Below are 57,671 nucleotides of genomic sequence, written 5' to 3'. Positions count from 1 at the left end.
CTATCCAGCAGGGTGCGGTAAAAAATGCTATTCAACATCATGACCTATCTGCCTCGGCGTCAACATCCGCCCCAATTCGTGTGTCGCCTGCATCGCCCGATGTGCAGGCCGATTTAGAAGACGATGTATTGGATCTGTGGGATAGCGGTGTTAATTATGTTTCTGATAAGGCATCTAGCGCGGGAGACGCACTGGTATCTGGTGCCCGAGCAGTTGGGCGAGGCGTGGCCCGCGGTGCAGAATATGTCGGTGATCTAGCTGTAGATGCCTACGAAAGTACCCGCGACTTTGTGCTCGATTATCTAGAGGAGTTTGCCCCTGAGCTATTGTCGTTTATGCGTGGGGATATCGTTGGAACGATTAAAGACAAAATTATTGCTGGTTTGGATCATTTATTTAATGGTTTTGGCTCTAAAATTCAAACCGAAGGCCTCGTCCCTGCATTGACCAGTGTGTTTGGAGAATTTACGGGCACCGTTAAACAAATTGCCACGGATTTATCGGCGGGTAACTGCGAATCATTATTTGAGGCCATGCGGTCAATCAAAGGCTTCGGGGAAAAACTACTAGGCCCTGCATTCGATGACTTGCGTGCAATGCTGGGCATGGCAGGAGATTTTTTTGGAGACCTCTGGAATGACTACGGGCAACCCGCCTGGAAGGCAATAGAACAGCTGGCGGGTGGGGCATGGACATGGGTTTCTGATACCGCGACCTGGTTATGGAATCAAACGGCTGGTTTGCGCAGCATGGCCAGCTATATCTGGGAAGAGTATAAACGACTATTTAATGTCGCTTGGACAGAAACAGGCGATCTTCTTACGTGGCTAAAAGATAAGGCTGCTGAAGCGTGGGAAGACATCAAAGAATTTTTGGGACCGGCGTTATTACCGTTACAAGTTATAGCGGGAATTTTTGCGCTATTCACGCCGATGGCCCCAGTGGTCGTTATTGGCGTCGGCGTGCCAATGTTATGGCAAGCCGTGAATTGGGTGGTCGATAACTGGAACGAGCTAGAGGTTGTGGTTACCGCCAAAGAAATTTTAGCGACCTACATTTTGCCTACTCTTCACGTGGGTCTTGAAACACTCCAATTATTGTTGTCCTCAGCATCGACTTGGTTAACGGCACAGGCGGCAGCAATAAACGCAGCTGTTACCAATGCGCTAACTGCGATTGGTGCGATGCCAGTACTACGAGCACTGGCTGGCATGTTCCGCACATTGGCCGACGCTGTAAGCGCTGCCTTTACGTGGGTTGCCGATACATTTGTCGGCATTCTCACCGATATAAAAGACTTGGTATTGTCATACAGACACATCATATCGCCACTGATGGTGCTGCTGGCCGCCGTAATAATGTTTCCATTGAACCCGTGGATTCTCACCATTGTCTTAACAGGTTGGGCTTGGCGTATTCTCCCAGATTGTTTCAAACCGCCGATTATTAATTCGTGGCTAGATACGGCTATTTGGTTCGTTGGAGCCATGCCAGACTTTGACATGTTTGGCCCCGCATGGCCGCAAGCCAAAGAAAAAATTATCGAAGCATTAAATAGCCTGCGAGAAATGTCACCAGATGCGAAGATCGAAGGTGCCAATCGAATCGCAAAAATGATGACAGGTGAAGACTTTACCTGGATCGCCAATTTAGTCCGCGCCGCGTGGCAAATGCCCGATCATTTTATCGGTAAGGTCGAAGAGGAATTAGTCGGGCAAGATTTAAACCAACCACTACCGATAGAACGTTTACCCGAAGATGCGTTAGAGGCAGACAGTGGACAATCTATTGATGATGCTCTGGGGTTATTGGGTAAAGATAACCTTACTGATGACGATGTTGTTGTGGATCCTGTCGCTATATCGAGTTGGGATCCTGAGCTGTTGCATGAACTGAATGTACCTGATGGAGGTGAGGTGTCTATTGGCGCCGGAATGCCGGAAGATATCGCTTCACCCCAAGGCGTGGCTGATGAACTAAGCCAGAACGAAATGGGCGATGAAAGCAATGGCGGTGTGATGCCGGAGGTATTCCAACCTATACCTGAAGATCCAGAGGAACAGTTAACCTACCTTGCTAATCAGCCAACAGATATTAGTTGCGACGATAAAGAAAAAACCGAAGAACCGGCGACCGCTCAAGAAGTGCCTGCTGCTGCAAGGCAATTTGGCCCCTTCACCGCGATGCAGCGCTTTAGTTATTTAATGAGCCAAATGGGCAAGGGAATTAGCAAGTGGTTCAACTGCAACAAACACTGGTTGATACCAACACTCATTATTGCCATTGTGGCGCTAATAGTCGTGATTGTGGCAACCGAAGGTGCGGCCCTGGGTGTCTTAGCGTCCGTGATGGAAATTGTCGCCGCCATATTGATCGGTGTTTCCCTAGTTCGCATGACCGCCTGGGTTGGGCAGTACATTGGTTTAGGTATTGCCGGTAAAGTGGCTAGCTCGTCTAAGGCCTTAGCTAAAGCGCTTGCGATTGGCAGTATTGAACTCGTTTTTGCATTGATGTTTAGTCTTGGTCCCATCGTGAAATCCGCTCGAGCAGGTTTCAAAGCGGCGCGGGCGGCAGGTAAAGGCGTCACGCGTGCGGTCGGGGCTGGTGCTCGCTCTAGTGCTCGGGCGACAGGCAAAGCGGCGAAATCAGCATTTGTGCCAAGCTTCGAAGCGACAGCAAAAGTGGGCGGCGCGCTTGGTCGCAGTGCGGCAAATGGTGCGCGCAATATGCGACGTGTCGGTGGTGCAATAATTCGCAATGGCCGCCTAGTCGTCAACGGAGTACAGGATGGTTTAACTGCTGGTATTAGAAACTTGCGACAGTTTAGGCAAAGTCTAAGCCGTTTACGATTCAATGGTTTTTCCGTGTCTCGCGAAGGGTATATGTTTTACCTATGGGGGCATTTTAACCCCAAAGTATTGATATTGGTGGGGCCGGGGCATATAGAGGATGTGACTTTGGCAGGAACAGGCACTAGGCCTTCTCGGGGCTTAGGTGTAGATTTGCCAAATCGACGCTTCCCTGCGCCTATCGTACAAGTGTTTGATGGCGCAGATAGAAAATTAATTGAAGCTTTTCAGGACCTTAGTACTCAAGAGCGAAGAGAACTTGTGGTGCAGCTTCAACAAGCTGCTGATGATGCGGCGCGGCGTCGGATATTAAATCAGCTACTTAATCGAGCAGATGATTTAGGCTTCCCTACAACAACGCAAGCGATGCGCGACGCAGTACAGGGCAAACGGTACCGGGACCCAAGAACCAACGTCGATATTACGCCGCCCTCAACTACATTAATGTCACCCGATCACTTGTTTCCTGTTAGTAAAATAAAGGAGTTGGATGGATTTACTGATCTGACACTAGCGCAGCAGCGGATGATTGTGCAAGACATTGGTGGGGTGGTAGATAATATTCGTCCATTGCCGAAGGCTCTAAACGAATCGAAAGGGAATTTGGTGGGCGGTAATTGGACAAGTTATCATGGTAATCCTCTGGATCCCAATTATGTTCGTTGGCTCGCTGTCGAACAAGCGGCAGCGAAGGCTCGCATAGAGGCAAAAATCGCAGAGCTATTACGCTGAACGTGAACGGAAATTACTGAGGTCAATTTTGAATCATTCAAATGTCAATTATTATTCTCACTCTTCTGACTTCCCTGAAAGCGCTATTCAGAGAATTCCAGATGGGTTGGTGGCCGCTGTTGACAAAGGGAACTCGGATTTTTTTTCACCGTTACAAATAGATTTTCCAAATATGTATAAAGCGCTATGTGATACTAATAGAGTTCAGCTTCAGGAGTTGGTAGTTAATCGAGAAACTCTTTTGGGGGAGGCGGTTACAGATTACATATACTCATGGTCAGTAACACTTGAGGGCGAGCTACAGCTAATTTTTAATATTCCGCGGTTTGATTTAAATTCACCTGTAAGAAAAAAATCACTACTAAAATACTTGCCCTCCTTACCTCCTTGTATGGCTTGCTTCTATCAGCATATGGATGGTGGCAAAATCTCTGAGGGAATTGAATTTAGTGGTTTTGACCTCCCAAATGGTGTATCTGACTGGGTCAGTATTCATGAATATTATATGAGCAGCGATCTAGACTCTGGTGACGCTCTATTATTGTTAGATGACTTGAATGGCAGTGATGTCCGCGTCGTCAGCACACTGCGCAATGGCGATTTTATTGTTTGCCAGCTAGGAGGTATAAAGCGACAGCTGTATTGGGTTGCACTTGAAAATCCTACATCTGCTATTGCCATACCAAACCCAGAGGTTTCTTTTGATCGTTACTATGCGTGTTGTGTGCAAGAAGCCCCTATTGACTTCCCTTTATAGTTAGCCTTTTCAACTCAAGTAGAGCAATGTTTAATTTCAATTTTGAATATTGATTTTCGCGCGAGATGCATCCCCGCCAGTATCAGAGCTGCGCGTTGGCTTAGCTATTAATTAGTTGGCAAACGTACAGCTTAATAGGCATAAATTTCAATAGTTAATCACTAAGGTTTTGGCATGTAAAACATGCTCTTCTTAGCTAACACAATGTGCCGTGGCCTGATAGTAACTAAGTATCAAGAATGCGGCATTACTTCTATTTTATGATCTAGCTCAGATGTCTGGTGATTGATATTGATTCCAGCCAAAACATCGGGTACAAATAACCCGGTCACCCAATATTCTAATTAAAAAAGATTGTCCTCCAAATTTTCGCGTTTTTGATATGTCACTCCAGGTAACATGCATCTGTATGTGACTTGGTGCGACAAATTGATTTGCTGCGAAGTTTTTCATACAAATGGATAAAGGACTAAAGGATAATCGCCATGGAAAAGATAAGGCAGGTGCTCGCAATCTACGGTGGGGGTGAGTCTCAAAGTCGCCCACTAATAACGACGCTAAAGGAAAGTGGGATAGGCGTCGACTCATTATCAGCTAGTAACATTGATCACCTAGAAGGTATCGATTCCTCTATACCTAAAATACTGTTTGTCGATCAAAGTACCCCGTCAGCGATTATCGACTCATGTACGAAAAAGTGTGAGTTTATAAATCTTCTTCTAGTGGAACCCTCGGTTTTAGCTGCTCGTCCGGAGTTGTACGAGGTAGCGATTGAAATAGTTATTGCACCCTGTGATATTGAAGAAATATTAATTCGCATAGAGCGAAGTATGACGTTGTTGTGTCAAAATAGTTCAGCTGTTTCAAATCAAGAAAAAAAAATACACAAAAACCTGGTTGGAAAATCACAAGAATATTTTTCAATTATTGAGCAAATTAAACGCTATGCGAATATTGACGCGCCTGTATTAATAGCCGGTGAAACCGGTACCGGAAAAGAATTGGTGGCGCGTGCTCTGCACTATTCGAGTGACAGGAAAGCTCAACCATTTCAAGCGCTCAACTGTGGCGCGTTGCCCGATAGCTTGATAGAAAGTGAATTGTTTGGGCATGCCCGGGGTGCTTTCACCGATGCGAAGGAATCTTTTCGAGGGTTAATTGCGATGGCTGAAGGCGGTACGTTATTCCTCGATGAAATTGATTCGCTATCACATAAAGCGCAAACAGCGCTCTTGCGTTTTCTCCAAGACGGGCAATATCGCTCAGTGGGGAGTTCGAAATCTATAAAAACAGATGTCCGAATAATATCGGCAACGAATGCCAACCTCGACAAACTAGCCGATGAGAAGCAGTTTCGTAGGGATCTTATTTTTAGACTAAATACCCTGCCGCTTAATTTGCCGCCTTTACGTCATCGACGATCTGACATCCTCCTCCTTGCGGAACACTTTCTGACGCAGTGTGCAAGAGAGCATGGGAAGGGTAAGAAAATTTTTCACTTGGCGTTAAAGAAAAAGCTTATTGATTATCTTTGGCCAGGCAATATTCGCGAGTTAGAAAATTATGTGAAGCGAGCTTATTTATTAACTGACCAAGCCGTTATAGGAATGCTGCCTGACGGTAGCTATTCAATGCACAACTCATTGGATACCTCAATAGAAAGCGTTGATTGTGATGAGGCCCTGCAAGCTGGATACCTTAATCCTTTAGAGGATAGCGCGCTGAAATTGTCGGGTGATGAGTCTTCAAGAAGTCATGAGGTTAGCCCGTCAGATGTTGTGCCGGTTTTTGCAGAAGCAAAAAAAGCTGTCATCGACAACTTTGAAGTGAGCTATATCCGCCAACTACTCAAGTATACTCACGGCAATGTCAGTCGAGCTGCAAAGCTGGCTGGTAAAGAGCGCCGAGTATTTGGCCGCTTGATGAAAAAACATCATATCGAAAAATCTGTTTTTGTTGCCAGCTGAGAAAGAATTCCTGTTAATCCTGTTGATGCAGTGAAGCTAAACTCTTATGGGTTCTATCAATTTGCGCACAGTCAATTTGGTTTACAACAATCGATAGAGTGCAACTCCTAACGGCCTAAATCTTGTTCGCGAAGTTGCGGGTATCGATTGTTATACTCTACGCATACTTTCAATTCTCCAATCGAAGAGCCTGCTTGGCGCGTCTTTGACTTCGACGCTATGCATGACTTTGTTTATGAGAGAGGATTTACAATCTATCCTGGCAAGCTCGATAAACTACGTTGTTTCCGCCTTGCGAATATTGGCGATTTGAATGAACAGGACATGAGGGATTTTTTGTCTGTATTGGCTGAATACATTGATTCCATTAAGACCTCATCATGACAGCTGACGATTAAAGCAAACCCGTCAAGCTTATTGATCGACTTCGATCGATGGTTCTGCTCAGTGAAATTAGTAACGAACAGACTGCGCGAAGTATTGTGTTAGGCATCGCGAGTGGATTTTTACCCTTCCCTGGGTTTCAGACACCCTTCTTAGTACCGATATCGTTTGTGTTTCGTTTGAACTTTCCTTTAATGTACCTATTTAATTGGATTACGAACAATTGGTTTACCGTGGGACCAATTACCATTTCGTGCTATTTACTAGGCAGGCAGCTCTTAGCAATGGTGGGCCTTCCGCAGGAAAATATTGAGTTCTCCGTTACCGCACTCAACTGGGAATTATTTCAGGCTATAGTGCTGCCCCTCGTGGCGGGAAGCCTTCCTGTTACCATCGTGCTGCCCGTTATTCTTTATTTGCCGGTGCTCGTTGTTGTAAAGCGGTTACGCGCTGCGAACGATGGTGAAAGCTGGGAGCGGTGGGTTAGTTTTGTGATCATTCGAAGCGCTGATTAATTGCCTCTTCAAACGCCCCTCTCTCCCAACTTTCATGCGTTTCAATGAGATACTCAAAATCGGCTTTATAGTGGTTGATGATCTTTTCACTATTGATGCGGGAAAAACTTTCAAGTCGATCTTTGTTATCTTCATCGGTAGTTGCTAGGTAGAGTGCCGGTGACTCGTTTTTTCCAAGCATGGTGGCGAAGAAGTTCTCTTTCTTAAGACGAATAAGTACTCGCTCCATCGCACGTAAAGTGTCGTCCCAACAGCTGCTTATTTCCTCAAGATCCATCGTTAAGTCATCCGGCTCCAAGGCTTGCAGTTCGTTGTCGCTCTCTGAGAAGTAATGACTGTAATCTTCGAAGTCGATAAAATCGCTGGGATACCATTTCACTGTTAAATCAAAACACTTTTTGTCATCAAAATAAGGCGTGTGATCTTGCGCTTGCGTATCACGTAGTGCTGAACGAGTATTAAACATCGGCATAATGCCGCCCCACCCACCAAAATGATAAATGCCCAATACATATAGATCATTTCCATGATCGTTGATAATGGCCTGAAAAGCAGACTTTGCTTCTTCATACAGTACGGTTTCAAAGATTTTTGTATTCATTGGTTGGCATAAGATTATGCTTAAATTTAACTTGCTGCTAACCTGTTACTCTAATAGCAATCAGAAATTGAAAACCCAGTCTATCAATAAACATATCACCAGCGTAAATGATGCAATTAGAAGTAGGCTTGAAACGATGCGGTCAAAGGCATTGATTGCTTCTTTTACATCAGCTGTATTTACAATTCGGTCATCCAAATCTTTAAAAAATTTCGCTGGTAAAGCCACTGGCCAAGCGTAGAGGAGAGCACGGATGAACATTGGGTCCCATTGACATGGCCGAGGTTTACCTTTGGCGACAATTGACTTGTCAATTTTGCGCATAGTTGTTGGTACACTGAGAATCCACATTATTGTGCCAATTATTATGGCGAAAACAAAAACAAGTTCGTACAAGGCTAGCAAGCTCATTGAAAGTTACCTTATCCAGCGATCCCAAGCATTGCCTATTCGGTGCTGTGATGCTTGGTCCATTTGGTACGCCAGTACCGCACCTGTGATGACAGTGGACGCAATAAGAATGCCCCACCCCCAAGGCGTTGCCATCAATGCAATTCTTCCAAGGGTTAAAAAGGCCGCACGGCCAACGGCGGCGCCCGCAAGTGTGCTCGCTGTAAATCCGCCGGTCTGCACAGCCATTTCCCGCTTCCAGTTTTCCCCATTGGCATAGCTGTTTTGCACCGCGTTTGCTCTAAATCCAATATCCAGAACAATGGCTCCGCGTCCAGCATAGCGTAAGCCTTTGGCTAACTTACCGACTTGTTGCCCTTCATACATATCGGCGACGTGAATACCTCGGCCTCTACTGCGTTCTGCAAGCGTGATACCGCGATCTGCATTAGACAGCGCGGTGCCCTTGTTTTTGGTAAAGCTACTGGCGGGAACAAGGCGACGTAGTTCCTGTTGGTAGTAGCGGTTGAGGGTATCGTAGGCTTGCTTAACTTTGTCGCGTAGCTCGATTCGGGTTTGTGCCGCAACGCGTCCAATACCGTTTGCATTGTTTAAATCGATTAACGTGCGCTGATAATGTTCTAGTGCCATTTGAAAGCTATCGGTGCGGCCACTCAATACAGCGGTCCCCACACCACCCACGCCATTTGCATTTTGTGACACTGCAGTCATATCGATCGGTTCGATGTGGCGTTCATAAAAGCGTGCGAGTAAAGAGGTTTCTTCGCCAAATGTATCGACACATGAAGATAAATTAGAACGCTGATAGGCGGGAAGTTGGTTAATTTGGCGAGTCACACCATCGGATAATGGTGAGGGTAAGCCCGACACGTCGTAGGCGAGATGCGGCGGCAACCACTGTTGCTGATCACCAACGTGGCTATTACAGGCTAAAAACTGTTCGATATTTTCAGGTTGTGAACCGCACAGCTCAGACGCACGAGCAGTACTAGTAGGGATAACCAATTCTGGCATAGTCAATATCCTTATTGATGTATGTTGGATGTTAGGCGGGGGACTTTAGCATGGGGCGTAGGATAGTGGGTAGAATTGGGTGACAGAGTTGTGATGGGGTTGGGGCGTGTTTAGGGTAGGTGTCTGGGTAAGTGTTTTCTCAAAGTTTGTATCCTTACATGGCGCCTTCGCCTTATTACGCGTGTTGGGGTTGCTCCAGCGCGGATTTCTATATAAATTAGCTAAATTATATAAATAGATGCCTCATGGTTTAAATATGACCGAATCCCAAATCTATAAACGCATTCGCGATGCGTTGGACGCAGCGCCGCGAAATCAGTACACCCTGGAGCTGCACCTGCAAATGATTAAATACGCCGATCAGCTAAACACCGTAACGGCCAAAGAATTCTGTGAAGGGGTGGGTCTCAGGCCCAGCTTTGGTACCGAGTTCAGTAAAATGCGTAATTTAACCCAGCGCCTGAAAGCGGCTGGCCTTAAGACGGATTTGCTGTAACCTACCCAGCCGATAAAAACATTGCTCAAATAAAAATTTTTCATCGTTAATCATAATCCATGCAACTACATTGCATTACAAAAAGAAGTCAAAATGGCAATTAAAAAAACCGAACTCTATTCCTCCCTCTGGGCCAGCTGCGACGAACTGCGCGGCGGTATGGATGCCTCCCAATACAAGGATTACGTGCTCACCCTGCTATTCATGAAGTACGTATCCGACAAATTCAAAGGCGACCGTAACAGTTTGATTGTGGTACCAGCAGGCGCCAGTTTTGACGAGGTGGTGCGGTTAAAAGGCGATAAAGAGATCGGCGACAAGCTCAATAAAATCATTGGCAAACTCGCCGAAGAAAATGATTTAAAAAGCGTGATCGACATTGCCGATTTCGCCGACGAAGACAAACTCGGCAAAGGTAAAGACATGGTCGACCGCTTGTCAAAACTGGTCGGTATTTTTCAGGAAATGGATTTATCGTCCAACCGCGCGGATGGTGACGATCTGCTCGGTGACGCCTACGAATATCTCATGCGTCACTTCGCTACCGAATCTGGCAAAAGTAAAGGGCAGTTTTACACACCTGCCGAAGTCTCACGGGTATTGGCCAAAGTGGTTGGTATTCACAGCGATACCTCGCAAGACACCACCGTCTACGATCCCACCTGTGGCTCAGGCTCCCTATTATTAAAAGTCAGCGACGAAGCGCCGCGCGGCTTATCTATTTTCGGCCAGGAAATGGATAACGCCACCAGCGCCTTAGCGCGCATGAATATGATTCTGCACAACAATGCCACCGCCAAAATCTGGAAAGGTAATACCCTTGCAGACCCGCAATGGAAAGATGCCAACGGCAAACTCGCTACCTTTGATTTCGCCGTAGCCAACCCACCGTTTTCCAACAAAAACTGGACCAGTGGCATTAACCCCAAACAGGATGAGTTCGACCGTTTTACCTGGGGCATTCCGCCAGAAAAAAATGGTGACTACACCTTTTTACTGCACATCATTAAAAGTTTAAAAAGCACCGGCAAGGGCGCGGTCATTTTGCCTCACGGTGTATTGTTTCGCGGCAATGCCGAAGCGCGCATTCGCGAGAATTTACTCAAGCAGGGTTACATCAAAGGCATTATCGGTTTACCCGCCAACCTGTTTTACGGCACCGGTATTCCCGCCTGCATTATTGTTATCGATAAAGAAAGCGCGCGCCACCGAGCACTTGTAAACGATGCAGAAGAAAAAGCCGCCGCAGTAATGGGCAAGGCAGCGAATAAACAAGACGGCATCTTTATGATTGATGCCAGCAAAGGCTTTATAAAAGACGGCAACAAAAATCGTTTGCGCAGCCAGGATATTCACAAAATTGTCGATGTCTTCAACAAGCAAATCGAATTGCCGCGCTACAGCCGCATGGTTAATCTGAGTGACATCGCCAAAAACGATTACAACCTCAATATCCCGCGCTATATCGATTCCAGCGAACCCGAAGACCTGCACGATTTAAGCGCACACCTGCAAGGCGGTATTCCCAATCGCGATATCGAAACGCTGGAAAAATATTGGCAAGTGTTCCCCAGTATTCGCAGCAGCTTGTTTACCGCAGATCGCAACGGTTATAGCAAAGCACTGGTGAGCGCCAGCCAGGTAAAAAGCACCATACTCAATCACCCCGAATTCACACACTTTGCCGAGCAAAGCTTGCAACCCTTTTTGCAGTGGAGTGAGCGCGCACAACTCCACAACATTCAAATCGGCGAACTGCCTAAGCAGATTATTCATCGCATCAGTGAAGACTTACTGCAAAGCTACGCACAAACCCCGTTGCTCAATAAATACGATGTCTACCAAATCCTTATGGATTACTGGGCCGACATTATGCAAGACGATGTCTGGGTGCTGGTGCAAGACGGCTGGGCAGCGGGCAAAGCCCTGCGCGAACTTGTTGTTGAAAAGGGTGAAAAGCTAAAAGAAGTGCCGGATTTAATTATTAAAAAATCCAAATTCAAAGCCGAACTGATACCACCGGCGTTAATTATTGCCCGTTATTTTCATGCCGAACAAACCACCATCGATACCATTCAAAGCGAACTCGATGCTACTACGCAAGAGTTAGAATCGTTTATTGAAGAGCACACGTCATCTGGTTCAGCCAACGGTGACGAAGGTTTGTTAAACGATGCCCTCAACGACAAAGACAAGGTCACCAAAGCCACCGTTGCCGCGCGTTTAAAAGTCGGCACCGATGTCGATGAAATTAAGGTGTTGAAAAAAGCCAAGTACTTGTTTGAAAGTGAAACCGACGGCAAAAAATCCCTTAAAGAACATCAAGAGGCGCTGGATCTCGCCGTCTTTAAACACTACGCCACATTAAGTGAAGATGAGATCAAAACGCTGATTGTGCAAGACAAATGGTTAGCCACCTTGCAAACCCATATTCAAGCCGAAATCGAACGCATTACTCAGCAACTCGCCAACCGTGTTAAAGAGCTGGAAGAACGCTACGCCGAACCGCTACCGCAAATTTCGCAGAATGTAGAAGCGTTGAGTGACAAAGTGGCGGGGCATTTAAAAGCCATGGGCCTGGAGTGGGTTTGATGACAAATTTTTCAGGAAAAAATTTGAACGCCGGTAGCGGCAACCCGCAGGGCAGAGGCATGGATAGCGGATGTAATGTGGATCAGGTGGCGGAATCGAGTGCGGAGTATTTGGTGGTGCAGGCTGATACTAGAGTGCCTGTGGGCTACAAAAACACTGAAGTTGGGGTAATTCCCGAAGATTGGCAATGTAAAAGATTAGGGGAGTTGGGGGATATTGTTCGAGGTGGATCGCCAAGGCCAGCCGGTGACCCAAAATATTTCAACGGGAAGTTCGTGCCTTGGCTTACCGTGGCTTCTCTGACCAATATTCCTGAGTCTCAACAACGTGTGGTTACAACAGCCACAATGTTGACTGAGCTTGGATCTAAACACAGTAGAATTCTTGAGAAAAACACCTTAATAATTTCGAATAGTGGCGCGACCTTGGGAGTTGCTAAAATTCTTGATTTAAAATGCTGCGCAAATGATGGTGTAGCAGCTATTATCAATCAAAAATTAGGAGATAAATCATTCCTTGTTCATTTCATCAATACGAAAACAAAAGATCTTCATGACAAGGTAGCAACAGGGAATGGGCAGCCAAATTTAAACACCGACCTTATCAAGACTATTTCTGTTCCTTTCCCAGATGAGCAAGAACAAACCGCTATCGCCAATGCCTTGTCCGATGTCGATGCATTAATTAACGAGCTGGAAAAGCTCATCAGCAAAAAACAGGCGATCAAAACCGCCACCATGCAACAACTCCTCACCGGCCGCACCCGCCTCCCAGCGTTTGCCAATCACCCCGACGGCACCCCAAAAACCTACAAACAAACCGAACTCGGCGAAATCCCAGAGGATTGGGAAATTCATTGCTTGGGTGACTGTGTTGATTACCTTGGATCAGGAAGAACTGGCACCAAGTCAAAAGGCGATTTTCCTTTATATGGTTCTACTGGCTTAATCGGAAGTTGTGAATATCCAGAGTATGAGGGGGAGGCCATTTTGGTTGCACGTGTTGGGGCTAATGCTGGCAGATTGAGTTATGTGCGTGGAAAATATGGGGTTTCGGATAATACGATTATTGTTAGATTAAACCCCGATTGCGAATTGCAATTTTTTAGATATTGGCTAATCAGTAAGAACTTAAATAATTTAATTTTTGGATCTGGGCAACCTTTGATTACAGGAACTCAGCTTAGGGGGCTTTCGTTATCGTTGCCAAATAAAGAAGAACAAACCGCCATCGCCACCATCCTGACCGACATGGACGCCGATATACAAGCCCTGCAACAACGCCTCACCAAAACCCGCCACATCAAACAAGGCATGATGCAGGAATTGTTAACCGGAAAAACGCGCTTACCCATATGATTTGTGCAACTTGCGTCTACAAGCCTTCGTTAAAAGACTTTATCCAAAGCAAAGGGTCTGCTGGCACTTGTACATACTGCAACGCTCAGACAATGTGTGTTGAGGATGATGCGCTTGGTGATTTTATGAAAAGCCGCTTCGATAACTTTCTCGTAACAACCGATCAGCTCAGTGATTGGGATCAAACAGAAATATTTGAAGTAAATTCGGGAAAATTGGAAGCGCTTGAATTATGGGCTGTCTTTGAAGATTTTAGCCGATTCGCCGTGGACGGCTACATGGAATCGTTTAGCGATACGTTGCCGAGTGATAAAGATGCGAAGGGCTTCGATATTTTGTATGTGCTAGACGATGGTCACTTGGATGAGCTCAATGAGTTTGAGTATCGATGGGAGTCGTTCAATAGATCGGTTAGGCATGGCATGCGCTTTTTTAATAAGGAAGCAAAAGAATTTTGCGATGATCTGTTTGCGGGAATGTTCGAGAGCGATGAGCTGGCTGAAAGTGTGGTAAGAGAGGTTGCTCTTGATACATCGATATACAGAGCCAGAATCGCATTTAGTAAAAGCGAGTTGAAAGAAATCTCCAAAGACCCCGTTAAACAGTTATGTTCTGTACCCAGTGAGTTAGCAGGCTCGCAACGCATGACGCCAGCAGGAGTTTCGGCGTTTTATGGCGCATTTGATCGTGATACTTGCGTGAGTGAGTTGCGCCCTCTGGTGGGCGATGCGGTGGTTTCGGCTGAGTTTCGCCCAAACCGCGCACTGAAATTGTTGGATTTAAATGCTTTGGCTGATATGGAGCCGCCGAGCGATGTTTTCGCAGAGAATTATCAGAAGCAAGCTCATGCACGCGCCTTCTTTAAAGAGTTGGTGTTTCAACTGTCACGCCCCTCAAGAAGAGGTGATCAACACGACTATCTGGCAACTCAGGTTATTTTTGAATACCTTCGGACAAAGGTATCCAAGCAAGTTAATGGCATTAAATATTCTTCTGTGCAAAACGATGGTGAAGGGCAGTGTATTTCATTGTTTCCAGAATATTCAGGTGTTAACGATGGATTTGTTGAATTAAATGAAAATCCGTTTGATTTGTTAAAGCCGGAAAATGCCCTATTCTGTGTTCCCGATTCATTAAAATTCTTTCGAGTAGAAAGCGCTAGTTACGACGGCAGCCAATATGATGATTCCTATGTGTTAATGGCGGATGACCGGATGCTGAAACTGTTATTTCCCTCTGAGCGTTATTAGGTTTTTCACTAGAAGGCTACCGAGATAGCGTGCCGGGTGACTCTAACTACCTGATATGTAAAGTAATTTCTACCAGTCTGAGTCCCTAGTATTTCAGTAACATACTATTTGCACAGTAACATAGATGATGTTACTGTGCATTTTCATGTTACTAAGCGGATTTCCTGACCATGGCTGAACCAAAACACCCGCTGGCGATAGCGGCCAAACGCTATATTGGCGATGCTCTGGGAGAGCAGGCTATTGGCAGGCTGCAGGCCTGGCAAGGTGCAAAAGCCTTACCTTTCTATCTTCAGGAGCGCTATCGCGGGTATACCCTCGCGTTGGACGGCACCCCAACATTGATGGCCTGCCATGTATCCCATGAAATCGATACCCCCGCCGCTATTGCCAAACACCTGCAGGCCTATCGCAAAGCCTTTGACGGTGAGGTGTTTGTGGTATTGGAGAACATAACGTCTGCAAACCGTAAACGCTTAATCGAGCAAAAAGTCCCCTTCGTGGTACCGCAAAAACAGTTGTACCTGCCACAATTCGCCACCGTACTCAGTGAATTTTATAAGAAGTCTTATGAGCGGCCCGTGGAGCAGTTGAGCCCGGTAGCGCAAGTGCTGTTGTTACGCTTTTTGATCGGACTATACCCAAAGCCGAAGTCAGCATTGGTGTTGGCCGAGCAATTGGGTTACAGCAAGATGACCCTCAGCCGCGCGATTAACGAATTGGTTGAGCTGGAGCTTGCTGAGACGGTGCCAGTGGGTAGGGAGAAGCGCCTGACATTTAACGAAGATGGCGTGGCATTGTGGGAGAAGGCTTTCGCTTATCTGGTTTCGCCCGTACAAAAAACCGTAACCATTAAAAAAACGGACGCAGATAAACTGCTCAAAAAACACAAGGCAGTTTATGCGGGCGAATCGGCGTTAAGTCACACCAGTCTGTTGAGTGAGCCAGCTATACCTGTCATCGCTACGGCAGCCAATACATGGAAGAACCACAACAGCAAAAATGAAAATCTGTTTTTTGAGGATTTCTGGGTATTGCAGCTATGGCGGTATGACCCTGGGTTAATCACCAGAAAAGATAAAAATACCATCACCAAAGACTATGTGGATAATCTATCGCTGTACCTTAGCCTGAAAGACGAAAAGGATGAGCGTATTCAAATCGCATTAGATGGCTTGCTTAAAGCATCGCTCAATTCTTATGTGTCATAAATAACAGCTGAATGGTTTAGGGAGAAACAATGGCGATACAGGGATTGGAATTATTTAAACAACGATTTGCCGCATACAATAATCAGTTTACGTTAATTGGTGGTGTGGCTTGCCACCTTGCCCTTGAAGAAGCAGGTTTGCCGTTTCGCGCTACCAAAGACCTGGATATTGTATTGTGTGTCGAAGTGCTGACGCCAGAATTCGCTAATGCATTGAGGGCGTTTATTGAAGAAGCGGGTTACCGGGATAGGCAAATTGGGGAGAACGAACACCAGCAACAGTTTTATCGCTTTCAGAATCCGCAAAGTAAAGACTACCCGTTTATGCTGGAATTGTTTTCTCGCGCTCCGGATGGTGTGATTCTTCAAGGTCAAACCCTGTTAACGCCAATTCCCATGGGTGAACAGGCGGAAAGTTTATCGGCGATCTTATTGGATGCGGATTATTACCAATGTGTTTCGCAGGGGCGGGAGATAATCGATGAGGTGCCGATTCTTGGGCCGGAATATATTCTCCCGTTTAAAGCTAAAGCCTGGCTGGATCTTACCGAGCGTCGAGAGAAGGGCGAGCAGATTGACTCCAAAAATATAAAGAAGCATCGCGGAGATATATTCAGGTTGTACGGCGTGCTGTCACCGCAACAAAGAGTCGCCATACCGTCGAGTATTCAAGCAGATTTTGGAAAGTTTCTTGACGCGATGGCCAGCGAAGACGTTTTGAATATTAAAGACTTCGGTATAAAAACGCAGCGTTTGAGCGACGTACTTGCCACGCTGCGCATAATTTATGGGCTGAACAATGACTAAAGTTGGGCAAAAAGAGCGGGCTACACAAAATCGCTTGATCCAGTTCTTTAAAAAAGAATTGGGGTATCGCTATTTGGGCAATTGGGAAGACCGACCGAATAACAAAAATATTGAGGTCGATATTCTCACCCAGTGGTTGCAAAAGCGCGGCGTGAGTGAGGTGTTAATTACGCGGGCGTTGCGCAAGCTGGATGTTGAAGCCGCGCTTGGCGAAGGTAAAAAGCTCTATTACGCCAACAAAGAGGTGTACCGGTTATTGCGCTATGGCGTTAAAGAAAAAGAAGGCGCCGGGCACCAGAATGAAACTGTGTGGTTGATCGACTGGGAAAACCCGGAAGCCAATGATTTTGCCATCGCCGAAGAGGTATCGATTAAAGGCGAAAATAAAAAACGACCGGACCTAGTGTTGTATGTCAACGGCATTGCGTTGGGTGTTATCGAGTTGAAGCGTTCTTCAGTTAACGTGAGTGAGGGCATTCGCCAGAATCTCGACAACCAAAAGAAAGATTTTATTCGCAATTTTTTCACCACCGTTCAGTTGGTGATGGCGGGGAATGACACGCAAGGGTTACGTTACGGCACCATCGAAACTCAGGAGAAGTATTATCTGGAGTGGAAGGAGCCGGCAGATCAGCCCATTGATAATAAACTCGACTTCCATTTGCGTTGTACGTGTAACAAGCAGCGCTTCTTGCAAATTATCCACGACTTTATTGTGTTTGATGCGGGCGTTAAAAAGACGTGTCGGCACAATCAATTTTTCGGTATTGAGGCCGCAAAGAACCATATTGCCAAACGGGAAGGCGGCATTATTTGGCATACCCAGGGTTCCGGTAAAAGTTTAACCATGGTGTGGCTGGCGAAATGGATTCGCGAAAATATCCGTGATGCGCGTGTGTTGATTGTAACGGATAGAACCGAACTGGATGAGCAAATTGAGACCGTCTTTACCGGAGTCGATGAAGATATTTACCGCACCAAAAGCGGCGCGGATTTGGTGAACACACTCAACAAAGCAAACCCGTGGTTGTTGTGTTCTTTGGTGCATAAGTTTGGTCGTCATGCTGATGATGACAACGCAGAAGCGGCCGACAGTTTTATTGAAGAGCTAAAGCGCTCTTTGCCAAAAGATTTTCGTGCTAAAGGCAATCTGTTTGTGTTTGTGGATGAATGTCACCGTACCCAGTCGGGGAAATTGCACGAGGCCATGAACAAAATTCTGCCGGATGCCATGTTTGTTGGCTTTACCGGCACGCCACTGATGAAGCGCGATAAGAAGCTTTCTATCGAAGTGTTTGGCCCTTTTATTCATACCTATAAGTTTGATGAGGCGGTTGAAGATGGCGTAGTGCTGGATTTGCGTTATGAAGCGCGCGATATTGACCAGCACCTAACCTCAGAAAAGAAAGTGGATGAATGGTTTGAGTTGAACACGCGAGGTTTGTCGCCGGTTGCGAAAACCCAACTCAAACAGAAATGGGGCACCATGCAGAAGGTGCTATCGAGCAAGTCGCGACTGGAAAAAATCGTTGCCGATATTTGGCTCGATATGAAAAAACGCCCACGCCTAATGGATGGCCACGGCAATGCCATGTTGGTATGTGCCAGTGTGTATCAGGCCTGTAAGGTGTATGAATTATTCAGTGCGACCGATCTTGCAGGTAAGTGCGGCATTGTCACCAGCTATTTACCGCTGGCTGGCGAAATAAAAGGCGAGGAAGCGGGTGAGGGTAAAACCGAAAAGCTCTTCAAATACGATATTTATCGAAAAATGTTAGCTGAGTTTTTTGATCAATCGGAAGAGGAAGCGGCCAAGCGCGTTGAAGAATATGAAACGGAAGTAAAAAAACGCTTCATCAAAGAACCGGGCCAAATGAAGCTGTTGATAGTGGTGGATAAATTACTCACGGGTTTTGATGCACCGTCGGCGACCTATTTGTACATTGATAAGCAAATGCAGGACCACAATCTGTTTCAAGCGATTTGCCGAGTGAACCGGCTCGATGGCGATGATAAGCAATATGGTTACATCGTCGACTATAAGGATTTGTTTAAATCGCTGGATAAAGCGATTAAAGACTACACCGCCGGTGCATTTGAAGGCTACGACAAGGAAGATGTTGCCGGTTTATTGAAAGACCGCCTAAAGCAAGCGCGCATTGATTTGGGAAATGCACTGGAGGCTGTTGAGGCCTTATGCGAACCGGTGAAGTACCCGCGCGAAACCAAAGATTTTGAGCACTACTTTTGTGGCGAGTCGGGTAAAAACCAGGACGAGCTGACCGAAAAAGAAAGTTTACGCGTTACCTTGTATCAAACTGTGGCGAAGTTGTTGCGTGCCTATGCGAATATCGCCAATGAGATGTTGCAAGCCGGATTTACCCAAGACCAGGCCGCGTTGATGCGTACTCGTGTCGCGTACTTCGAAAAGGTGCGCGACGAAATTAAATTAGCCAGTGGTGACTTGCTGGATATGAAGCGCTTTGAACCAGCAATGCGTCACCTGCTGGATATGTACATTCGCGCAGACGATAGTGAAGTACTGATGGATTTTGAGGACTTAGGATTAATTGAGTTAATCATTCAAAAAGGAGAAGAAGCGTTTCCGGAAAAAATGCGGCGCGACAAAGAGGCGGTGGCTGAAGGTATTGAGAATAATATTCGTAAAACCATCGTCGATGAAAACCCGGTAAACCCGAAATACTATGAGCAGATGTCGACACTGTTGGACGAGCTTATTGAATTGCGCCGGAAGAAAGCGATTGAGTATCAGGAGTACCTGGAAAAAATTCGCGCCTTGGCGCGTCGTGTTGTACATCCAGAGGACACCGCAAAAGCCAACTATCCTCAATCGATGGATAGCCCCGCGAAGCGTTCACTTTACGATAACTTGGGTAAAGATGAAGCCCTGGCCATCAAAATTGATACGGCGATACGTTTGACTAAAAAGGCGATGTGGAAGGGCGATAAGTTTAAAGAGCGCGAGATCGCCAATGCAATTAATGAAGTGAGTGGTGAATACCATTTAGATATGGAAGTGTTGATGGATTTGATTAAAGCGCAATCGGAGTATGAGTAGTATGAGCGCAATGACGATTGGCAAAATGGCGCTTTCATTGAATCGCAAGTTGATCAAGAATTTACACATCAGTGTTTTGCCTCCAGATGGTAAAGTGCGGGTTTCGGCTCCTAATCATTTAAGTGATGCCGCCATACGCATGGCCGTTGTTTCTAAAATCCCCTGGATCAAAAAGCAACAGGCGGAATTCGCGAGCCAGGCGAGAGAATCCGCACGGGAGATGGTAACGGGGGAGACGCATTACGTGTGGGGTAAACGATTGCGACTTGAAGTGGTTACTGTTTCGGGCAAGCAACAACTTAAAAAGCAAGGTGCGAGTAAGCTTAAACTCGCTGTAAACCCTGACGCTACCGTTTCCAAGAAGCAAGCACTATTAACGGAGTGGTATCGCGACCAGCTAAAAGAAGCAATTCCCCGCCTCTTAGTGAAATGGGAGCGCAAGCTCGGTGTTAAGGCGTCCAGTTGGGGCGTTAAAAAAATGAAAACCAAATGGGGCAGCTGCAACACTCAAAGACAGAGCATTTGGCTGAATTTGGATTTGGCGAAAAAGCCGCCGGAATGTCTGGAGTTTATTTTGGTTCATGAGCTTGTTCATTTGTTGGAGAGAAGCCACAACGAACGATTTAAAAGCTATATGGATAAGTTTTTACCGGATTGGCGTGAGCGACGAGCGTTATTAAATCGAATGCCGTTGGCACATGAAAATTGGCAGTATTAAAAAAGTGGGTGAAAGAGTTTTTGGGCTGATTATTAAACAGCAGCGTCCATGCTTGATGTTGACAAAATGCCCATCTCTGCCGAATCAGGGCTGGGATTTGTAAAAAGCGGGCCACTCTTTGCGTTCTATGCCACTATAGTTTGGCCAAAGCGGCCAAACTATGGTTACAAGAACAAAACCACCCGAAGGTGGTTTTATGGATGGTGGTCCCTCGGAGATTGGGTGTGTGGGCCAATCCGTGGTTTATAGAGAGTGAGTCGACTGCTGCTTGATCGGAGTCACAGAGTGAATCAAAAACCTTGTGGGTTTTTGACCCTGCGGGCTTCGCGCTAAAAAAACAGCGCTCGTTGCTGAATGCTGGATCGCAATGGACTCGCACATCCTTGTGCTCGGGCCTTTGGCCCATCTTCGTGAGCTCAGATGCCCAAAAATATTCCCGATATTTTTGTAGTGAACTGTACCAGTGTGCGAACGAAGTCTGTGAGTGATCACCATCCATAAAAAAACCACCCGAAGGTGGTTTTATGGATGGTGGTCCCTCACAGACTTGAACTGTGGACCAATCGATTATGAGTCTGCGTAAAACATATAATCCGGTATCACACAAAATCACAATATATAACTAAGTTATTGTTTCTAAAGGTTTTAATATACATGTAGGTCACGCTATGTAATATGAGATCTTATTGTGATGTAACCCCTGTGTAACCCCGGAGTAAACGTGGAACGACAATTCAATTTTACCAAGCAAGCCATAGAAGAGTTGCCCTTGCCTGATTCCCGGATCGAGTACCGGGATGAAAAGATCTCCGAACTGCGCCTGCGGATAACCTCAACTGGGGTGAAGAGCTTCTCGGTGTTCAAGCGTGTTTCGGGAGGCAGCCCGGTGCGGATCACACTTGGCAAGTATCCGGGCCTATCACCGGTCAGGGCTCGAACGCTGGCCCTGAAACACCTGGCTGACCTGAGTGACGGGGTGAACCCGAATGAGCAGCGTCGTGTTGAGGCTATGTCTGCCGTTACACTGGGAGAAGCCTTTGAAGGCTACAAGCTTGCTCGTCAACTCAAGGTGTCCACATTGAGGGGATATGAGGGTGTGGTAAGCAACCACCTTAAGAAGCTTGTGGATAAACCTCTAAAGGACATTGATCGCCGGGTGATTGTCGACATCCATGCGGGCATTGTCTCCAAGGCCCAGGCAGACCTGACAATGCGAGTGCTGCGGGCGATATTCAATTTTGCCAAGTATGAATACTGCCACCAGGATGGCTCCTCGTTATTTCCCGAAAACCCGGTTGAGATTCTCTCCCACCGCAAGCAATGGAACAATGTTCGGCGCAAGCAGACACATCTCCGTCCCGGTGAGCTGCCAGTTTTTTATAAGGCCTTACAGGAAGTGAGACAGAAGGAGACGCCAACCGGAAAATCCATTTGTGATGCCATGTTATTCGCTATCTATACTGGGCTTCGGCTCAGCGAAATATTTGGGCTGAAATGGTCAGAAGTGGATTTACGAGCAGCTATTTTTACAATTCCCGAGGATGAAACAAAAAACGGACGGCCTTTAGAGTTGCCAATCACCAAGTATATTGATGAGCTGCTCCGTAGGCAGGAAGGTCGTATCCACTCCGAATATGTATTTGCTGCTGAAAATAAGTATGGCCAGGTGCGGGAGTCTAAGAAAGTGGTGGCCAAGGTCAAGAAGCTATCGGGCACTCATTGTGGTTTCCATGACCTGAGGCGTACTTTTGCCACCACAGCGGAGCACCTGGATGTTGGTAGTTATAAGCTGAAGCGCCTGATGAATCACTCCACTGGGCGAGATGACGTGACAGCGGGGTATGTCATTCTAACGGCAGAGACCCTGCGGCAGTCTGCGGAGAAGATCCAGAACTATTTTGTTAAGCGAATGGCTAGCACAAATGTCGTAGCGTTTACGAAAGTAATCTGAGCGTGAAAAAATTATCGGGGAGAAGGTGAATGCCGTATTTTTTGTCGGCACTCACCGGTATCAAAAAGGGTTGAGGTTTATTTCGTTCTATTTCCGGGAAAGTCGAGAACATTTCCCCCGTTACTGTTTTTAGGCTTGCTGGCATTTTCTTTCAATAATGCTTTCAGCTCCACTAAATTACTTTCGGTTGATTTGGGTGAGAAAAAACCCTTAGGTAATCCGCACAAAGACTCTACTAAATACTCTGAAAGACCAAGCCTGTGAGAGAGTTCAGTTCGACTGAGAACGTTTTGATCAACAAGCATCCTGACGGCTCTGTTTAGCAATCTAGGTTCTTCAAATGGAAACTGATTGTCATATGGTTCGCCTTTTGTCCAGCCTCTTGCTGAACGTCCTTTGAATAATCTCAGCTTCTGGTCGTCATCTATGATGTCAAGCTGGTAGCATCTCATGATCATTGCTGCCACAGAGGTTTTCCAGCGTGGTTTTAACGATAATAATGTCTCTAGCGTTGGCCAACTAACTTCCGCAGAAAACGATTCAGCAGGTAATAAAAAACATCCTGCAAAAAGGTCTGCCTGTCGCTCGATTTCCTTATAGTGTTGCTTAAAAGTCGGTTCATCGACATTTCTGTGAAGTACCAAGTGGCCTAGTTCATGGGCTGCGTCAAATCTATTCCGAATTCCATTTGCTTTATCAGCCGTGACAAAAACATAAGGTCTACCGTCTAACTGGCTCCAATGAGAAACACCGTCCATTTTTAAATAGCCGATCTCAGCGCGTGCGAATATTACGCCGGCATTTTCCAGCGTAAGAACAATATCTGAAATTGGCCCCATGCCCAACTTCCAGGCCTTTCTACACTCGGCAGCCAAAGTTTCAATTTCACCATCGGTGATTTTGAGAAATACTTTTTCTGGTATAGAGGGAACATTAATTTCGGGCCAGTTTACCCATTGGCTCAAAGTATTTGCCATCTCCGCAACCCAATTTAATCGAACCCTCGCCATCTCTCTTGCAGTCTTGGCTGATGATGCGAGTGATCTGAAAAAATAGGGTTCGTTACCATGCTCAGGTGATTTTTTTAAAAACCAATTCATAGGGAATTTTACGGCTTCACCAAGTGCACGAAGTTTATCTTCCTCTGGGGACTGGCTGCCTTTCTCCCAATTTGAGATGGTTGCTGGTGAAACACCAACAAGGGTCGCTAATGCGACCCTTGTTATGCCTAATGATTCTCTAGCCTGGATTAATCTCGCAGGCTGGAATCCGCTAACTCCGGTTCTCATAGCTTTATCCTGACTTTTTCTCGGACGTATGTTCTTCTTTTTGTAGATCGTCTCTTAATGTCGGCCAAGCCTCATCAATGAGGCTTGAATCATGTTCTACCTCATACTCTTGGAGAAGTTCTCGAATAGGAATTTCCAAATGATAACCGGCCCAATCTGTATAAGGCACCGAAATAAATATTTCGCTCGGCGCTGACTGATTTTTGGCTTGTGGGCGAGGATGCAGTACAACAGCTACGATATGTAGCGCGTCATCAAGCTTAGGAGGAGCTGCTTTAAACAGGTCGAACGTCACTGGCTCCAATATTGCGTTTTTCTGGGCAAGAAAACTTCTGTGCTTAGCGGGTCTTGCCCACGCGTTTTCATGCAGCTCAATGTGGCTTAAGGTGACGTTGCCAGAGCACACCACAACATACTGCTCACCTTTAGGGACGGTCTGCAACACTGACGGGCTTCCCTCGGCTAAGGCCCCTGCGAGAGCATCATCTATCATATAGCGTCTCATTTGGGCTCGGGGGCGTGCAGGGTTGGTGTTCTTGAAATCTTCTAGGGCTCTGGCGTTTGCTTTGGCATAAGCTGCGCGTATAGAGTCATCCATAGAAAGGAATAAGCTCCTGTCTACATTGGAGGTGATATAGCGCACCAGGCGAGATTTCAAGCTTTCTGTCATGGGTGGAGAATCTCTTCATTTAGTTAAGCGGAATTATGGTCATAAAAATTTAGTTTTGCAAGTTGTTATGCTATTCTCAGCCTGAAGCTAAGTAAAGAAGGGGTATGGCAATGGCCAGAAAGCGGGTTTCAGTGACTACAGAGTCAAAATCAGGGCGTAATCAGAAGTTCCATGACAACTACACAAATGAGGATATGACTAGGGCCCAATTTGTCAAACAAATCAAGAATGGGAGCTATTCTCAATATCATGTCCGGAATATCAACGGGGTAGAGACACCGGTATCTAATCCAGATTCGAGTAAAAACAATAACTTAGATTGATGGCGGGGGGAATGGATGGCTGGAAAGTAAGAAGCCCCGACACTTTCGCACCGGGGCCTCAATTCAGTCGCCAATTTGTGGGGGCATCACCACTCAACCTTGCGGCTGGCGGGAGAGGAATCCTCACTGGCTATGTGGTAAACATACGATAACAAGCAGGAACTGTCAAGTTGAGAACAATAAACCATACAAAGCTGGAGCCTTACATATCGTCGGCCCGTTTGAATACCTATAGTAACTTTTTTGCCCCTGCTGACCAAATAGAACTATTCGGATGCTACCTGTGGAGCAAAGAGGTTGCCGCGGCCTTTTTCCCGCTTCTCCAGGTGTTGGAAATAACGTTAAGGAACGCTATCCATAAAGAAGCCAGGAGCGCTTTAGGGCCTTACTGGTTTGACAATGTCGCAACAAGGCCCCAAAGAAGGTTGAGTGCTAGCCAGCATCGTCATGTACAGCATCTTGCAGACTCGATTCGAAAAGCAAGAGCGGAGATAAGGCGAGACCTGAATATGCCGCTTACCGCAACAGTTAATGAGGATCGGATAATTGCCAAGGTAACGTTTGGTTTCTGGACAAACCTTTTCAGCGCCGCCTTTGATGTAAATCGAAACCCCAGAGCTCTCTGGCCAAACTTATTGCGGCCAGTATTTCCAAATGCACCTCGAGGGCATAGAGATCGGTCTACGATGCAAAGCAAATTGTTGGCCATCAAGACTTTCAGGAACAAAGCTTTTCACCATGAGCCCATCTGGAATATTGGGCGCCCGGCTGGAGTGATTGATGCGATTAATAAATTGCAGTCTACATGCAATGATATCTCGGATATGATCAAGTGGATTTCCTTGGATTGTCTGGATCTAGCTGAGAAGGCTGGGTATATAAGCACTATTCGGCGGGTTTGTTCCCTTGAGCATTTAGACTATCTCAGGAATCCAGGTGAAAATGATAAGCCGTATAGTAAAGTGAAGCGCGAGCTAAGAAGCATTATCCGGCAACCCAATCACACGACTAATATAGTTTTAAATGGGTTAAGCAAAGGGAAGATACTTGGGAGTTGAGAGTAAGGAATTGCCGAAAACCTTAAAAAAGTACCTACTGGTTTTCGGGAGACTGTAGCTAAAACTGTGTAACTGCTTATTATTGACCCTAACGAGGAGATGGTAAGCAATGAACCCTAAAGATCTTGAAGCTTTCGCAAAGGAAGCGGCCAAAGCCATTAAAACTGAATCTGACCTTGATGCATTTAGGCAGATGTTAACTAAGGTGACGGTCGAAGCCGCACTGAATGCCGAGCTCGATGAGCACCTTGGTTACGACAAACACGCTCAGTCAACAAACGCCAATAACCGCAATGGTAAATCGCGTAAAACCGTCAAGACAGAGGCGGGTCAGTTTGAATTAGAAACGCCTCGTGACCGTGACGGCAGTTTTGAACCCCAGCTTGTACAAAAGGGGCAAACACGATTTACGTCCATGGATGACAAGATCTTAAGCCTCTACGCCAAAGGCATGACCACGCGCGAGATCGTTGCCACCTTCAAAGAAATGTATGGTGCTGATGTTTCGCCGACATTGATATCCCGTGTCACCGATGCTGTTATTGAGCGCGTTGTTGAATGGCAATCTCGGCCGCTTGATCCTGTTTACCCTATTGTCTACCTAGACTGTATCGTCCTTAAAATCAGGCAGGATAAGCAGGTGATCAACAAGTCGGTTTACCTAGCTCTCGGTGTGACCATGGAAGGCCATAAAGAACTGCTAGGCATGTGGATCTCAGAAAATGAAGGCGCTAAATTCTGGCTAAACGTCTTAACCGAGCTACAAAATCGCGGCCTGCAAGATATTCTGATTGCGTGTGTTGACGGCTTAAAAGGCTTTCCAGATGCGATCAACAGCGCCTACCCCAACACACGTATTCAGCTATGCATTGTGCACATGGTGAGAAACTCCGTGAGGTATGTTCCTTGGAAGGACTACAAGGCCGTTACAGCGGATTTAAAACGGATTTACCAATCCGCCACTGAGGATGAAGCGCTACTCGCGCTGGATCAGTTCTCGGAGCGTTGGGATGCAAAATATCCGCAAATATCACGCAGCTGGCGAAGCCACTGGCACAACCTGAACACGCTGTTTAGCTATCCGCCAGAAATACGCAAAGCAATTTATACCACCAACGCCATCGAGTCTCTCAATAGCGTGATTCGCAAAGCGATTAAAAAACGAAAATTATTTCCAACAGACGACTCGGCTAAAAAAGTCGTCTTTTTGGCAATTATGGACGCTTCGAAAAAATGGACGATGCCGATTAGAAATTGGAAGGCCGCACTAAATCACTTTATGATTGAATTTGACGAGCGATTAAGTGACTATGTTTAACCAGCAGTTACACAGAATTATTTACAGTCTCGTTTTCGGCATATCGGGCTAATTGCGATTTTCGTCATCAAATAAGGCGGCTAAGTCATTAACATCTGGGCTGTCTTTGCGGTTTTCGGCAATGGTGCGGTTTTCAGTACATTTGGTCGAATTTTGAGTGCTGTTTCCGGCATTCATGCGCTTTTCAGCACTTTGGCGCTTGCTCTCGGCCAGGTCGGCTTTCCACTCTTTGAGCCTATCTTCGTCTAGTTCAAGCTTGATCATCTTCTAGCTCCTCTTGGTCTAGGTAGTGTTTGTATAGAAGTAAGTACTGTTCATCATTGATGACGCCTTTACCGCGGGCACCGTCAATGAACTCCTGAAGTTTGTTTAGCGGTAATATTCTTGAAGTTGCTGAGGCCAGTGCAGCTGCTGCAAGCGTGTGCTCGGGTACAAATTTTTTTTCGGGCTCTTTACCGGCCTCAAAAGTTTCCAAGATACTCAGGGCATAGGGTATTTCGCCCACGCCATCAGCTACAACATGAACGCCGTAGTTTTCGGTTTCGTTACCGTGCCCTGTTTTAAACCTAATATCGCTAAGCCGCAAGGACTCTACGATAGTTTTGAGTTCGGGTTCTGGGTGAAGGCCCTCACGATATATTGTTACTTGTAGCTTGCATCCAAGGCGGCTTTGAAGGGCTTGCACCTTTTGCATTACCTCTTCACGCCGTTCTTCTGACGTGATTTTGGTTAGGTCGACTGCACCATATGATTTACTGGTCATAGGCTTATCCTCCACTAAATTTTAGGGCCGCTTGCGGGCCTATTGTCTTGCCCAGAAGGGGCAGATTTTGATTTTCCGAAATGATTGCCGCTCTCAAATTTTGCTTTGTCTTCTTGTTTTAAGGTTTCATTATTTTTTTCAAAAGCTTTTGCTGTTTGTTGATCTGTCGCCAAGCCCGCTTTAGGCAGCTGGTCTGTCAGTTTTTTGAGGTCGCCTTCTGTCGGTTTATAGCCTTTTACTTCGATGCCCATCATTTGTCCTTGCGCCCAAATTCGGCGTCGGTATTCCTCGTCACCAAAAGCACGAATTTCCTTCCAATCTCCTGCTGCAACCTTGGCTTGTGCTAGTTCTAGCTCTGCCGCCAATGCCCATTCGCTCATGGTTTTCGAGTAAATGGCAATACCTTTATCTCTGAAGGCTTCCTCGCCCTTTTTGTGGCCTGCGCCCCAGCGATAAATGCCTTCGATGTCTGGTTTAAACATATCGATAACACGGCCTTTATTTGGATCGATTCGGACTGGTTTCCAGTAGTCATCTAGCTCCAATTGAATTGGTGTTTTACTCATCTCTGCCTCGGCTTTTTCTGCGTCTTCGTGAGAGCTAGCAAGGCCACAATGTGTGCGGACTAGTTGTTTGGATTGGCTAAGTTTTTCGGCTTCGTTTTTCATTTTCAGTCTCCTGACGTCACTGTGGTTTTCACCTAAACTGATTATGTTGTTTAGGTGTTTGATAGATTCATTAATTGCCCACCTTTGGGCGTTCTGGATATAACCCATTCGAGCTAGTTGAGTATCTATAGGCCCAACGTGTAATTGAGGTATTTTGTCTGTGATGCCTTGCGCTTTTAATGAGAGATGACTAATGCGTTCTTCCAGTCCGCAAGCAGCAAGTTCAGAATTAACAATGTCGGCCCATTTTTTACGCACCATTTCAATTTGTTGTTTTCCAGTAGGAAGACCGTTTTGTCTTAGTCTTTCATCCTTCCAATTCATCTGAATTTTGTTCTTGCTTAAGACCCCATTCTCTTTCATCGCTCGAGTGGTCATAAGTAGGTGCGCGTGTATGTTTCTGTGATCCCCTTTTCTTCCTGGTGCATGCACACAGACGTCAATTGCAGAGCCATATTTACGCACTAAAAATTCAGCGAATTCACCGATTATTTTTCTGTGAGAATCTCTTCCTAGTTCTTGTGGAAGGGCGAGTTGCCACTCTCTTGCTACACGTGCGTTTTTTGCAGGTTCAGACGTTTCGGCTAAGTTCCATAACTCGGATCTTGATAGTCCTGAGTGATTAAACATAAATCTATCAAGTACGCCTTTTTTTCTTTCAAAATCATGTGTTGCACCGGTACGCTCATCAATGATTTTTATGGCTGCACGATACGCAGAAGCGGCAGTTGCACTCCTTCCTTTTGACCTAGAAATATTTATATTTTGACAATAAAAAATCGCCACTTTTCGCACCATTAACTTGCTTTTTTTGCGCAGCAAAAACGCATTGACTCGGAACGAGTCGTATATGCGCTCTTAGCCAGAGAGGCAGTTCGTGCCGAACATATAACTCTTTCTTTGTAAAAAGCTTCCATCGTGCATCTGAGCTGCGAGTTAAAATAATTTGCCTTTTCTTAAATTAAAAAATATCTTCACGCAATATAAAACACCACAAAAAACTCCACTTTTTGAAAGTTTTTTATTTTTAAGTGTTGCGCCATATGAAAAACTTTGTATGAAAATTTATTGAGTGGAGAGTATTGATGTCGAGACTAAAACCATCTGAGGAAAAGCGACTTCGCGAACTGGCCGAAAGGGATAAGCGGATTGCGGCGGAGCTACAAAAACATGATCAGGCAACTGCTGCATTAACAGATTTGTTGACGCAGCAAAAAGCGCAAAACAGGAAAGCAAGAAATAGAGAGCTTATGCTCTTAGGGGCCGCCGTAATGTCTGAATGCGAAGTTAACCACGATGTAAAAAAAGCAATCACCAAACTGGTCAACAAACACTTATCAAGAATTTCGGATCGTGAATTCATTGCATCTCGCGGCTGGGAGGTACTAGAAAATGAAGATAGTAAATTCACTACTTCTGATAGCACTGTTTCTAATTAGTGGAAGTGCTATAGCTCAAACCACCTCGATTACTGATGTCCAGTCGACCGACAAAAGCATCGAGTATTTACGATATATCTTTGGGGATGTCGTAAACATAATTACCGGGGGTACGGGGCCATCAAGTGCTGATTCCGTGCTTGGAGCAATGTCTGAAATATTGAACACCGGAATGCTCGTTTTTACCGGATTAATGGTCGGGTATATTTTTCTTACGGGAGTGTTGAATTCCGCTCACGAAGGCAATCCGTTGGGAAAAATGTATTCGACCATGTGGGTTCCTTTACGGATGGTAGTCGCATTGTCATTAGTCTTACCGTTTTCAGGAGGCTATTCTACGATGCAAATAGGTGTGCTTTGGTTAGCTGGTCACGGTGTTGGCCTTGCTAATTCAACATGGAATTCCGCGTTAGATCACATGAGCGGGACAGGTACATTTTATCCGCCTCAAATTAGTGTCGATTACGAAAGTACTGCAATGCAGATATTGAATTCTCGCGTCTGTATGCATGGTATTAATGTGGCGGATAGGCATATTAATATTGAAGAGCACCCTGTTGAAATTGTGGAGGGCCAGTCAGTTACAGATCTTAGGGTCGCAAGCGAAACCGGTTCTGTTGAAATTCCAGTTCAGCACACCGTTATGCAGCGTTACGCTAGCCGTTACAATCTGGTTGAAGCTGGCTTGGCTTATGGTAGTGCCTGGTTGTCGGGTTTTCCTAATGGAGTTCCGAGAAATTACGGCTCCAATCCATGTGGTTCAATTAAGCTGGAGTTCGCTGAAATTGATGAGGGCTCAGCAATTGATTCAGCTGTTCGTGAGTTCCAAGCAAGGGTTATCGAAATACACGCTGATTTGGATGAGGATCTCGACCCTCTCGCGCGTCAAATTGTACAAAAGGCGGTTGATGATACTTCCGCAGATCCTGACCCATTGGCTTACAACCAAGCTGTACAAACCTTTAAGGACGAATACGAGCAAGCGGTAAATCGAGCTATGTCCGACATCGCCACATTGAGGATAAACAAATGGGCTAGTGGAAACCCGGATGCTGCCGGAACAACTATTGGTGCGCGAGATGCAGGTTGGATATCTGTTGGTGCTTGGTACTGGGATCTCCAGCGCGTGAATGCGGAGACTCAGCGGATGGTGTCTGTTGTTGCTGAGTTGACTGGGCCTACATCCAAAGCCATAGAAAATGACGACTACTCTATGTTTGAGAATGCGTTGGCATCGTATGGCCAAAATATGAGTGTTACAAGCGGAAATGGTGCTGTTGTAAATGCAATGGAACGCTCTTCCTATGCTGAAAATAATGACAGCCTAAATTTCGTTATGAATCGTGTGGAAAGTGTTATTAATCATGCGCTGTCCGAACCTGATCCTATTTCTGGTATGGCTAATGTAGGGCACATGATCATTGGTAGTTTTGAGGTTGCGTTAGCTGGAGCCTTCTTAACTGACCTTGCAGCATGTGTGGCAGACGATACATCGGAAGCCGTTGGCGGGCTAATTGGAGGGGGAGCTCGGCCAGTGACAAGCACTTTATGCCGCATGACAAATAAAACGTTATGGGCTTTAGTCGGCGCTGGAATGCTTCTAATACCGATTGCTTTGATGCTCGCGTTTTACCTTCCCGCAACACCAATGATATTGTGGATTATGGGAGTTGCAGCGTGGTTCGTTTTGCTTATAGAGGCTGTTATTGCAGCGCCTGTCTGGGCTGTCAGTCATATTTTTCCTGAGGGAAATGGTTTTATCGGTGAGCGAGCAAAGGCTGGATATATGGTTGCGCTGAGCCTTTTCTTGCGGCCAACGCTGGCTATATTCGGATTTGTAGCCGGTATGCTGTTGGTGATAGTTATGGCCAAAGTACTGATGCTTCTGTTTCTGCCGGCCATGTCTGGAATGCTCGGGGATTCAATGAGCGGTGTTGTAACACTATTTGCAATGCTCGCAGTTTTTACCTCAGTACTGATACAGATCAGCCATAGAAGTTTTGGATTAATCCACGAAATTCCCGATAAGATTTTGCGGTACGTAGGTGGTGGACAAGAAAACTTGGGTGAAGCGGCTCAAGAGCAGCAGGGGCGATCTATTTTTGTTGGTGGTGTCGCCAAAGTCGCAAGTGGTGGAGAGCGCGCAATGCGAGGTCGAACCGGGGAAGCAGGTCAAAGCCTCGCCGGTTCAGTTGGCGGAGGTATAAAAACCGCAGCCAGTGCTGCCAAAACTGGTATGTCCAAAATGAGTAAAATGTTGAGTACAAAAAGCTAGCCCCATGTTAACCAGCCAATAACCGTAAAGTAATTTGTAAACTCGGCTACAGGTTCTAGCAAGGATGCGGGAACCACCTGATTAACCCAGTATGCCAGTACGCCGCTAGAAAAAATTGCTGGGTGGCCGAAAATTCCTACGAAACCTTGAATAATAAAAAGCCCAACACAGGCATTCCATGGCAAGTAAATATTTGTCCAGCAGTGAACCTTTCTGCGCATAGGTGGAACAAGGCAAACAACTAAAAGCAAGAGGCTAAACAACCAGGAGGTTCCGTACGCGGAGCTTAAAGCTAATGACTCCCAAACCTGCTGATTCCAAGCCTCATTTGATAGCGTTTCAGCCCATTTGAGGGCTTCTCGGTGACTCATTAATAGATTACTCATGATTTTTCTCGAAATACTGCTGAAGTGCGGCTGGTGCTCTCACCTTTATCATTTTTTACTGCATCGTTCTCACTAAACTCTGTCATAGATTCACCTATTGGATGCCAGCTTGTTGGCCCAGCGGGCCATCTCGCTGGCCCTCATTCCCCAGTCACTATTTGACATAGTTATTCTCCTTGAACACCTGCGCCCAACGGTAGCTGACCCATTTGGAGGCCAGCACCCAAAGTGCGAGGATGATCAGGATTACCTTGGCAAGAGTCTCATGTCCTGGCATGACCATCAGTGTCAGTACATAGGCCACGACTAAAGCCGCTATATAGGTAAGGGCGCTCAATACCATGGAGGCTTGAAACCGCCGTATCGCGTCGGGGCTGGTGTAGCCCCTGCTTTTCATAAAGGCGCAAAAATCCTGGTATCGCTTTTGTCTCATGTTTATCAGGCTATTCCTATCCATATAGACCTCGTAAGGAAATGGGTTTGCGGTGGGCAACGTATATGAGTCATGCAGACTGTCAAATTTGCTGGAAATCGAGTTCTGCCTGCTGATCGTCCGTGGTTTCGCACTCGTCATCAGGGCTTGCTTGCTGCATCACGCGCTCTTTGTTCAGGGCGCCCCAATCAGTAATCTTGTAGTAACCAAATCGACGGCCTCGCACTCGTTCAACCACCATGAAGTATTCCCGATGTAGCCGATCCAGCATGGCGTGAATCGAGCGCTCCGGAATTCCAGTGTTATTGGTTAGCTTCTTCAGGTCTGGCTTCTCGATCTTTTCCAGAGCTACGACAAGAGATAGCACCCTGGTGAAGCTGCGAGTGGGTATTTCCTTCTGATTTGAATGTTCCACGTCATTTGTGGTCATAACATCTCTCCTGTTGAGTGATTGATTGCGAATTTGCATCCACTAAATTTTTGCTTTTCCAAAACTTTTCCTCTTAGGCATAAGCAAATGCCTTTAGGCAATTTGCTACGCCTAGTGGATTATCTGGATAATCATGGATGAACCTCCCCAACTACTCTGAAGCCCTCGTCGTTACAGGGATCGGCTTCATTAGGGCGTGACGGTTGCCGGGGGGATTCGTGACAGTTACCGGGGGCTTTGTGACCGTTATCGTGGGGCGGCCGAGTAATCTCGAACTTGCCCAAGGCGTATTCGCTTACCTTCCACTGAATGCTAATAAGCTCGGGCAGAGACTCTCTGGCCCGTTGCCGACGTTTGCGCATGGTGGTGGCGCTAGCTGGATCTGGCCAGACATAGGAGCACAGCGTATCCAGCTCGATACGGCGAGATCTACCGGGGTCGATCCAGCCGCACAGGCGCTGGTGAATTAGCCGGGCCGCGTCACTTTTGAGGGAGCGCACCTCCCACAGGTTTATTCGAACGTGCTGGTTGCCACCCATCACGGCCTGGGCGATCATTGGATTGAGAGCGACAAACAGCTTGCCTGCTGCATCGTCACTGGCGTACTCAGCCAAGAGTCGGAAACCGCGACGTTTACCGCCTGATAGCGCAATGATCGACACTTTCCATAGCCGCTCGATGCAGTCCCGGATGGGTTTTGTGTCCTCGATGTTGGCGTAGCCAATTTCTTTGGCTAGAGCACGATAGCTGCCTTTGACCACCATGGCATCTTGCTGAATGGCATCCCACTTGGGTTCCATAAACATGCGGAGCTGAAGCCCGGCATCGGTTTTCGGATCTGGGGATAGCACCAGACCGGCGGGGCCAGCCATGGCCACCAAGCCCTGCAGGATGCGCAGGTCGTCTGCGCCCAAGGGTTCTGGCCCACTGAATTCAATTTTTTGGCCTTGGCCAAATTCATAGACTACATCGAGCTTGATAGTTTTCCGCTCACCCCGTTTGAGGCTGCGGAAGAGTCCGGGTGCTAGGCAGTGAGCGGGGTCGTGCCGGGCGTGAGTTAAATCAAACTTCGTCACGGCGAGCCCCTTTGGTTCTGGTGGGCTCAAGGACGGCGGGTTTCAATACCCCACCGTCGTGCCGGCGAAACCAGCGTTCCTTAAAGGGAGGGCCATAGTTGGCCTTGCTGACACCAAAGCGCACGAAGTAACCGCGCTGGGAGTTGTCTACACCCAAGCTCTCGGCTTCCGCCTGGGTCATGCCTGCGAGGTAGGCTTGCCAGCGCACGTTATCGACTAACACCGAAGAGCCCCGGCTGGCCTGCTGCAAATCGCCTGCACCGGACATAGCCGCGCCCTTGCTGGCGTGGTGCAGAAAGACAATAGAGCAGCCCGTTTCTGCCGCGATGGACTCCATAGCGCCTACGACCAGACTCATGGGGCCACTGGCATTCTCTTCCTCGATGTGGAAGCGCCTCAGCGTGTCCAACACCAGCAAGCGGTGTCCATCAGCCACCTTGAGCAGCTCTTTACGCCACTGAGATCCCATGATGTTTGGCATCACGCCAACCAAAGGAAAAATAGTCATCTGGCGTGCGATGAGCTGTTTCTGTTCTTCGCTCAAATGCTTGCCCAGCGCATGTAAGCGGTGGTGAATGGTGATGAGCGGATCTTCGGCGGGTAGGTAAGTCACGGTGCCGTGATTGAGCTCGCCAATCTCCAGTAGGTCTGACCCGCCCGCAATCTGCATAGCCAGTTGGAGTATCAGCATGGATTTTCCGGCACCGCCCGGTGATACCAGAGCGCCGACGGTACCAGCCACCATGTTGGGCAGCACGTAATCAACAGGCTCTGGCGCGGAATTGAAGGCCTCCGCAATATCCAAAGCCTTTGTAAGCAGGGAAGTCACAAGGTGTCTCCATTACTTCTCTGCTCTTTGAGCCAGGCATGAAAAGCTGACTCCGGGAATAACCGTCTCCGGCCAATTTTCACAGACGGTGGCATGGGCTCACCCCTGCTGTGTCGGTTTCGGAGTCCACCTGTAGACATGCAAAGGAGCGAGGCCACTTGTTCGTAAGTGAGGTATCGCTCAGGTTGTTGAGTATCCATCGTTACTCCATATGGCATGAAATAGCATGGTGTGATGATGGATGATTGACTCTAAGGAAGGGTGACTTTAAGGTGTCTTTTAATTTATATGAAAAGGCACTTTTGGCAGTCATGAGAGAGCAAGCGAAATCAGTTTCAGCATTTGCTGCAAATCCTTTACGGGCTCGAATATTGATTCGAGAGCTGGAGCGTAAGTGCCTGGAGGTAAAGCCTTCTGATAGCGGTGAAAAATTTGATCGCTATGAGTATCTCAATCGATTTACTGCTTGCCACAAAGATTCCAAAAAACGTTTTTATCTGCCTCGGCGGCCATTCTTTAGATGGCGCAACGGTGAGGCATTGCCAAACCTGACTACTCGTAAGCTGATCGATGGTCTATTTGATGAGGATCTGGGTAGCAAGTGGGGTGGCCGTAGTACTAATGATCCTGAACAGACGTTGTTAGTAGCGCTGGATTTAATCAGCCGAAGCAACATGCCAAATAACCAAGAGACATTGGCCGAAGCTGAGGAAATTTTGGCCGTGGTTAACTCTGCGGTGTGCGATTTAATTCCCAGAATCCCTAACCTGGAGAGACCGAAATTCACTGCCTACCGGGGCGGCAAGGCCCTGACTTCATCAGTAAACCAAAAATCCAGCCGCTATGCTGTGTGGTTGAAAAAGAGGCCTGTGGCTTATCCATTTATTGCCGAACGAATCAATCCCTATGACTCAGTAAGCCCCCTTTGCGCAGCATTGATGTACCTGGTTAAACCCAACAATCAAACGCACCTACCAGATGATCTTGCACGAGCGCTGCTGCTGGATGTTATTAGTGGTGTAATTGCTGCCTATATCGTGATGCTCCACCGGAATCCTTCGGAGTTCCAAACGGGCGGTCTAGTCGTTGATTTGTATAGGCTTGGCCATCGGCTTTTTCTGTGCAGGAAGGTTGAGATGAGTAAGAAAGATGCGGAGCTGTTGAGAGAAGTTTTCTATAACCGTTTTCCGGAATTTTCAGTTGGAATCGATGAGCTGATAGTTAAGTTTGATAGGTTGATTGAACTGTTTCACAGTTTTATAGGGAAAACAGGCTTGTCCTTTACGGATTTTAATACAGTTCTGAGTCCGGTAGATCCAGATTCCACCACCAATATTCATAAGTGGTGGAGTTTTTCTATTGAAGATAGATGCTAATTTTCGTCAACAATAGGGTCTGCTAACGATTTGATTGGAAAGCCAATTGAGTAGTAATCGATATAATAGCTAGATCCACTTATTATCTTTAATAACACCCTGTGGAAAATTACTTTAAGAATTTTTAATTCTCGAATTAGCTGTATTTCTTTTCCAGCTTCAATTTCTCGACCATGCGCTGCGTTATTTCTTTGCTTCCAAGCCTTTTTTTCATCTTCGGATAGTTTGATTTCAAGATGTTCAAGGAATCGGTCAGTCAATATGCTTTGTGGAGTTTGATTTAACGCGTTTATTTTGTTGGTGAGCACTTCTTTTTCTTCTTCGTTAACTTCAGTTTCTGAAAGAATTCCAACAAGTTTTGGGCGGAAGGCCTTCCATTCAGTTCGTTCCATTAGAGATGTCTGGAAAATTTTTCCGTGGTTTTCGATATATGAATTTTGAAGAGATTCCATGCAGGAACCAAAGTGTACGGCAGCAATATGTATGGGGGCGGTAATGGCATGCCAATATGCCCAAGATAAATGTCCAAATTTTAGCTCTTCATACCTCAGGTAAAGCGAGTTCAATAGGGGCTCTACAATAGTTTTGTCTAGCTCCCCTTGATATGTCTTTCCAGTAGGGCATGGGGGAAGTGTATGCGTAGAAAATGCAGTTCCTCCCATTGAATATGCACTTATCTCTTCGAATGAAATTAAATTCCATTCGAAGTCGAAAGTGCTATGGCCCGTCTCAACTAATGGACGTCCCAAGACAAATGACAAGCAATTCCTGATTTTTTTGCGAATGTCTTTTTCTGGAGGCTCTAGGTAAAGTAGAAAGCCTGACTTTACACCAAGCGATCTTTGGTCTTCGCCGGAGCTAATGAGGTATAGCGAATGTCCTCCAATTGTTAATTGGAGGCATCGACTAGCAGACCCAGTCGTACTTGATCCACATGGTATTTCTACAGTATTGCCTTTGGGGCCAATTGAAATGAGAGTTTGAGTGCTGGTCTCTGTATCTACAGAATCAGGCCAGAGATAATATCCGCTATCAACATTCTCTAGCCTCTCTACTAGATATTTGATGGGGGTTGTATCTTGGGGCTGGATCACAGCCTTGACGGAGCTTACTGATGATAGCTCGGTGCGCTTTGTTTCGCCGTCACGGCTTGTGGTTTCCGTCTTGCTGAAGGGCTGAATTCCTTCCATTATCACCCTGATTCCCGCTCTATTTCTGAGCTCAATAGAGTCTTCATTTATCCTAACAGTCCCTGGTGGATGATCCACAGCCACTGATTTGGCGTCATAGGCTGAGGATGTGGTTAAGATTATGTTGAGCTTCTGATCTCTCTGTACTTTTAACTCATTAATGGGGTGGTGCAAGGGGCCAGCGGTCTCGACTTCAAAAAGCCCTTCATTTATGAACTCTTCCAGAATCCCTTGGTTAAATACATTCATCGTAGGTCTCTCGAATATGACTGTTTGGGATATGTAACCCCAGTGTAACCCTGGAAAAATCAGCGTTCAGCATTTCGTCGAGTTGGATTTGGTGTGGATGCGTCAGGGTTACGTCTTTCTGAACCCCGGCGGGAAGGATAAAAAACAGAATTTGCTTCTAACTATCTGATTTTAAAGGTTTAAATGGTGGGCCTGCTCGGACTTGAACCGAGGACCTAACGATTATGAGTCGTGTGCTCTAACCAACTGAGCTACAGGCCCATTTAAACTTTTTTACCCCTGGCCTATTGATTATGAGTCGACTGCTCTAACCAACTGAGCTAAGGGACCTTTGACTTGTTATTTTTCGCGAGTGCTGCGTTGCGTGCGCGGTTCGGGCGGTCATGTATTTTGTATACACTTCCTTCCTCACCTGTGCGGCACCTTGCTCTCGCGAAAAACTCCGGCGTCAATACCGGTTAATTACTTGAGCTTCGGCTGAAGCCGCGATTCTTCGTTGCGTGCTCAGGATTTTCGGTCACATACTTTAATGTATGCTCCTTCAAATTCTTGCGCGGCGCTTCGACTCCCGACTTCACCCTTTGCTCACCCGTTTGAGGGGCGAGCGAGAATTTAAGGTCTGTATCAACAGGGTCGCGCATTATAAAAGGTAAAAGCCGGGATGGCCAATATTTGAGGAGGGAAAATCAAGGGCATACTGCGACGTGCAGTATGCCCTGGGTTCTGCTATTCAGTGGGCGAGAGCTCACCGTATTTGTTACCGGTTGGAATGGCGGGCTTGAATTGAATGTGGCAGCTTTCGCAGAGCGCTACTAAGTCGTCACCTGCGAGGTTAATTGCTTCAATATCACGGGTGCCCACGGCGGTTAGGGTTTGCTTACCGACTTGTACTAGCTGATCAGAAAACGCTTGCCACCGTGCATCGCTTGTCCAGGTTTTATCCATTGGCCCCGTTCCGGGGATTTTTAACAGAGAACCGGCCACTTCCAGTTGGTTGGCTAGGTATTCTAACCTGCGCCACTCTTCATCTGATTGAGGGTTTTTCCAGGCAGCTACCCAAATTGGGTCTGCAGCTTGGTTGACCAGCGCCACCATCAATTCATTTAAGCTGATTGGCAGTTGGGGTTCGGGTGCTGGAGCGGTTGCTACTGGACTGGCCACAGGAGCGGGTTGTTGTACTTCTTGCTCTCCACAGCCAGATATTGTTCCAATCGCGAATACGAGAGGTAAGGATAACCAGGTTAATGATTGTCGTGATCGTGTTGAGCTCATTGCATCTCCTCATGGGTCTTGTAGAAGGTTGTAATGGCGCTTCTCAAATCATTCGCCACTACTTTCAGTATGATTACTGCGCAGTGGCGAACTATGATGTCGATCAAGTAGGTGTGAAATTTTATGTAAGCCGCTGGCGGCTGCGGCAAAGGCTACTGGACGGTTTCGTTATCTGTAAATTGCCCTTCAAATAACGCGGTTGTGAGGTAGCGTTCTGCTGAATCCGGAAGGATAACTACAATGTTTTTACCCGCGTGCTCCGGCTGCTTTGAGACGCGATCAGCGACAGCCATAGCGGCTCCGCAGGAGATGCCGGCAAGAATACCTTCTTCTTTCATAAGCTTGTGTGCCCAGGTCATGGCGTCTTCGTTACTCACTTGCTCAACTTGGTCGACCATGTCGAGGTCTAGGTTGGCAGGTACGAAGCCGGCACCGATGCCTTGAATCTTATGGGGGCCGTGTACCGGCTCCTCGCCTTTTTTAGCCGCCGTGATCATGGTTGTGGAGGAGGGTTCTACGGCCACCGTGGTAATGGCTTTACCTTGGACATTTTTGATGAATCGTGAAATTCCGGTCAGTGTCCCGCCTGTGCCAACGCCACACACGAGTACGTCGATTTCACCGTTGGTATCCTCCCAGATTTCTGGCCCGGTTGTTTTTTCATGCGCTTCAGGGTTGGCGGGGTTGTCGAATTGGCTCGGCATCCAATAAGTACCGGGCTCTGACTCCATAATTTCTTTTGCTTTAGCGATTGCCGCAGGCATGCCTTTCGCGCCTTCGGTCAATACGATGTTTGCGCCCAACGCTTTCATTAATTGACGGCGCTCCAGGCTCATGGTGCTAGGTAGGGTTAGGGTGATAGGGTAACCACGTGACGCTGCGACGAACGCAAGCGCAATGCCCGTATTGCCGCTGGTGGGCTCGATAATTTTCATGCCTGGCTTTAATACGCCGCGTTTTTCGGCGTCCCAGATCATGTTTGCACCAATACGACATTTCACCGACATGGCGGGGTTACGATTTTCAAGCTTGGCGAATATCTTGCCGTCGCTAATGCGATTGATTTTAACCAGCGGTGTATTGCCGATGCTGAGGCTATTGTCGTCAAAGGTACTCATAGGTGGATCCTTTTCTCGTGTCGTTGAGTCGAGGCTAGTTATGTTGCGGTTGAATGGAGGCAGATTGTAACCAAAACGGCCCAAGAATAAATAGGGCCGCTAAAGCGGCCCTAATATCGAATGTGCATGAGATTATGCGGAGACTATTCGTCGAGGAAGCTGCGCAGGTGATCTGAGCGCGAAGGGTGGCGCAGTTTACGCAACGCTTTGGCTTCGATCTGTCGAATACGCTCACGGGTTACATCGAACTGTTTGCCCACTTCTTCCAGGGTGTGGTCAGTATTCATGTTGATGCCGAAGCGCATGCGCAACACTTTCGCTTCGCGAGCAGTCAGACCCGCTAAAACTTCTTTAGTCGCTTCCGTTAGACCTTCACCGGTGGCTGAATCAACGGGCGATTCAATGGTGTTGTCTTCAATAAAATCGCCAAGATGCGAATCTTCGTCGTCACCGATGGGTGTTTCCATCGAGATAGGCTCTTTGGCGATCTTCAGCACACGGCGCACCTTGTCTTCTGGCATATCCATGCGCTCGCCTAATTCTTCCGGCGTAGGCTCGCGACCCATTTCTTGAAGCATTTGACGTGATACACGATTGAGCTTGTTAATGGTTTCAATCATGTGCACAGGGATACGAATGGTGCGTGCTTGGTCGGCAATCGATCGAGTAATGGCCTGGCGAATCCACCACGTGGCGTAAGTCGAGAACTTGTAACCACGGCGGTATTCAAACTTGTCTACCGCTTTCATCAAACCGATGTTGCCTTCTTGAATCAAATCCAAGAACTGTAGGCCACGGTTGGTGTACTTCTTCGCAATGGAGATCACCAAGCGTAGGTTGGCTTCAACCATTTCTTTCTTGGCTCGGCGAGCACGCGCTTCACCGATCGACATGCGACGGTTGATTTCTTTAATGGTGGCGAGATCTAGGCCGCTTTCTTCTTCTACCTGAATTAGCTTACGTTGCGAACGCATGATATCCATGGTGTAAGGACGTAGTGCATCCGAGTAGTCGCGCTTTTTCTTGATGACGTCGGGGATCCACTCTTCGTTGATCTCGTTGCCAGGGAATTCTTTAATAAACGTTTTGCGGGGCATTCCGGCGTCACGCACGCAAAGCGCCATGATGGCACGCTCTTCTGCACGCACACGATCAAGAATGTCGCGAATGCCGCGATACATTGGGTCAAATTGACGAGGTGGTAATTTGAAGAACTTGAATATTTCTCCCAATGCTTCAAATTCTTTGCCAGCCTGTTTAGAGTCTCGGCCGTGTTTATCGATAGCCTTGAGGGTCTTAGTCAACTGCTTGGCTAAGTTGTCAAAGCGTTCTTTAGCCTCAGCTGGGTCTACACCGGATGTTTCTTCTTCGTCAGAATCTGCCGAATCATCGTCATCATCATCGTTTTCGTCAGCTTCTTTCGCTGCAGCTTCCTCTTTGGCTTTTTGGGCATTCAGAATCTCAGCCGCCGAGGGCACTTCTTCAGCAGGGTCTAACCAGCCAGCAATTACATCGACTAGGCGTCGCTCTTCTTGCTCGACAAGGTTGTATTCTTCAACGATCTTTTCGACAGCACCGGGCCAGTAAGCCATTGCGTGCATTAATTCACGAATGCCTTCTTCGATACGTTTTGCGATAGCGATTTCGCCTTCACGAGTCAACAGCTCAACGGTGCCCATTTCACGCATATACATGCGTACTGGGTCAGTGGTGCGACCGGCTTCGGTTTCCACCGCAGCTAGGGCAGCCGCGGCTTCGGCGGCGGCAATTTCATCGGCAGAAGAGTCGCCATCTGTCATCAGTAACGATTCAGCATCCGGTGCAGTTTCAAACACCTGGATACCCATGTCGTTGATCATCTGAATGATGTCTTCTACCTGATCTGGATCGGAGATGTCTTCTGGGAGGTGATCGTTAACTTCAGCGTAGGTAAGGTAGCCTTGCTCTTTACCACGAGCGATCAGTTCTTTGATTCGGGATTGTTTATTTACAGACATTAGCGTCCTTCGGTGCGACTGTGTGAACGTGTAGAAGGTGAAAAATGCAAACACGCAAGTATAGCCCATATATGGTGCCACGATCCAGATTATCAACCCTTATCAAGGGAGTATTCTTGGGTCCTATAGTTGTTGCTTAAAATTTGCTCAATTTGGCGTTGTGGCTCACAGTGGATGGCTTAATGGTTTAGTTTTGTCGTGGCGATAGGCGTTTGCTGTGGGGGGCGAGGTCGCATAGAATCGTTGGCGATCCGTTAGTGGTTTGCGGTTATCGGGTTTGAGATTCTCGGTTAGTGCAATGGGATAATTCCCGCTCAAGAACTTGTTTCACCCTTAAGAATGAAGTGAGCCGCTATCGACAATGCTTAGTGCGTTACAGCATGTAGTGCTGGTTTGAGCAACGCCGTCCGGTTCAGACAATAATGAACTAGGAGTGAGTATGGATCTTTCATTAATTCCCCCTGCGCTTGGCGTCGCGGGGCTCGTCGCTGCATTTATCATCTATCTGCTTGTTAAAAAATTTCCCGCCGGAGAAGGCACGGTAAAAGAGATTGCCGATGCGATCCATACCGGCGCTATGGTGTTTATGCGTCGCGAGTACACCATTTTAGGCACCTTTGCTGTGCTCGTTGTGGTGCTGCTCTTCATAGGATTTCAGAGCTGGCATACCCCAGTCGCTTTCATCGCTGGCGCTGCATGCTCTGCCATTGCCGGTTACATTGGTATGTATACCGCCACTCAGGCAAATGTTAGAACAACCATTGCGGCCAGTACCAAGGGTGCACCTGAAGCTCTCAGCGTGGCTTTTTATGGCGGATCTATCATGGGGTTGGTGGTGGCGTCCATGGGGCTGTTAGGGCTAGGCACTCTCTATTACTTTTTTGGTGGCGAGCACGCTGAAGCTATCCATGGTTTTGGTATGGGAGGCTCTGTCGTCGCATTATTTAGCCGCGTCGGCGGCGGGATCTACACCAAGAGCGCCGATGTGGGTGCCGATTTGGTGGGTAAAGTAGAAGCGGGCATTCCTGAAGATGACCCGCGAAACCCGGGGGTGATTGCAGATAATGTGGGCGATAATGTCGGCGATGTGGCTGGGATGGGCTCGGATATTTTTGAGTCCTATTGCGGCTCGATGATCGCCTGCATTGCCATTGCCTCCACCATGGGTATGGCCACGCTGACGGCGATGAAAACGGATTCAGCTGAACAATTAATGTCGTTACCGTTGCTGCTCGCGGCAACGGGTTTGATTTGCTCAATCCTTGGTATCCTCCTTGTACGCAGTATGTCGTCAAAGGCGCCGGATGTGGCGCTGCGCTTCGGAACTATCGGTGCGGCCGTCATTTTCATCGCTGCAGCCTACCTGGTAATTTTCACGCTTAAACTCAATATCAACATCTGGTGGTGTGTGGTCTGCGGTGCGGTAGGTGGGATTGTGATTGGTTTAATTACCGAGTATTACACCGGTGGCAAGCCAGTAGAGAAGTTGGCTTCGGATGGTGAGACAGGACCTGCCACGGTGATGATTTCTGGTTTGGCGACTGGGATGGAATCCGTCGTAGTTCCGGTGTTAATTATCGCCGGTATTATTTTTGGCACGAGCTCGCTGTTACCTGAAGGGGCTGGTGTCTACGGCGTGGGCATTGCGGCGGTAGGTATGCTCTCGACCGTGGGTATTACCATGGCGATCGATGCGTATGGCCCTGTTGCGGATAACGCAGGTGGCATTGCTGAAATGGCTGAGATGGGTGAAGAAACTCGCAAAATAACCGATGGGCTCGATGAGGTAGGCAATACCACCGCGGCCATTGGTAAGGGGTTTGCGATTGGCGCCGCTGGTCTGGCAGCTTTGGCGATCATTGCGGCCTTCATAGAAACGGTAGAGCACAACGTGCCGGGTTTTACCTTGGATGTGAGTGACCCTCTAGTGCTCATGGGTATGTTCATTGGCGGTATTTTCCCGTTTTTAGTGAGTGCACTGACGATGCGAGCCGTTGGCGATGCCGCATTCGACATGATCAAAGAGATTAGGCGGCAATTTAGAGAAATCCCCGGCTTGATGGAGGGTACTGCGAAACCAGATAGTGGTCGTTGTGTCGATATAGCGACGCAGGCGGCCCTGAAAAAGATGGTTGCCCCAGGGGTGCTAGCCGTAGCCGCGCCAGTGGTTGTGGGATTTTTGTTAGGCCCAACGGCATTGGGTGGCATGTTGTCGGGCGCGTTGGTGACGTGCGTTTTGATGGCGTTAATGATGGCCAATGCTGGAGGAGCGTGGGATAACGCTAAGAAATACATCGAGAAGGGTAATCTCGGAGGTAAAGGTTCGGATACCCACAAAGCCGCTGTGGTGGGCGATACCGTGGGTGACCCGTTTAAAGATACTTCGGGTCCGTCGATGAACATCCTGATTAATGTGATGGCCATTGTCAGTTTGGTCATCGCGCCACTCTTGGGCTAGGGCTAGTGAGTGAAGGTAAATCTCCGTCGATGGCCAATCTCAATACCGCAAAGAAAAACCCCAGGTGTCTGCCTGGGGTTTTTTCTTTTGAGTCGCTTCGTTCTATCTATTGTTATGGGTTCTCCTGAGCGTATTTTTTGAGCTCTTCTACCAACGTTTTATCTAATTGTTGTAAAAACTTTTCCACGTCATCGCTGGCTTGCTCGGCATCCTCTTGAAGTTGTTCGGCAGCTTCATTGATTTCTGTCGCCGCCACCTGCGCAAACTCCTCGCCCATTTTGCGAAATTCTTCCGCTGACTCTGACAGTGTGTCTTGAAGCTGGTCAAGAGACGCGGTGAATAATTGCTTAATAAATGCCTTGCGTGTTTCGTTCGCCCGAACTTTCCATTCACCGTCTTGTTGAACCAAGTATGTGGGGGTGGTGTAGTGCGCTGTGCCGCTAGCTTCTTCTATCGATAAGTGTGTCACGACGCGCGCGTGCTGGCCCTCTATAACCGCTTGTTCGAAGTGAACCGTGCTTGCAAGGTTGGGGTCAAAATAGCTCTCAACACCTCGTTCTCGTTGATCACTGACAAGCAGCTGGCGCTTTATCTCTTCCCCGTTTAAAACGCTTTGCCAGTATGACTCTGCAGTATCAGTAGGGGTCGACTCACCACATGCGGTGAGCATAAGGCTAAATAATATTAAGACGAATAAACGCATATCTGTTCCAGTTGAAAATCCTTATAAAAGGTGACGTTAAGAGGACAGTCGGTCAATAAGAAAAACTAAGTTTGCACTAAGATTTAATAGATTGTGGATAGTTCCTCGCCTACCTAGACTGCAGCCGTGTTGATGCCGGGTTGCCGAGTGTCACAAATCTGTTTTTGTTATTTTATTTTCTTATTGAAGGGGTGCAACAATGAGCACGCAAATTATATCACGAGTATTCTCGAGGCACGCTGCCGTGAGCGTATTGATGGTGGCTGGTTTAGCTGCAATATCACAAGGCGCTATGGCAAACAAATCAGCTTACGGGGATTTGCTAACAAAATGTGGTGAGGAAATCCGAAAGCAAGGTTATGCCGACGCGACCATTAAGCTGGGCAAGAAGGTGAAGTCAGGTTCGAGCTACAAGTTCTGGATCGATATTATTGAGCCAGGGCAAAAACGCTCAGAAGCGGCAACGGCCTACTGTGAAGGCAGTCATCGCCAAGCAGAAATTGCTAAGTTTGAAATTAAAAAGTAAGTCAGTGTTAAGAAAGCGTTAGTTTAGAGGAAGTCGACACAATCCCCTGCTCCCCGTCGGCTTCCTTGTTTTATTGGGGATTTGCGGATTCTGCTTTTCGGCTCAAATCAAAAGTGTAATGTCCTCTAATACTTTGTGTGGAAGCGAAAAGCCACTTCTTAAACAGCTCTGCTGCATCTGAGCTAGATTCTTCTTCCGGCGATATTAAGTAAAACGACATTTTCCCCGGTACACTTTCTGGAAATATTACCTCCAGATTTTGACCAAGGATCGAATTGTTCAAAATATCTTCGTCGACAACGCCAATGCCTTGCCCATCTTGAATTGCATATACCATGGATTGTATGTCTGAGCATACGATGCCCGAGCTTGTATCGAGGTGTGTCGGCCCTATATAACGAGCCCACATTGTCCAGGTGTTGTAATCGCGAAAGTGCACGAGATTGAAATTACTTAACTCCTCAATATTCGAAGGAATAGACAGCGCGCCTCTACGATTTTTTAACCGCCGTGGGTTGTAAACGCCAAACAGCTGGCTATCAAATAATCGTTCATGTTTTAACCCGTTTACGACAAATACTTCGTCATCACTGGGCTTATCGTTGAATAAGTAGGTGCGAATTGCACAATCAAAGTCGTCTTTCTTGAGATCAATTAGCTCTAGAGAGGAGTGTAAGCTGACAACAATATTGGGGTTGCGGCGGTGAAACTCACCAAGTTTCGGTGCAAGCCAACTGGCGGTAAAGGTGGGCATGGCGCTGACGCGCAAAAATTCTTTATTCTCATTTTTAATTTGCCCGACGGCTTGGGTAATGTCGGCAAATGCTTGCTCCAAAGAGGGGAGTAACTCTTTTCCTTCAGTTGTCACTTCTAAGCCATGCGTGGTGCGATGAAAAAGCGCAACGCCCAAATGGTCTTCAAGGTTTTTAATCTGTTGGCTTACCGCGCTTGGAGTAACGCTTAGCTCTTCACTCGCTTTTTTAAAGCTCAATAATCGAGCAGCTGTCGCAAAAGCCCGAAGGGCATTGAGTGGAGGTAGTGAAGATGGCATGGGGAGCCCCTCAAACGTTGGACTTGTATTCTACAAGCCCATTTTTTTTGCTGCAATCACATCGCTGTCGTCGGTCTGCGCTCTTTGGTTTAGGTGGCGAGTAGCAATTAGAGTCGGGTGCGAAGTGGTAGAACTAAAAAAGCCACCCAAAGGTGGCTTTGCTAAGTGTTGCAGTTTGCGCTGCATTTACACTTTAAATGCCTTTTTGATTTTTTTCGGAACCATAACGCCTTTTAATGTTGCATATTGAGGTACGCCATTTTTATACGGGGGGTAGCTTTCGCCCTGAATCAATGGCGCAAGGTATTCTCGGCAGGCGTCGGTAATGCCGAAGCCGTCACGGCTAATAAAATTGCGCGGCATCATTTTTTCGACGTTGGCAACTTTTTCTAAAGGTGCCTCTTCGATTTTCCAGCGGTATTTTTTGCTTTTTTGGCGGATGATGGCTGGCATTACTGAGTTTTTACCGGCAAGTGCCATTTCTACAGCGGCTTGGCCTACAGCGTAGGCTTGCTCAACATCAGTTTCGGATGCAATGTGACGTGCGGCGCGTTGCAAATAGTCGGCTACAGCCCAGTGATATTTGTAGCCGAGTTCTTCTTTAACCATGTTGGCAAGGGTTGGTGCGACGCCGCCCAACTGTGTGTGGCCAAAGGCGTCTTTGGTGCCGGCGTCGGCCAAAAATTTACCGTCTTTATATTGCGCACCTTCGGAAGCGACAATTGCGCAGTAGCCGTATTTTTTAACGCATTGTTGCACGCGTTTCATGAACTTTTTACGGTCGAACGCAATCTCGGGGAACAGAATAATGTGTGGTGCATCGCCTTCTTTTTGAGCGGCCAAACCACCCGCTGCAGCAATCCAGCCAGCGTGACGACCCATCACTTCCATTACGAATACTTTGGTTGACGTTTCACACATGGAGGCGACATCTAAGCCTGCTTCCTGGATAGATACAGCAACGTACTTCGCGACCGAGCCGAAACCGGGGCAGGTGTCTGTAATGGGCAGGTCATTATCAACGGTTTTTGGAACGTGAATGGCTTGAAGGGGGTAGCCCATTTTTTCAGAGAGCTGAGAAATCTTCAGGCAGGTATCCGCAGAGTCCCCACCGCCGTTATAAAAGAAGTAACCAATATTGTGCGCTTTAAAGACTTCAATCAGACGTTCGTATTCAGCACGATTGTCTTCCAGGCTCTTGAGCTTATAGCGGCAAGAGCCAAATGCGCCAGACGGCGTGTGCTTTAAGGATGCGATGGTTTTTGCCGACTCTTTACTGGTGTCGATTAGCTCTTCACGTAGAGCGCCAATGATCCCGTTTTTGCCGGCATATACCTTGCCGATTTTGTCTTTATTCGCACGCGCAGTCTCAATAACTCCGCAGGCACTTGCGTTAATGACAGCAGTGACACCGCCGGATTGTGCGTAAAAGGCATTCTTCTTAGCCATGAAATCTCCCAGATTGATGGTTTGGCGCTCGTAAAGGTGCGCTATTCTAACGAAATCGTCGCTTGAGTGTCACCGTGAGTGGGTAAATAACGCGCGAATGAACCGCTTCTCGGTGACGGGAGCAATTGCTATTTTGCCTTTCTCCACCGTGGTAAGCTTTGCGCCGAATCAACGAGTGAGTTAGAAGATGCATATTCACATTCTCGGTATTTGCGGTACTTTCATGGGGAGCCTGGCGCAGCTGGCGAAGGCACAAGGCCATCGCGTGACCGGTGCCGATGTTCATGTTTACCCTCCAATGAGTACCCAGCTTGAAGAAGCGGGTATAGAAATTATCGAAGGTTATTCGCCTGAGCAATTATCACCCGCACCGGATCTAGTCGTGGTCGGCAATGCAATGAGCCGAGGCAACCCCGCCGTTGAAGCATTGCTCGACTCCGGTATTCGGTATGTTTCCGGTCCGCAGTGGCTTCATGATTTTGTACTCCAAGGCAAATGGGTGCTGGCCGTGGCGGGTACTCACGGTAAAACTACGACGAGTTCAATGTTAGCCTGGATTCTTGACGATGCAGGCATGGAGCCGGGCTACTTAATTGGTGGAGTGCCGGGGAATTTCGGCCATTCAGCTCGCTTGAGTGACTCCTCTCCGTTTTTCGTTGTAGAAGCTGACGAATACGATACGGCTTTTTTCGATAAGCGATCTAAGTTCGTTCATTACCTTCCACGCACTTTGGTGTTGAATAACCTGGAGTTTGATCATGCGGATATCTTTCCTGACCTATCCGCAATTCAACGCCAGTTCCATCATGTGGTGCGAATTGTGCCCAACAATGGTTTGGTGGTTTACCCGAATAATGCACCAGCGTTGGATGAAGTTATCGACATGGGGTGTTGGACGCCCACTCAAACCTTGGCTTTAGAGGGAAGTGGTGATTGGCAAGCAAGTTTGATTAATCCAGATGGCTCTAAATTTGATGTCTATTTTCAAGGCGAGCTGTGTGGTTGTGTCGAGTGGGATGCAACGGGAAATCACAACGTTCAAAACGGCTTAGCCGCTATTGCTGCGGCACGACATGTAGGTGTGCGGCCTGAAACAGCGGTTAATTCACTGGCGAATTTTGCGGGCGTAAAGCGTCGCATGGAATGTTTGGGGCAAGTCGGTGATGTGTTTGTTTATGATGATTTTGCTCACCATCCAACGGCAATTGCTACAACATTGGCGGGGTTGCGAGCGAAGGTAGGTGAGGCAAAAATTATTGCCTTGATTGAACCGCGCTCGAATACCATGCGCATGGGAGCGCATAAAGCTAAATTGCCCCAAGCGACACGAGATGCAGATCAGGTTTTTTGGTATCAACCGCCAGCTATCGATTGGTCTTTAGATGATGTCGTGTCAGCAAGTGAAGCACCAGCCGAGCTAATGCGCGATATCGATGAATTAATTCGTCGTACTGTATTAAGAGCATCCGAGTGCGAAGCAGGGGGTAAAGGCGCTCATATCGTTATCATGAGCAATGGTGCTTTCGGCGGCATTCATCAACGTCTGCTCGCAGCCTTAAAAGAAAAATAACGGCGACTGCTTTATTTTTTTGGCACACACCAGAGTCAAAATTGAAAGCTGACTCCAAGTAAAAGTACGCACAAGTAAAAGCACTGAAAGGAAATTCAATGAGCAATTATCATGATGGTTTCGATCAAACGGTCACCTTAGCGATGAGCGGGGCGTCGGGTGCTCAGTATGGTCTGCGGTTGTTGGAATGTTTAATTGCTGCAAATTGCCGCGTCTACGTAATCATATCAAGAGCTGCTGAAACTGTTATCGCAACAGAAACCGATATTGAATTACCAGACACCTTTGCAGCGCAACAACGTTTTTTATCTCAACTATTCAATGCAGATGAAGGGCAATTAATTCTGTTAGAACGTGAGGATTGGTTTTCGCCTGTCGCGTCCGGTTCTAGTTCGCCAAGTGCTATGGTTATCTGCCCGGCAAGTGGTGGCACTCTGTCGGCCATCGCAACGGGCGCAAGTAATAACTTAATCGAACGCGCAGCCGATGTTGCTTTAAAAGAGCGGCGCCAATTGATTATCGTGCCCCGTGAATCGCCTTACTCTGAAATCCATTTAGATAACATGTTGAAGCTGACTCGGATGGGCGCGGTTATCATGCCTGCAAGCCCGGGTTTTTATCATCAGCCGCAGTCGATAGAAGACTTAATTGATTTTATGGTTGGGCGCATCCTTGATCACCTCGATATTGAGCAAACAATAATGCCCAAGTGGGGTGAATAGATATCTTCGTTCGCGTTTAGTTGCCAAATAAATAGCGAATCTAGCCGTTTAGAAATTGCCGCAAGATGGGTAAGGCAAAATAGCCTAAGCCTAATATCGCAATAGCAATGCCTGCACCGGTAATAATACCGAGCCATGATGATTGCTTCTCAAGCGGCTCAATTCGGTTGCCGGGCGATGTCGGGCGTGTTTTAAATCGTGGTTGTCCCTGGTCGATATGGGTTTTAATTTTGGGTTTTTTTAAGGTCTCTGGGATAGCAACCACCGGGCGAATGCTGGTCTTGTCATCGTCAGCATTGTTTGGCCCGCTAATCTGAAACTCAAACTCTTCGATACGTACCTTGTCCCCCGGAAGCGCAGTATGTGCCTTTACCGGTTCGTTATTGACGAAGGTGCCATTCACCGAGCCGAGGTCTTTAACGCTCAATCCGCTGCTTAACACTTCGCATTCGGCGTGACGACGGGATACGTGGTTGCTGGGAAGAATGAGGTTGCACTTCGGGTCACGTCCAATAATGAATCGACCCTGGGTGATGGGGAATTCTTCTCCTGTCGACCAGCTACCGCAAGCAATAAGCGACCAGCCTGTCGTCTCGCTGGGTGCTTCGGGCGCGCGTTGTGCATGCATGCTGGGCTCTCCGTCTGTATTCAGGACACCGCTAAGTATAGAAGAGTCCGCACTTAAACGCCGGAAAAATCCCATATTTTGACTACGCTTAAGACTGGTGTCATTTCAAAAGGAACCAGTGTGGAAGCGTTGGAATTAGAGGGATATCAATTCGGCGACAAAATTGGCGAGGGCGGTATGGCGGCCGTATACCGCGGTCAGCAACTATCGCTAGCGCGCCCGGTGGCTATCAAAGTGCTGAATCAGCAGTTACACCAACACGGCCAGGTATTTGAATCCTTTGAGCGTGAAGCGGTTATTATCGCTCGCTTGAGTCACCCCAATATTATTCAAGTCATCGATCGCGGTATGACAAAAGAGGGAACCCCCTTTTTTGTCATGGAATATGTGGATGGCGTAGAGCTTGGCAAATTACTGCGAGGCGGGACTCTACCGCTACAGAAAAAAATTGATGTCTGTTTGCAGATATGCCGGGCATTAAGTTATGCCCACAAAAATGGTGTCATTCATCGCGATATTAAACCCAGTAATATTTTGGTCAACAAAGATTTTACGATCAAAGTGTTGGATTTTGGTATTGCCCAGTTCTTTGAGGATGCCCAGCACAGTCAAACACTAGATACTGATGACGGTGAACGAAATGGGGGAGATGCATCCGAGGCGGCCAGTGTCACTGGTGAAGTCATGGGAACGATCAATTACATGGCACCGGAGCTACAAGATCCCACGGTCATGGCCGATGACAAAAGTGATATCTATTCCCTGGGTGTCATGCTTTACGAAATATTTTCTGGGCACAACCCTACTAGTGCGGAGCGTCAACAAAAACCGGACAATGCGCCGTTGCCACAAGCTATCGCGCCAACTGTTCAGTCGTGTATGCGAATGGATCCACAAGCGCGCCCCGATTTGCAAGCAATTCAGAATCAATTGTTGTTGTTTTCTCGCGGTTCACATCTAGACAAAAAACGAGCCGCTCGAGCTAAGGCATCAGTCAATAATAAAAAAACATTTGCGTTGCTCGATATACTTCGAGAAGCAGAGCACTATGCGATTTATCTGTTTGTGGAGAAAAATACTGGGCAGCAGCTGGTCGTTAAAAAATTTACCAACGATGACAATGGCTTTGTCATGGGTAAAAAAGTAGCGAAGCTTGCGCACGATAATATTCTGCGTGTTCACGGCAGTTCTAAGAATAACAGGACAGTTATTCAAGTAATGGATTATGCCGCGGGTGGTAACCTACAAGAACGGATGGTGCGGCCATGGTCGGTTGAGCAGTTTTTAACTCTGGGCATTCAGTTAAGTAGTGCTCTGAGTTATGCGCACTCGCAGCATGTTCTTCACGGTAATCTGCGGCCGAGTAATATTCTATTCAGTGATCAACAGCGATCACAGATCACCGATTTTGGTTTGCCTCATGGAGAGCCGCAGGATGATACCCGCAACAAGCGCAGGGTGATTCATTCTCAAGCCTACCGTCCACAGGGTGAGCCACTATGCCCGCAGAGCGATGTGTACAGCTTAGGTGTAATTTTCTATCAGCTATTGCTTGGGCAATTGCCAAAATTTCACAACGGTAAACTCGACATTACCCGTGCCATGCGGCGCTTGCCCCAGGACTTACAGCAGCTCATGCAGCGCATGTTGGAGCCTGACCTCAGTCAGCGAATGGCGTCGATGCAGGTTGTATTCAATGAACTGGAACAACTACAGGGTGAGATGCCAACGTGCGCCAATACATCAAGGGTAATGCCTCACGCTGAAGAGCATCACATCAAATCTTCTAAAGCCTTTTGGTCGGCAGTCGCTTTGGTTGTCATGGTATCGGCTGTAGCGGCTATCTATTTCTGGCCCATGGGCTAATACGCGCGGCTAAATTTGACGCCCTATGGCGGTATCCCCCCGCGAAATAACCCCCTACAATAGCGCGCTGAACTTCTAAGTGTGAAAACTTGTCTAGCCGTAACCACAGCGCAGGTGGCTATGGAGCGAGGGTGAGTTGATGGAATAATAATCAGGCGGATTGCATGCGGGAATCGATAGTCAACATATACGACAAACTTATTTTAGGGCGCCCATTGGTCACCCTCATTGTGGTGCTTTCATTATTGGTGGGCCTAGCGGCTGGCTTGCCACGTTTTAAATTAGATGCATCCGCTGATTCTCTTACCTTAGAGCACGATACTGATCTAGATTATTTTCGCGAGATCTCATCACGCTATCAAAGCGGTGATTTTCTCGTTATCACCTATAAACCGCATGCGCCGCTGTTTTCAGATGAAGCATTAAATACTCTGCAAGCCTTGCGTGATGAATTGTTGCAGCTGCACGGTGTGGTGGGTGCAAATACGATTCTTGATGTGCCGCTACTTTACAGTCCATTGCAGACCTTAGACGAAGTTTTAGAAAGTGAGCGAACATTACTAACGCCCGGTGTTGATCGCGAGATGGCCAAGCGGGAATTCCAAGAAAGCCCGATTTATCGAAAACTTATTCTTGGCCCGGATGGCGATACCACCGCGATACAACTCAATCTCGAAGTTGATAACAAGTACACCGAATTAGTTCGCCATCGAGATAGTTTACGTAAGAAGCGTGATACCGAAGGCTTGACCGACGCTGAATCTCAGGAGTTGGCGGACGTGTCAAAAACCTTTTTGGATTATCGAACGCAAAAAGATGCGGAGGCCCATGAGCGAGTAGCGCAAGTGCGGGAAATTGTTGCGCGCTACCAAGACCGAGCTGATATTTTTATCGGTGGTGTGACGATGATCACCGCCGACATGATTCAATTTATCAAAAGCGATATGGTGGTTTTCGGTGCGATTGCAGCCGCTTTCATCTTGCTAATGATGGCTATCATCTTTCGTCAATTACGTTTTGTTCTTATCCCATTTTGCACTTGTGTCATTACCGTCACCATGATGCTGGGCTATTTGTCCTGGCTGGATTGGCGTATGACGGTAATCTCCAATAATTTTGTCGCGCTGCTATTAATCTTGACCTTGGCCATTACTATCCATTTGGTTGTACGTTATCGGGAGCTACATGCCAAACATCCGGATTGGTCTCAGCGAGCCTTAGTGTTGCAAACGGTACGATTTATGGTGGTGCCGTGTTTGTATACCACGCTAACGACCATCGTTGCGTTTGTGTCTTTAGTGGTAAGTGATATTAAACCGGTCATTGACTTTGGTTGGATGATGACTATTGGTTTGATGGTCGCTTTTGCGATGGCGTTTATCTTTTTGCCGTCAACGTTATTGTTGTTGCCTAAAGGAGAGCCTAAAGATAAAGGCGATAACTCCGGTGCAATTACTATGATTTTTTCTCGTTTCACTGAGAAGCATGGGAATGCTGTGGTTATCTTCTCGGTATTGATTGCCGCAACGACAATTTATGGTATGTCGCGTTTGGTCGTTGAAAACCGACCCATCGATTACTTTCATGAATCAACTGAAATATATCAAGGCATGGTGGTTATTGACCGCAACTTTGGTGGCACTACGTCGCTGGATATTATTCTTGATGTACCCGTTCGCTCAGCTGAAGACGAAAGTGCGATTGGCGAAGACCCTTTTGCTGAGGATGATCCGTTCGCTGTCGAGGACGCTGGGTTTGAAGATGATCCCTTTGCGGAAGAAGACCCTTTCGCAGAATCAGATCCATTTGGAGAAGACGATCCTTTTGCTGAGAATGAAGAAAGTAAAAAGGAGCTGAAAGAAAGCTACTGGTTCAGCAATGCAGGACTTTCAGAAATCGAACAGCTACATGACTACCTTGATAGTTTGCCGGAAGTCGGCAAGGTGCAATCACTTGCCATTGCGTACAAGGTTGTGCGTGATATTTACCGTGGCCCATTAAACGATTTTGAACTTGCCGTTTTGCAAAATGAATTGCCGGACAATGTCAAAGCGCTGTTGGTTGACCCGTTCCTTTCTTATGAAGCCAATCAAACTCGCATCACCTTACGTGTTGAAGAGACGAGTGGCAATTTGCGTCGTGTCGAACTGATTGAAAAAATTCGTGCCTATGCGGAAAACGAAATGGGTTTGCAGTCAGAACAAGTCAAATTCACAGGCTTGTTAAAGCTATACAACAACATGTTGCAAAGTTTGTTTACGTCACAAATTGCGACTCTGGGTGCTGTGTTTTTGGGTATCATGTTGATGTTTTTGGTGTTGTTCCGTTCCTTTACGTTAGCGTTATCCGCCATTATCCCTAATATTCTAGCGGCGGGCGCTGTGCTGGGGTTCATGGGGTTGGTTGGTATTCCCCTGGATATGATGAACATTACGATGGCGGCAATCACCGTGGGCATTGGGATTGATGATGCGATTCACTATATCCACCGCTTTAAAACCGAATTCGCGGTGGATCGCAATTACCTCAATGCGATGCATCGCTCGCACGGCTCAATCGGCCGAGCAATGTACTACACGTCAGTTACCATTACGGCGGGTTTCTCGGTGCTTGTATTATCGGAATTCATTCCATCGGTCTATTTTGGCTTGCTCACCAGTATTGCCATGATCGCAGCGATTGTTGGTTCGCTGACATTACTGCCAAAACTGATTCTTATCCTCAAACCGCTAGGGCCGGAAGAGCCAGCGGCCTAGGGTTCCCCACACTCCTTATCCCTGCCGGGCGCGCATCGAATGGGCGCCTGGCTAATTTCCGGGATGTTGTTGCGACCAAAGAGTTTTCACTCCTTTACTGGAGGTGCTGTCGGCACGGGCGTAAAATCCACCGGTATCTTACTTTCTCTCATTTGTCTGATGACAAGGTACTGACATGATTCAATTCACCTTAAATGGCGAGCCTGTTTCCCTCCCAGAAGATATCGACCCAACGACACCGTTACTGTGGGTGGTCCGCGAAACCCTGGGGCTAACCGGTTCCAAGTTTGGTTGCGGTCGAGGGTTGTGTGGTGCATGCACCATGCACGTGGGTGGCCGTGCATTGAGGACCTGTCGCATGCGTGTGTCCTCAGTCGAGGGTAAATCGGTAACCACCATCGAAGGTTTAGGTGGAAATCATCCTGTTCAGCAAGCTTGGTTCGATAACGATGTTCCGCAATGTGGTTTCTGTCAATCAGGACAAATTATGTCGGCGGCGGCATTGCTAGAAACAACCCCTAACCCGACTGACGAGGATATCGACCGCGCGATGTCAGGGAATATTTGTCGTTGCGGCACCTATGGCCGAATCCGCAAAGCGATTCATGCTGCAGCAGGCGCAGTCAATACCTGGGTTCCAGGGGCAGAAGACAAAGTATCCGGCGTTGCTCAGCAGGAGGTGTCAGAATAATGAAATTCACTCGACGCAAATTGTTGGTAGGTACCGGTGTCGTTGGCGCAGGTTTGGTATTGGGAATTAGCTTGCGTGGCGGCGACAAGCCGCTGCCGCACCAAGTTGCGGGCAGCTTTCAACCCAATGCGTGGCTGCAAATAACTCCTGAAGGCCGCGTCATTTTTCAAATGGATAAGGCTGAAATGGGGCAGGGTGTCTATACCAGCCTCACTACAATCATCTCCGAAGGTTTAGATTATCCGCCTGCCGAGATTGACATTGAAATGGCGGGTGTGCACCCGGCCTACGCCAATGCAGCCCTCGGTATGCAGGTTACGGGCGGGAGCACCAGTGTCACTACCGCATATAGACCCTTGCTTGAGGCAGGGGCTAAGGCACGGCAATTATTGCTCCACGCG

General features: G+C 47.3%; 48 protein-coding genes and 1 tRNA gene (2 of these 49 running past the window's edge). 26 read left to right on the top strand and 23 right to left on the bottom strand.

Going from position 1 to position 57,671, the window contains the following annotated elements; translation table 11 throughout:
• From ACZ5NB_RS15900 to ACZ5NB_RS15885, 4 genes are all read left to right on the top strand, one after another.
• On the top strand, positions 1 to 3,581 hold the 3' portion of the coding sequence (locus ACZ5NB_RS15900; protein ID WP_460233245.1) for an eCIS core domain-containing protein. It extends 793 nt beyond the left edge of the window; only the last 3,581 of its 4,374 coding nucleotides appear in the window; its start codon lies off the left edge, out of view; the stop codon is at positions 3,579 to 3,581.
• Between the two features lie 28 nt (positions 3,582 to 3,609).
• Positions 3,610 to 4,338 (top strand): hypothetical protein, encoded by a 729-nt coding sequence (locus ACZ5NB_RS15895; protein WP_460233244.1) that lies wholly within the window; start codon positions 3,610 to 3,612, stop codon positions 4,336 to 4,338.
• A 485-nt stretch (positions 4,339 to 4,823) separates the two neighbouring features.
• Positions 4,824 to 6,305 carry a sigma-54 interaction domain-containing protein gene (locus ACZ5NB_RS15890; protein WP_460233243.1) on the top strand — a complete coding sequence of 494 codons (1,482 nt, stop codon included), beginning with the start codon at positions 4,824 to 4,826 and terminating at the stop codon, positions 6,303 to 6,305.
• A gap of 434 nt (positions 6,306 to 6,739) precedes the next feature.
• The gene (locus ACZ5NB_RS15885; protein ID WP_460233242.1) at positions 6,740 to 7,204 is read left to right on the top strand and encodes a DUF2062 domain-containing protein; all 465 of its coding nucleotides are present in this window, start codon (positions 6,740 to 6,742) and stop codon (positions 7,202 to 7,204) included.
• Here ACZ5NB_RS15885 and ACZ5NB_RS15880 read toward each other — a convergent pair.
• From ACZ5NB_RS15880 to ACZ5NB_RS15870, 3 genes are read right to left on the bottom strand one after another with little or no spacing between them, the layout of a single operon-like run.
• Positions 7,185 to 7,805, bottom strand: a complete 621-nt coding sequence (locus tag ACZ5NB_RS15880) for a DUF4303 domain-containing protein (protein WP_460233241.1) — start codon at positions 7,803 to 7,805, stop codon at positions 7,185 to 7,187. The genes ACZ5NB_RS15885 and ACZ5NB_RS15880 overlap by 20 nt on opposite strands.
• Before the next feature lie 60 nt (positions 7,806 to 7,865).
• The gene (locus tag ACZ5NB_RS15875; protein WP_460233240.1) at positions 7,866 to 8,216 is read right to left on the bottom strand and encodes a hypothetical protein; all 351 of its coding nucleotides are present in this window, start codon (positions 8,214 to 8,216) and stop codon (positions 7,866 to 7,868) included.
• Positions 8,217 to 8,222: 6 nt separating this feature from the next.
• The gene (locus tag ACZ5NB_RS15870) at positions 8,223 to 9,230 is read right to left on the bottom strand and encodes a hypothetical protein (protein ID WP_460233239.1); all 1,008 of its coding nucleotides are present in this window, start codon (positions 9,228 to 9,230) and stop codon (positions 8,223 to 8,225) included.
• A gap of 256 nt (positions 9,231 to 9,486) precedes the next feature.
• On the opposite strand from ACZ5NB_RS15870, the gene ACZ5NB_RS15865 reads away from it, so the two are divergent.
• The 9 genes from ACZ5NB_RS15865 (at position 9,487) to ACZ5NB_RS15825 (ending at position 22,691) form a co-directional block, all read left to right on the top strand.
• Positions 9,487 to 9,726 carry an HTH-like domain-containing protein gene (locus ACZ5NB_RS15865; protein WP_460233238.1) on the top strand — a complete coding sequence of 80 codons (240 nt, stop codon included), beginning with the start codon at positions 9,487 to 9,489 and terminating at the stop codon, positions 9,724 to 9,726.
• 93 nt (positions 9,727 to 9,819) lie between these two features.
• On the top strand, positions 9,820 to 12,318 hold the full coding sequence (locus ACZ5NB_RS15860; RefSeq protein ID WP_460233237.1) for a type I restriction-modification system subunit M: 2,499 nt from the start codon (positions 9,820 to 9,822) through the stop codon (positions 12,316 to 12,318).
• A complete protein-coding gene (locus ACZ5NB_RS15855) occupies positions 12,318 to 13,676 on the top strand; it encodes a restriction endonuclease subunit S (protein ID WP_460233524.1) in 1,359 nt (452 codons plus the stop codon). The genes ACZ5NB_RS15860 and ACZ5NB_RS15855 overlap by 1 nt, the downstream gene beginning before the upstream one ends.
• Positions 13,673 to 14,926, top strand: a complete 1,254-nt coding sequence (locus ACZ5NB_RS15850) for an RES family NAD+ phosphorylase (protein WP_460233236.1) — start codon at positions 13,673 to 13,675, stop codon at positions 14,924 to 14,926. Before ACZ5NB_RS15855 ends, ACZ5NB_RS15850 begins: the two co-directional genes overlap by 4 nt.
• 170 nt (positions 14,927 to 15,096) lie before the next feature.
• Entirely contained in the window at positions 15,097 to 16,137 is a 1,041-nt protein-coding gene (locus ACZ5NB_RS15845; RefSeq protein WP_460233235.1) for a MarR family transcriptional regulator, read from the top strand.
• A 29-nt stretch (positions 16,138 to 16,166) separates the two neighbouring features.
• Complete coding sequence (locus ACZ5NB_RS15840) at positions 16,167 to 16,943, top strand: hypothetical protein (protein ID WP_464107577.1); 777 nt, start codon at positions 16,167 to 16,169, stop codon at positions 16,941 to 16,943.
• On the top strand, positions 16,936 to 20,022 hold the full coding sequence (locus ACZ5NB_RS15835; RefSeq protein ID WP_460233233.1) for a type I restriction endonuclease subunit R: 3,087 nt from the start codon (positions 16,936 to 16,938) through the stop codon (positions 20,020 to 20,022). The genes ACZ5NB_RS15840 and ACZ5NB_RS15835 overlap by 8 nt, the downstream gene beginning before the upstream one ends.
• Before the next feature lies 1 nt (position 20,023).
• The gene (locus tag ACZ5NB_RS15830) at positions 20,024 to 20,740 is read left to right on the top strand and encodes a M48 family metallopeptidase (RefSeq protein ID WP_460233232.1); all 717 of its coding nucleotides are present in this window, start codon (positions 20,024 to 20,026) and stop codon (positions 20,738 to 20,740) included.
• A 721-nt stretch (positions 20,741 to 21,461) separates the two neighbouring features.
• The gene (locus tag ACZ5NB_RS15825) at positions 21,462 to 22,691 is read left to right on the top strand and encodes a tyrosine-type recombinase/integrase (RefSeq protein WP_464107576.1); all 1,230 of its coding nucleotides are present in this window, start codon (positions 21,462 to 21,464) and stop codon (positions 22,689 to 22,691) included.
• 77 nt (positions 22,692 to 22,768) lie between these two features.
• Here the strand turns inward: ACZ5NB_RS15825 and ACZ5NB_RS15820 are convergent, their stop codons facing one another.
• Both ACZ5NB_RS15820 and ACZ5NB_RS15815 read right to left on the bottom strand, forming a co-directional pair.
• On the bottom strand, positions 22,769 to 23,980 hold the full coding sequence (locus tag ACZ5NB_RS15820) for a helix-turn-helix domain-containing protein (RefSeq protein WP_464107575.1): 1,212 nt from the start codon (positions 23,978 to 23,980) through the stop codon (positions 22,769 to 22,771).
• A 4-nt stretch (positions 23,981 to 23,984) separates the two neighbouring features.
• Complete coding sequence (locus ACZ5NB_RS15815; RefSeq protein ID WP_460233229.1) at positions 23,985 to 24,650, bottom strand: hypothetical protein; 666 nt, start codon at positions 24,648 to 24,650, stop codon at positions 23,985 to 23,987.
• A gap of 493 nt (positions 24,651 to 25,143) precedes the next feature.
• On the opposite strand from ACZ5NB_RS15815, the gene ACZ5NB_RS15810 reads away from it, so the two are divergent.
• Together ACZ5NB_RS15810 and ACZ5NB_RS15805 are read left to right on the top strand one after the other, a co-directional pair.
• On the top strand, positions 25,144 to 26,031 hold the full coding sequence (locus tag ACZ5NB_RS15810) for an Abi family protein (protein WP_460233228.1): 888 nt from the start codon (positions 25,144 to 25,146) through the stop codon (positions 26,029 to 26,031).
• Positions 26,032 to 26,140: 109 nt separating this feature from the next.
• A complete protein-coding gene (locus ACZ5NB_RS15805) occupies positions 26,141 to 27,349 on the top strand; it encodes an IS256 family transposase (protein ID WP_460233227.1) in 1,209 nt (402 codons plus the stop codon).
• A 48-nt stretch (positions 27,350 to 27,397) separates the two neighbouring features.
• Here the strand turns inward: ACZ5NB_RS15805 and ACZ5NB_RS15800 are convergent, their stop codons facing one another.
• The 3 genes from ACZ5NB_RS15800 to ACZ5NB_RS15790 are packed head-to-tail and all read right to left on the bottom strand — an operon-like array spanning position 27,398 to position 29,566.
• Positions 27,398 to 27,613, bottom strand: coding sequence for a hypothetical protein (locus ACZ5NB_RS15800; RefSeq protein ID WP_460233226.1), 216 nt, complete (start codon positions 27,611 to 27,613; stop codon positions 27,398 to 27,400).
• Positions 27,600 to 28,112 (bottom strand): hypothetical protein, encoded by a 513-nt coding sequence (locus ACZ5NB_RS15795; RefSeq protein WP_460233225.1) that lies wholly within the window; start codon positions 28,110 to 28,112, stop codon positions 27,600 to 27,602. Before ACZ5NB_RS15795 ends, ACZ5NB_RS15800 begins: the two co-directional genes overlap by 14 nt.
• A 14-nt stretch (positions 28,113 to 28,126) precedes the next feature.
• Positions 28,127 to 29,566 (bottom strand): MobA/MobL family protein, encoded by a 1,440-nt coding sequence (locus ACZ5NB_RS15790; protein WP_460233224.1) that lies wholly within the window; start codon positions 29,564 to 29,566, stop codon positions 28,127 to 28,129.
• A 299-nt stretch (positions 29,567 to 29,865) separates the two neighbouring features.
• Here ACZ5NB_RS15790 and ACZ5NB_RS15785 point away from each other — a divergent pair, with 299 nt between their 5' ends.
• Together ACZ5NB_RS15785 and ACZ5NB_RS15780 are read left to right on the top strand one after the other, a co-directional pair.
• Positions 29,866 to 30,219: a hypothetical protein gene (locus ACZ5NB_RS15785; RefSeq protein WP_460233223.1), complete on the top strand. Its 354-nt coding sequence runs from the start codon at positions 29,866 to 29,868 to the stop codon at positions 30,217 to 30,219.
• A complete protein-coding gene (locus ACZ5NB_RS15780) occupies positions 30,173 to 32,494 on the top strand; it encodes a DotA/TraY family protein (RefSeq protein ID WP_460233222.1) in 2,322 nt (773 codons plus the stop codon). Before ACZ5NB_RS15785 ends, ACZ5NB_RS15780 begins: the two co-directional genes overlap by 47 nt.
• Here the strand turns inward: ACZ5NB_RS15780 and ACZ5NB_RS15775 are convergent.
• The 6 genes from ACZ5NB_RS15775 to ACZ5NB_RS15750 form a co-directional block, all read right to left on the bottom strand.
• On the bottom strand, positions 32,491 to 32,880 hold the full coding sequence (locus ACZ5NB_RS15775; protein WP_460233220.1) for a hypothetical protein: 390 nt from the start codon (positions 32,878 to 32,880) through the stop codon (positions 32,491 to 32,493). The two genes, ACZ5NB_RS15780 and ACZ5NB_RS15775, sit on opposite strands and share 4 nt — an antisense overlap.
• Positions 32,881 to 33,034: 154 nt before the next feature.
• Complete coding sequence (locus ACZ5NB_RS15770; protein ID WP_464107574.1) at positions 33,035 to 33,337, bottom strand: hypothetical protein; 303 nt, start codon at positions 33,335 to 33,337, stop codon at positions 33,035 to 33,037.
• A gap of 58 nt (positions 33,338 to 33,395) precedes the next feature.
• A complete protein-coding gene (locus ACZ5NB_RS15765; RefSeq protein ID WP_460233216.1) occupies positions 33,396 to 33,743 on the bottom strand; it encodes a helix-turn-helix domain-containing protein in 348 nt (115 codons plus the stop codon).
• 131 nt (positions 33,744 to 33,874) lie between these two features.
• The gene (gene repC / locus ACZ5NB_RS15760) at positions 33,875 to 34,819 is read right to left on the bottom strand and encodes a replication protein C, IncQ-type (protein WP_460233214.1); all 945 of its coding nucleotides are present in this window, start codon (positions 34,817 to 34,819) and stop codon (positions 33,875 to 33,877) included.
• Positions 34,806 to 35,648 (bottom strand): helicase RepA family protein, encoded by an 843-nt coding sequence (locus ACZ5NB_RS15755; protein WP_460233213.1) that lies wholly within the window; start codon positions 35,646 to 35,648, stop codon positions 34,806 to 34,808. The genes repC and ACZ5NB_RS15755 overlap by 14 nt, the downstream gene beginning before the upstream one ends.
• Positions 35,645 to 35,848 (bottom strand): helix-turn-helix transcriptional regulator, encoded by a 204-nt coding sequence (locus ACZ5NB_RS15750; protein ID WP_460233212.1) that lies wholly within the window; start codon positions 35,846 to 35,848, stop codon positions 35,645 to 35,647. The genes ACZ5NB_RS15755 and ACZ5NB_RS15750 overlap by 4 nt, the downstream gene beginning before the upstream one ends.
• A 72-nt stretch (positions 35,849 to 35,920) precedes the next feature.
• Here ACZ5NB_RS15750 and ACZ5NB_RS15745 point away from each other — a divergent pair, with 72 nt between their 5' ends.
• Entirely contained in the window at positions 35,921 to 37,024 is a 1,104-nt protein-coding gene (locus ACZ5NB_RS15745) for a hypothetical protein (protein WP_460233211.1), read from the top strand.
• Here ACZ5NB_RS15745 and ACZ5NB_RS15740 read toward each other — a convergent pair.
• The 5 genes from ACZ5NB_RS15740 to rpoD all read right to left on the bottom strand — a co-directional run bounded on the left by ACZ5NB_RS15740 (position 37,021) and on the right by rpoD (position 42,850).
• Complete coding sequence (locus ACZ5NB_RS15740) at positions 37,021 to 38,463, bottom strand: hypothetical protein (protein WP_460233210.1); 1,443 nt, start codon at positions 38,461 to 38,463, stop codon at positions 37,021 to 37,023. The genes ACZ5NB_RS15745 and ACZ5NB_RS15740 overlap by 4 nt on opposite strands.
• 184 nt (positions 38,464 to 38,647) lie before the next feature.
• Positions 38,648 to 38,724 (bottom strand) — tRNA-Ile (locus tag ACZ5NB_RS15735).
• A 465-nt stretch (positions 38,725 to 39,189) separates the two neighbouring features.
• On the bottom strand, positions 39,190 to 39,735 hold the full coding sequence (locus ACZ5NB_RS15730) for a hypothetical protein (RefSeq protein ID WP_460233209.1): 546 nt from the start codon (positions 39,733 to 39,735) through the stop codon (positions 39,190 to 39,192).
• A 152-nt stretch (positions 39,736 to 39,887) separates the two neighbouring features.
• Positions 39,888 to 40,853: a cysteine synthase A gene (gene cysK, locus ACZ5NB_RS15725; RefSeq protein ID WP_460233208.1), complete on the bottom strand. Its 966-nt coding sequence runs from the start codon at positions 40,851 to 40,853 to the stop codon at positions 39,888 to 39,890.
• Between the two features lie 143 nt (positions 40,854 to 40,996).
• A complete protein-coding gene (gene rpoD, locus ACZ5NB_RS15720; RefSeq protein WP_460233207.1) occupies positions 40,997 to 42,850 on the bottom strand; it encodes an RNA polymerase sigma factor RpoD in 1,854 nt (617 codons plus the stop codon).
• A gap of 439 nt (positions 42,851 to 43,289) precedes the next feature.
• Between rpoD and ACZ5NB_RS15715 the strand changes: the two genes are divergently transcribed.
• The gene (locus ACZ5NB_RS15715; RefSeq protein ID WP_460233206.1) at positions 43,290 to 45,308 is read left to right on the top strand and encodes a sodium-translocating pyrophosphatase; all 2,019 of its coding nucleotides are present in this window, start codon (positions 43,290 to 43,292) and stop codon (positions 45,306 to 45,308) included.
• A 112-nt stretch (positions 45,309 to 45,420) separates the two neighbouring features.
• On the opposite strand, the gene ACZ5NB_RS15710 is transcribed toward ACZ5NB_RS15715, so the two are convergent.
• Positions 45,421 to 46,011, bottom strand: coding sequence for a hypothetical protein (locus ACZ5NB_RS15710; RefSeq protein WP_460233205.1), 591 nt, complete (start codon positions 46,009 to 46,011; stop codon positions 45,421 to 45,423).
• Between the two features lie 199 nt (positions 46,012 to 46,210).
• Between ACZ5NB_RS15710 and ACZ5NB_RS15705 the strand changes: the two genes are divergently transcribed.
• Positions 46,211 to 46,537, top strand: coding sequence for a hypothetical protein (locus ACZ5NB_RS15705; RefSeq protein ID WP_460233204.1), 327 nt, complete (start codon positions 46,211 to 46,213; stop codon positions 46,535 to 46,537).
• 70 nt (positions 46,538 to 46,607) lie between these two features.
• Here the strand turns inward: ACZ5NB_RS15705 and ACZ5NB_RS15700 are convergent, their stop codons facing one another.
• Together ACZ5NB_RS15700 and ACZ5NB_RS15695 are read right to left on the bottom strand one after the other, a co-directional pair.
• Positions 46,608 to 47,588 carry a LysR substrate-binding domain-containing protein gene (locus tag ACZ5NB_RS15700; RefSeq protein WP_460233203.1) on the bottom strand — a complete coding sequence of 327 codons (981 nt, stop codon included), beginning with the start codon at positions 47,586 to 47,588 and terminating at the stop codon, positions 46,608 to 46,610.
• Positions 47,589 to 47,774: 186 nt separating this feature from the next.
• Positions 47,775 to 49,037: a 6-phosphofructokinase gene (locus ACZ5NB_RS15695; protein ID WP_460233202.1), complete on the bottom strand. Its 1,263-nt coding sequence runs from the start codon at positions 49,035 to 49,037 to the stop codon at positions 47,775 to 47,777.
• Between the two features lie 187 nt (positions 49,038 to 49,224).
• Between ACZ5NB_RS15695 and mpl the strand changes: the two genes are divergently transcribed.
• Positions 49,225 to 50,607 carry a UDP-N-acetylmuramate:L-alanyl-gamma-D-glutamyl-meso-diaminopimelate ligase gene (mpl, locus tag ACZ5NB_RS15690; protein WP_460233201.1) on the top strand — a complete coding sequence of 461 codons (1,383 nt, stop codon included), beginning with the start codon at positions 49,225 to 49,227 and terminating at the stop codon, positions 50,605 to 50,607.
• Between the two features lie 98 nt (positions 50,608 to 50,705).
• Complete coding sequence (locus ACZ5NB_RS15685) at positions 50,706 to 51,329, top strand: flavin prenyltransferase UbiX (RefSeq protein WP_460233200.1); 624 nt, start codon at positions 50,706 to 50,708, stop codon at positions 51,327 to 51,329.
• A 40-nt stretch (positions 51,330 to 51,369) separates the two neighbouring features.
• On the opposite strand, the gene ACZ5NB_RS15680 is transcribed toward ACZ5NB_RS15685, so the two are convergent.
• Positions 51,370 to 51,957 (bottom strand): FHA domain-containing protein, encoded by a 588-nt coding sequence (locus ACZ5NB_RS15680; protein ID WP_460233199.1) that lies wholly within the window; start codon positions 51,955 to 51,957, stop codon positions 51,370 to 51,372.
• A gap of 120 nt (positions 51,958 to 52,077) precedes the next feature.
• On the opposite strand from ACZ5NB_RS15680, the gene ACZ5NB_RS15675 reads away from it, so the two are divergent.
• The 4 genes from ACZ5NB_RS15675 to ACZ5NB_RS15660 form a co-directional block, all read left to right on the top strand.
• The gene (locus ACZ5NB_RS15675; RefSeq protein WP_460233198.1) at positions 52,078 to 53,823 is read left to right on the top strand and encodes a protein kinase domain-containing protein; all 1,746 of its coding nucleotides are present in this window, start codon (positions 52,078 to 52,080) and stop codon (positions 53,821 to 53,823) included.
• A 164-nt stretch (positions 53,824 to 53,987) separates the two neighbouring features.
• Positions 53,988 to 56,579: an efflux RND transporter permease subunit gene (locus ACZ5NB_RS15670; protein WP_460233197.1), complete on the top strand. Its 2,592-nt coding sequence runs from the start codon at positions 53,988 to 53,990 to the stop codon at positions 56,577 to 56,579.
• A 175-nt stretch (positions 56,580 to 56,754) separates the two neighbouring features.
• Positions 56,755 to 57,270: a (2Fe-2S)-binding protein gene (locus ACZ5NB_RS15665; RefSeq protein ID WP_460233196.1), complete on the top strand. Its 516-nt coding sequence runs from the start codon at positions 56,755 to 56,757 to the stop codon at positions 57,268 to 57,270.
• Positions 57,270 to 57,671, top strand: partial view of a xanthine dehydrogenase family protein molybdopterin-binding subunit gene (locus ACZ5NB_RS15660; protein WP_460233195.1) — the start only. 1,803 nt of this gene lie beyond the right edge of the window; 402 of the gene's 2,205 nt are visible here — the first part of the coding sequence; the start codon lies at positions 57,270 to 57,272; the stop codon falls past the right edge of the window. The genes ACZ5NB_RS15665 and ACZ5NB_RS15660 overlap by 1 nt, the downstream gene beginning before the upstream one ends.

The organism is Aurantivibrio plasticivorans (assembly GCF_055392955.1).
Note: the sequence above shows the minus strand (reverse complement) of the source record. Positions and strands in the feature narration are given on the sequence as shown.

What these genes read in the sequence shown, in the direction of transcription:
- ACZ5NB_RS15890 (WP_460233243.1), top strand. Translation starts at nt 4,824, where the DNA reads ATGGAAAAGATAAGGCAGGTGCTCGCAATCTACGGTGGGGGTGAGTCT.
- ACZ5NB_RS15885 (WP_460233242.1), top strand. Translation starts at nt 6,740, where the DNA reads ATGGTTCTGCTCAGTGAAATTAGTAACGAACAGACTGCGCGAAGTATT.
- ACZ5NB_RS15880 (WP_460233241.1), bottom strand. Translation starts at nt 7,805, where the DNA reads ATGAATACAAAAATCTTTGAAACCGTACTGTATGAAGAAGCAAAGTCT.
- ACZ5NB_RS15875 (WP_460233240.1), bottom strand. Translation starts at nt 8,216, where the DNA reads ATGAGCTTGCTAGCCTTGTACGAACTTGTTTTTGTTTTCGCCATAATA.
- ACZ5NB_RS15870 (WP_460233239.1), bottom strand. Translation starts at nt 9,230, where the DNA reads ATGCCAGAATTGGTTATCCCTACTAGTACTGCTCGTGCGTCTGAGCTG.
- ACZ5NB_RS15865 (WP_460233238.1), top strand. Translation starts at nt 9,487, where the DNA reads ATGACCGAATCCCAAATCTATAAACGCATTCGCGATGCGTTGGACGCA.
- ACZ5NB_RS15860 (WP_460233237.1), top strand. Translation starts at nt 9,820, where the DNA reads ATGGCAATTAAAAAAACCGAACTCTATTCCTCCCTCTGGGCCAGCTGC.
- ACZ5NB_RS15855 (WP_460233524.1), top strand. Translation starts at nt 12,318, where the DNA reads ATGACAAATTTTTCAGGAAAAAATTTGAACGCCGGTAGCGGCAACCCG.
- ACZ5NB_RS15850 (WP_460233236.1), top strand. Translation starts at nt 13,673, where the DNA reads ATGATTTGTGCAACTTGCGTCTACAAGCCTTCGTTAAAAGACTTTATC.
- ACZ5NB_RS15845 (WP_460233235.1), top strand. Translation starts at nt 15,097, where the DNA reads ATGGCTGAACCAAAACACCCGCTGGCGATAGCGGCCAAACGCTATATT.
- ACZ5NB_RS15840 (WP_464107577.1), top strand. Translation starts at nt 16,167, where the DNA reads ATGGCGATACAGGGATTGGAATTATTTAAACAACGATTTGCCGCATAC.
- ACZ5NB_RS15835 (WP_460233233.1), top strand. Translation starts at nt 16,936, where the DNA reads ATGACTAAAGTTGGGCAAAAAGAGCGGGCTACACAAAATCGCTTGATC.
- ACZ5NB_RS15830 (WP_460233232.1), top strand. Translation starts at nt 20,024, where the DNA reads ATGAGCGCAATGACGATTGGCAAAATGGCGCTTTCATTGAATCGCAAG.
- ACZ5NB_RS15820 (WP_464107575.1), bottom strand. Translation starts at nt 23,980, where the DNA reads ATGAGAACCGGAGTTAGCGGATTCCAGCCTGCGAGATTAATCCAGGCT.
- ACZ5NB_RS15815 (WP_460233229.1), bottom strand. Translation starts at nt 24,650, where the DNA reads ATGACAGAAAGCTTGAAATCTCGCCTGGTGCGCTATATCACCTCCAAT.
- ACZ5NB_RS15805 (WP_460233227.1), top strand. Translation starts at nt 26,141, where the DNA reads ATGAACCCTAAAGATCTTGAAGCTTTCGCAAAGGAAGCGGCCAAAGCC.
- ACZ5NB_RS15800 (WP_460233226.1), bottom strand. Translation starts at nt 27,613, where the DNA reads ATGATCAAGCTTGAACTAGACGAAGATAGGCTCAAAGAGTGGAAAGCC.
- ACZ5NB_RS15795 (WP_460233225.1), bottom strand. Translation starts at nt 28,112, where the DNA reads ATGACCAGTAAATCATATGGTGCAGTCGACCTAACCAAAATCACGTCA.
- ACZ5NB_RS15785 (WP_460233223.1), top strand. Translation starts at nt 29,866, where the DNA reads ATGTCGAGACTAAAACCATCTGAGGAAAAGCGACTTCGCGAACTGGCC.
- ACZ5NB_RS15780 (WP_460233222.1), top strand. Translation starts at nt 30,173, where the DNA reads ATGAAGATAGTAAATTCACTACTTCTGATAGCACTGTTTCTAATTAGT.
- ACZ5NB_RS15775 (WP_460233220.1), bottom strand. Translation starts at nt 32,880, where the DNA reads ATGAGTAATCTATTAATGAGTCACCGAGAAGCCCTCAAATGGGCTGAA.
- ACZ5NB_RS15770 (WP_464107574.1), bottom strand. Translation starts at nt 33,337, where the DNA reads ATGGATAGGAATAGCCTGATAAACATGAGACAAAAGCGATACCAGGAT.
- ACZ5NB_RS15765 (WP_460233216.1), bottom strand. Translation starts at nt 33,743, where the DNA reads ATGACCACAAATGACGTGGAACATTCAAATCAGAAGGAAATACCCACT.
- ACZ5NB_RS15750 (WP_460233212.1), bottom strand. Translation starts at nt 35,848, where the DNA reads ATGGATACTCAACAACCTGAGCGATACCTCACTTACGAACAAGTGGCC.
- ACZ5NB_RS15740 (WP_460233210.1), bottom strand. Translation starts at nt 38,463, where the DNA reads ATGAATGTATTTAACCAAGGGATTCTGGAAGAGTTCATAAATGAAGGG.
- ACZ5NB_RS15730 (WP_460233209.1), bottom strand. Translation starts at nt 39,735, where the DNA reads ATGAGCTCAACACGATCACGACAATCATTAACCTGGTTATCCTTACCT.
- cysK (WP_460233208.1), bottom strand. Translation starts at nt 40,853, where the DNA reads ATGAGTACCTTTGACGACAATAGCCTCAGCATCGGCAATACACCGCTG.
- rpoD (WP_460233207.1), bottom strand. Translation starts at nt 42,850, where the DNA reads ATGTCTGTAAATAAACAATCCCGAATCAAAGAACTGATCGCTCGTGGT.
- ACZ5NB_RS15715 (WP_460233206.1), top strand. Translation starts at nt 43,290, where the DNA reads ATGGATCTTTCATTAATTCCCCCTGCGCTTGGCGTCGCGGGGCTCGTC.
- ACZ5NB_RS15710 (WP_460233205.1), bottom strand. Translation starts at nt 46,011, where the DNA reads ATGCGTTTATTCGTCTTAATATTATTTAGCCTTATGCTCACCGCATGT.
- ACZ5NB_RS15705 (WP_460233204.1), top strand. Translation starts at nt 46,211, where the DNA reads ATGAGCACGCAAATTATATCACGAGTATTCTCGAGGCACGCTGCCGTG.
- ACZ5NB_RS15700 (WP_460233203.1), bottom strand. Translation starts at nt 47,588, where the DNA reads ATGCCATCTTCACTACCTCCACTCAATGCCCTTCGGGCTTTTGCGACA.
- ACZ5NB_RS15695 (WP_460233202.1), bottom strand. Translation starts at nt 49,037, where the DNA reads ATGGCTAAGAAGAATGCCTTTTACGCACAATCCGGCGGTGTCACTGCT.
- mpl (WP_460233201.1), top strand. Translation starts at nt 49,225, where the DNA reads ATGCATATTCACATTCTCGGTATTTGCGGTACTTTCATGGGGAGCCTG.
- ACZ5NB_RS15685 (WP_460233200.1), top strand. Translation starts at nt 50,706, where the DNA reads ATGAGCAATTATCATGATGGTTTCGATCAAACGGTCACCTTAGCGATG.
- ACZ5NB_RS15680 (WP_460233199.1), bottom strand. Translation starts at nt 51,957, where the DNA reads ATGCATGCACAACGCGCGCCCGAAGCACCCAGCGAGACGACAGGCTGG.
- ACZ5NB_RS15670 (WP_460233197.1), top strand. Translation starts at nt 53,988, where the DNA reads ATGCGGGAATCGATAGTCAACATATACGACAAACTTATTTTAGGGCGC.
- ACZ5NB_RS15665 (WP_460233196.1), top strand. Translation starts at nt 56,755, where the DNA reads ATGATTCAATTCACCTTAAATGGCGAGCCTGTTTCCCTCCCAGAAGAT.